Source organism: Micromonospora sp. WMMD882 (assembly GCF_027497255.1).
GTDB lineage: Bacteria > Actinomycetota > Actinomycetes > Mycobacteriales > Micromonosporaceae > Micromonospora.
Window position 1 is genome coordinate 922159 of the sequence record NZ_CP114903.1, and the last position, 57671, is coordinate 979829.

29 protein-coding genes (2 of these 29 only partly in view) are annotated in these 57671 nt (G+C 75.0%); 24 read left to right on the forward strand and 5 right to left on the reverse strand.

What is annotated here, in order from left to right; all coding sequences use genetic code 11:
- The 4 genes from O7606_RS03505 to O7606_RS03520 all read left to right on the forward strand — a co-directional run.
- Positions 1-2417 carry the 3' portion of a right-handed parallel beta-helix repeat-containing protein gene (locus O7606_RS03505; RefSeq protein ID WP_281597539.1) on the forward strand. Its footprint begins 910 nt before the window's first position, so the window shows 2417 of its 3327 coding nt (coding positions 911-3327); the start codon falls outside the window, past its left edge; its stop codon occupies positions 2415-2417.
- A gap of 11 nt (positions 2418-2428) precedes the next feature.
- Positions 2429-2740 (forward strand): YbaB/EbfC family nucleoid-associated protein, encoded by a 312-nt coding sequence (locus O7606_RS03510; RefSeq protein ID WP_281597540.1) that lies wholly within the window; start codon positions 2429-2431, stop codon positions 2738-2740.
- A 136-nt stretch (positions 2741-2876) separates the two neighbouring features.
- Positions 2877-5078, forward strand: a complete 2202-nt coding sequence (locus O7606_RS03515) for a hypothetical protein (protein ID WP_281597541.1) — start codon at positions 2877-2879, stop codon at positions 5076-5078.
- Positions 5079-5175: 97 nt separating this feature from the next.
- Positions 5176-6792 (forward strand): protein kinase, encoded by a 1617-nt coding sequence (locus O7606_RS03520; RefSeq protein ID WP_281597542.1) that lies wholly within the window; start codon positions 5176-5178, stop codon positions 6790-6792.
- A gap of 128 nt (positions 6793-6920) precedes the next feature.
- Here the strand turns inward: O7606_RS03520 and O7606_RS03525 are convergent, their stop codons facing one another.
- Entirely contained in the window at positions 6921-10454 is a 3534-nt protein-coding gene (locus O7606_RS03525) for a BTAD domain-containing putative transcriptional regulator (RefSeq protein WP_281597544.1), read from the reverse strand.
- Between the two features lie 59 nt (positions 10455-10513).
- Complete coding sequence (locus tag O7606_RS03530) at positions 10514-12895, reverse strand: AAA family ATPase (RefSeq protein ID WP_281597545.1); 2382 nt, start codon at positions 12893-12895, stop codon at positions 10514-10516.
- 311 nt (positions 12896-13206) lie between these two features.
- On the opposite strand from O7606_RS03530, the gene O7606_RS03535 reads away from it, so the two are divergent.
- Together O7606_RS03535 and O7606_RS03540 are read left to right on the forward strand one after the other, a co-directional pair.
- The gene (locus O7606_RS03535) at positions 13207-13569 is read left to right on the forward strand and encodes a hypothetical protein (protein WP_281597546.1); all 363 of its coding nucleotides are present in this window, start codon (positions 13207-13209) and stop codon (positions 13567-13569) included.
- A gap of 124 nt (positions 13570-13693) precedes the next feature.
- The gene (locus tag O7606_RS03540; protein ID WP_281597547.1) at positions 13694-14317 is read left to right on the forward strand and encodes a response regulator transcription factor; all 624 of its coding nucleotides are present in this window, start codon (positions 13694-13696) and stop codon (positions 14315-14317) included.
- A 26-nt stretch (positions 14318-14343) separates the two neighbouring features.
- Here O7606_RS03540 and O7606_RS03545 read toward each other — a convergent pair whose 3' ends face one another.
- On the reverse strand, positions 14344-15615 hold the full coding sequence (locus O7606_RS03545; protein ID WP_281597548.1) for a hypothetical protein: 1272 nt from the start codon (positions 15613-15615) through the stop codon (positions 14344-14346).
- Here O7606_RS03545 and O7606_RS03550 point away from each other — a divergent pair.
- The 9 genes from O7606_RS03550 (at position 15607) to O7606_RS03590 (ending at position 23830) form a co-directional block, all read left to right on the forward strand.
- Positions 15607-15741: a hypothetical protein gene (locus O7606_RS03550; protein WP_281597549.1), complete on the forward strand. Its 135-nt coding sequence runs from the start codon at positions 15607-15609 to the stop codon at positions 15739-15741. The two genes, O7606_RS03545 and O7606_RS03550, sit on opposite strands and share 9 nt — an antisense overlap.
- Positions 15742-15749: 8 nt before the next feature.
- A complete protein-coding gene (locus O7606_RS03555; protein ID WP_281597550.1) occupies positions 15750-16664 on the forward strand; it encodes a phosphotransferase in 915 nt (304 codons plus the stop codon).
- Between the two features lie 57 nt (positions 16665-16721).
- Positions 16722-17495 (forward strand): SDR family oxidoreductase, encoded by a 774-nt coding sequence (locus O7606_RS03560; RefSeq protein ID WP_281597551.1) that lies wholly within the window; start codon positions 16722-16724, stop codon positions 17493-17495.
- Positions 17492-18568 (forward strand): aldo/keto reductase, encoded by a 1077-nt coding sequence (locus O7606_RS03565; protein ID WP_281597552.1) that lies wholly within the window; start codon positions 17492-17494, stop codon positions 18566-18568. The genes O7606_RS03560 and O7606_RS03565 overlap by 4 nt, the downstream gene beginning before the upstream one ends.
- Positions 18569-18638: 70 nt before the next feature.
- Positions 18639-19493, forward strand: coding sequence for a fumarylacetoacetate hydrolase family protein (locus O7606_RS03570; RefSeq protein WP_281597553.1), 855 nt, complete (start codon positions 18639-18641; stop codon positions 19491-19493).
- A 37-nt stretch (positions 19494-19530) separates the two neighbouring features.
- Positions 19531-20265, forward strand: a complete 735-nt coding sequence (locus O7606_RS03575) for a (Fe-S)-binding protein (RefSeq protein ID WP_281597554.1) — start codon at positions 19531-19533, stop codon at positions 20263-20265.
- Entirely contained in the window at positions 20262-21719 is a 1458-nt protein-coding gene (locus O7606_RS03580) for a LutB/LldF family L-lactate oxidation iron-sulfur protein (RefSeq protein ID WP_281597555.1), read from the forward strand. The genes O7606_RS03575 and O7606_RS03580 overlap by 4 nt, the downstream gene beginning before the upstream one ends.
- Positions 21716-22369: an LUD domain-containing protein gene (locus O7606_RS03585; RefSeq protein ID WP_281597556.1), complete on the forward strand. Its 654-nt coding sequence runs from the start codon at positions 21716-21718 to the stop codon at positions 22367-22369. Before O7606_RS03580 ends, O7606_RS03585 begins: the two co-directional genes overlap by 4 nt.
- 201 nt (positions 22370-22570) lie before the next feature.
- Positions 22571-23830 (forward strand): cellulose-binding domain-containing protein, encoded by a 1260-nt coding sequence (locus tag O7606_RS03590; RefSeq protein WP_281597557.1) that lies wholly within the window; start codon positions 22571-22573, stop codon positions 23828-23830.
- Between the two features lie 137 nt (positions 23831-23967).
- On the opposite strand, the gene O7606_RS03595 is transcribed toward O7606_RS03590, so the two are convergent.
- On the reverse strand, positions 23968-25536 hold the full coding sequence (locus O7606_RS03595) for a pectate lyase (RefSeq protein WP_281597558.1): 1569 nt from the start codon (positions 25534-25536) through the stop codon (positions 23968-23970).
- A 1146-nt stretch (positions 25537-26682) separates the two neighbouring features.
- On the opposite strand from O7606_RS03595, the gene O7606_RS03600 reads away from it, so the two are divergent.
- From O7606_RS03600 to O7606_RS03640, 9 genes are all read left to right on the forward strand, one after another.
- Complete coding sequence (locus O7606_RS03600) at positions 26683-27492, forward strand: helix-turn-helix domain-containing protein (protein WP_281597559.1); 810 nt, start codon at positions 26683-26685, stop codon at positions 27490-27492.
- A 209-nt stretch (positions 27493-27701) separates the two neighbouring features.
- Positions 27702-27926 carry an MbtH family protein gene (locus tag O7606_RS03605; protein ID WP_281597560.1) on the forward strand — a complete coding sequence of 75 codons (225 nt, stop codon included), beginning with the start codon at positions 27702-27704 and terminating at the stop codon, positions 27924-27926.
- Positions 27927-27971: 45 nt separating this feature from the next.
- Complete coding sequence (locus O7606_RS03610) at positions 27972-36086, forward strand: non-ribosomal peptide synthetase (RefSeq protein WP_281597561.1); 8115 nt, start codon at positions 27972-27974, stop codon at positions 36084-36086.
- Positions 36086-43903, forward strand: a complete 7818-nt coding sequence (locus tag O7606_RS03615; RefSeq protein ID WP_281597562.1) for a non-ribosomal peptide synthetase — start codon at positions 36086-36088, stop codon at positions 43901-43903. The genes O7606_RS03610 and O7606_RS03615 overlap by 1 nt, the downstream gene beginning before the upstream one ends.
- Positions 43904-43937: 34 nt before the next feature.
- A complete protein-coding gene (locus O7606_RS03620; RefSeq protein WP_281597563.1) occupies positions 43938-45713 on the forward strand; it encodes a carbamoyltransferase C-terminal domain-containing protein in 1776 nt (591 codons plus the stop codon).
- Positions 45710-49282 carry an amino acid adenylation domain-containing protein gene (locus O7606_RS03625; protein WP_281597564.1) on the forward strand — a complete coding sequence of 1191 codons (3573 nt, stop codon included), beginning with the start codon at positions 45710-45712 and terminating at the stop codon, positions 49280-49282. Before O7606_RS03620 ends, O7606_RS03625 begins: the two co-directional genes overlap by 4 nt.
- On the forward strand, positions 49275-50498 hold the full coding sequence (locus O7606_RS03630; protein ID WP_281597565.1) for a cytochrome P450: 1224 nt from the start codon (positions 49275-49277) through the stop codon (positions 50496-50498). Before O7606_RS03625 ends, O7606_RS03630 begins: the two co-directional genes overlap by 8 nt.
- A complete protein-coding gene (locus tag O7606_RS03635; RefSeq protein ID WP_281597566.1) occupies positions 50499-51776 on the forward strand; it encodes an MFS transporter in 1278 nt (425 codons plus the stop codon).
- 37 nt (positions 51777-51813) lie between these two features.
- Positions 51814-53508: a condensation domain-containing protein gene (locus tag O7606_RS03640; RefSeq protein ID WP_281597567.1), complete on the forward strand. Its 1695-nt coding sequence runs from the start codon at positions 51814-51816 to the stop codon at positions 53506-53508.
- 66 nt (positions 53509-53574) lie between these two features.
- On the opposite strand, the gene O7606_RS03645 is transcribed toward O7606_RS03640, so the two are convergent.
- A protein-coding gene (locus tag O7606_RS03645; RefSeq protein WP_281597568.1) for a carboxyl transferase domain-containing protein crosses the window boundary here: on the reverse strand, positions 53575-57671 show its 3' portion. Its footprint extends 1360 nt past the window's final position; 4097 of the gene's 5457 nt are visible here — the last part of the coding sequence; its start codon lies off the right edge, out of view — the gene reads right to left on this strand; the stop codon is at positions 53575-53577.

Below are 57671 nucleotides of genomic sequence, written 5' to 3' on the forward strand. Positions count from 1 at the left end.
GCGCGCCCCGGTTCGAGGAGCTCACCGTGCGGGGCAGCACCGAACACGCGGCGCTGCTGCTCGGGGCCGCCTCGGTGACCGTACGTGGGTTGCGGGTCACCGTCGCCGCCGGCGTCGGGCTGCTGGTCCGGGACGACGCCGCCGTCGACGCGACGGACCTGACTGTCGACGCCGGCAGCGCCGTCGCGCTCGACCTACGGGAGTCGGCGCGCGGCACGATCCGCGACGCCCGGTTCAGCGGTACGGCGGCCAGCGGCGTCGTGGTCGGCTCCGGCGCGACGCTGGCCCTGGAGTCGGCGGTGCTGGACGGGACCGGACTGTGGGCGGCCGACCGCGCGCAGGCGCGGCTGCGGGACACCGAGGTCGTCGACGTCCCGGGCGACGGCCTGCGGGTCGGCGGGTCCGCCACGGTGACCGCCAACCAGGTGCGCGTCCGGCGGGCCCGCCAGGCCGGGGTACGGCTGGAACGCGGCGCCCGGGGCAGCTTCACCGACTGTGAGGTGCTGGAGAGCGGGGCCGCCGGCTTCGACGTGGACACCGCCGAGCCGGTGTCGCTGACCCGATGCGTGGCCCGGGACAGCGGCGGCGAGGACGTCCGCCGGGCCGACGACGCCCACCTGAACGTCACGGGGCTCACCACCGGCCGGACGGCGGGACCGGTGACGCCGGCGCCCCCGGCCGGGCCCGGTCACGGTGGGCAGTCCCCGGCGGACCCGCACGACGACGGTCCCGCCGCCGGGGCGGGGGAGGGCGAGCTGGCCGGGCCGCTGCGGGAGCTGCACGGCCTGATCGGGCTGCACGGGGTGAAGCAGGAGGTCACCGCGCTGATCAACCTGATCAGGATGTCCCAGGTGCGGCAGCGGATGGGTCTGCCCATGCCGCCGATGAGCCGGCACCTGGTCTTCGCCGGGCCGCCCGGCACCGGCAAGACCACCGTCGCGCGGCTCTACGGCGCGGTCCTGGCCGAGCTGGGCATCCTGGCCAAGGGCCACATGATCGAGGCGGCCCGGGCGGACCTGGTCGGCCAGTACATCGGCTCGACCGCGATCAAGACCACCGAGCTGGTCAACCAGGCGATCGGCGGGGTGCTCTTCATCGACGAGGCGTACACGCTGTCGGCCGGCTCGGGCGGCTCCGGGCCGGACTTCGGTCAGGAGGCGATCGACGCCCTGATGAAGATCATGGAGGACCAGCGCGACGAGCTGGTGGTGATCGTCGCGGGGTACTCGGAGCTGATGGAGAAGTTCCTCGCCTCCAACCCGGGGCTGGCCTCCCGGTTCACCCGGACCATCGAGTTCCCGAACTACTCCGTCGAGGAACTGGTCACCATCACCTCGAACCTGTGCCGGAAGCACTACTTCGAGCTGACCGACGACGCGATCGCCGCGCTGACCACGTACTTCGAGCGGATTCCGCGGAACGCGACGTTCGGCAACGGCCGGGTCGCCCGCAAGCTGTTCGAAGCGATGATCAACAACCAGGCGACCCGGCTGGCCGTCACCCCGCCGACCCAGGAAACCCAGATCAACCGGCTCACCGCCGACGACCTCGCCCCCGAGCTGCGCCTGCTCGACGATCTGCCCGTCGAGCAGCCCAGCCGTCCCGACCCGGCCCGGAACCCGGGTGGCGCGATCAACGCCGCCCAGAGCTGGCAGCGCATCTGCCGTCTGGTGGGCGCGCCCGAGCTGCACGACGCCGTCGGCGAGACCCTGCTGCGCCTGTGTGAGCTGCGTAACCGCCGCCGCTCGTACGGCAGGCAGGGCAACGTCCTGCTCTCCGGCGCGCCCGGCAGCGGCCGCAGCGAGCTCGCCCGCCACTACGCCGCCGCCCTGTCCGAACTGGACCTGGTGCCGATCGGCCAGCTCGTGCGGGTGTCGACCGCCGAGCACCTCGCGCCCCAGTGGCCGGGCCAGGCCCCCAGCCTGGTCCGGGCCGCCCTCCAGGACGCCACCGGCGGCGTCCTGCTGGTCGACCACGTCGACGACGGCGTCGGCCAGGAGGTCGTGGCGGCGCTGGCCGCGCAACTGCGGACCGGGGCGGGCGACCCGGTCGTGGTGCTGCTCGCCGAGCCGGACGCGCTGACCGGTCTACGCGCCTCGGTGCCCGACCTCGCCGAGGCTTTCGGACCGCGCTGGAGCGTTCCCGAGCTGGGCGTCGCCGAACTCGCCGAGGTCGTGGCCCGGCACCTGGTCCGGCGCGGGCACGAGGTCCCCGACGACGTGCGGGCCGCGCTGGCCGAGCTGGTGACGCGGCTGCCCGAGCGTACGGTCCGCGCCGCCCATCTGCTCTCCCGGAGCCTGAGCCGGGCCACCGGGTCCCGCACCCTCGCGCTGGCCGACCTGCACGGGCTGGCCAGCCGCACCGACCCGGCCGCCACGGCGGACCGCCACGTCGGCGGCCTCGCCGCGGTCGGCTGAGAGGAGCCGACATGACCAGGCGGACGCCACCCACCCTCGCCGACATGATCGAGGCCGGGCGGGCCTACGAGCAGCGACTGCGCGGCGCGCAGGCCAGCCTCGAAGCCGCGCTGGTGACCGGCCGGTCCACGGACGGCGTCGTCGTCGTGCTCGCCACCGGCCTCGGCCGGCTGCGGGCCGTCCAGGTCAGCCCGACCGTGTTCGACAACCGCGACGTGACGGCCCTGCAGGACGCGATCGCCCAGGCGGTCCGGGCCGCCGCCGCCAACGCCGCCGCGCTCTCCGCCGAGAAGATGGGCCCGATCGAGATCAACCTGCACTGACGGCGCGGCCGGGCAGCCGGCCCGGTAGGGCCGGGCAGACCACCGGCGACGCCCTTCCGGGCGGGCGTGCGTCTCTGGTGGACTGCGGCCACGCCGCCCGGCCCGGGGCGTCGCGCGTCCGAGGGGGACAGGTCGAGTGCGAACGAGGCAGGCGCCACCCGGCCCCGGGCCGGCGGTCTTCCGGCACACCGTCGGCAACGCGCTGGTCCTGCACGTAGGGGAGCGGATCAGCGCGGCGGCCCGGTCGCTGGCGTTGGCGATCGCCGCCGACCCCGACCACGACATCGTCGTGCTCGACCTGCACGACGACCTGCCGGCCGGCGTCTGGGCGTCGCTCGCCGCCGTGCTGAACAGGCCCCGGCGCGGTATCCGGCTCGTGGTGTGCGGAGTGCCCGCCGACACCGCGGCCCTCGCCGCGCAGTGGCTCTGCGACCGGCTGCGCCGGCCGGTCGTCACACCGCACGGACGGCCGATCCGCACGGCGAGCGGCACGCTGTTCGCGGTTGCCGCGTCGGGTGGCGGCTGGGTCCGCTACCGGCCGCGCCGGCAGCCCGTCCGGGAGTCCACCCGCTATCCCGCGCCGGCCTGGGACACGGCCGCCGCGCGGTTCACGCCGACCAGCGCGACGGGCGCCGTCGAGCCCATCCCCGCCGGCGTCTGGATCCGGGACAGCCGCGACCCGGGCGTGGTCGGCAGCCGCTGGCCCTGGCTGGCCGCCGCGGTGCCCTGCCAACCCGAGGCGATGACCGTCGTGCTCGGTTGCCCCGGCACGCCGCCCCTGGCCGTCGACGACGTGGCCCGCTTCTGGCGCGGGCTCGACCCGGACGGCCGGCGGCACGCCCGGTTCGTCCAGTACGGGCCGGTCCAGTCGTCCGCCGGGGAGCTGCTGGGCCAGCGTCTCGCCGACGTGCTGGCGTCACCCGTGGTGTGCCTCACCGGCATCCCCGTCGGCCGACCCGACCGGCCGGAGCTGCGCACCGTCACCGCCGACGGCCGCCTCGGCTGGCAGCCCCTCGTCCGGGAGCTCGCCTTCACGCCGCGCGCCGCCCCCGCCGCGGCGGCCGTACCGCCCCGGATCCTGAGCCACCAGGCGCCGGCGCTGCTCGGCGACCCGGTCGGCCCGCTGACCTACCGCTACGCCCGGGACGCGGTCGTCGAGATCGTCCAGTCCGGGCTGTGGATCCGCGCCGCCGGGACGCCGCGTCACGCCGTACGCGTCCGCGCCCACCCGGCCGACCCGGACCGGCACGCCCTCATCGTCGACGACACGTTCCCGGCCCGGGTACGACGTTTCCGTGAGCTCGCCGAGGACCTGGCCGCCCGCCTGGACCCGGCCACCCGCGCGCGCAGCGTGCTGCGCCTCGCGTCGGCGGTGGCCACCGGCCCCGGGTGGCCCGCCGGCGACGTGGACGGCGACCCGGACGACGCCCTGACGTACCGGTTCACGGCCGCCGACCTGGCCCTCGACGAGGTGGCCCCGGACGACCTGGCCCGCGACGACGTGACCTTGGGCGCCCTGGCCCGCGACGACGTGGTCCGTGTCGCGCCGTCGCTCGGAGCAGGACCACCGGCGGGTGCGGCGCCGACCCGTCCACCGGCCCCCGCCCCGCCGGACGGACTCGACGCCGCGCGTGCCTGGCTGCGGCAGCGGTTCGGTACGGAGTTCGACACCGCCGCCAGCGCCATCTCCCGGCTGGTCGCCGAGCACCCCCCGCTGCGGGACGGCGACGAGCCGGTGACCGACGCGGTCGCCGTGCGGCTCTACCTGTCCGCCGCGGGACGGGCCGTGGACCGGGCCCTGCGCTCCGACCCGGACGCGGACGACGGCGCGCTGCTGTTCGCCAGGTGCGTGCTGGCCGGCGCGGGGCGGCTGCCGGCCCACCGGGGCGCCACCTGGCTGTCGGCCGACCTGTCCGCCGCCGAGCTGCGTGGGATCGCCGCTCGGCGGGTGCTCACCGAACCGGGATTCACCCACGCGCTCACCGAGCCGCCGGTGACCGCTGCCGGCAACGTCGACGTGCTGCTGTGGTCGATGACCGCCCGCCTGACCCGCCTGCTGGAGCCGGTGGGCGAGCAGCACGTCGACCACCGGGTGATCTTCCTGCCCGGCGTCCGGTTCGTGGTGCTGGAGGTGACGGCGCCGGGGCGGGACCGGCCCGGTCGGGTGCTGCTGCGGGAGTTGGCCGCCGACGAGCCGGCCCGGCATCCCGGCCCGTTCGACGCGCTCGCCTCGACGTCCCTGCTGCGCAGCCTCGACCGGTGGACGGCGACGGGCCGGCGCAGCCGGGTCGGTCCGGCGGCGGCGGCCCGCTTCACCCGCCTGCCGGGTCTGGTCTGATCCCGGCGCCGCCCCGTCCGCCGCACGGCGGGCGGTGTGGCAGGGCGTACCGGATGCCGGCGTCGACGCCCCGGACCGTCTCGTCTAGAAAGGAGGCATGATCGACACCGCGTACCGTGTGAGCCCGCTGCGCTCGACCGACCCCGAGCGGCTGGGCGGTTACCTGCTCGTCGGTCGGCTCGGCGTGGGCGGTATGGGGGTGGTCTACCTCGCGGAGAGCGAGGACGGCAGCTACGTCGCGATCAAGCTCATCCACCCGGACCTCGCCGCCGATCCCGAGTTCGGCGGGCGGTTCCGCGGCGAGGTGGAGCGGGCCCGGCAGGTGCCGCCGTTCTGCACCGCCGAGTTCCTCGACGCCGACCTCGACCACGACCCGCCGTACCTGGTCGTCGAGTACATCGACGGCCCCAGCCTGGACGAGGTCGTCGCCGAGCGTGGGCCGCTGCGCGGCGGCGCGTTGCACTCGCTGGCGGTGGGCGTGGCCACCGCGCTGACCGGCATCCACGGCGCGGGCATCATCCACCGCGATCTGAAACCGGGCAACGTCCTGCTGGCCCCGGGCAGCCCCAAGGTGATCGACTTCGGGATCGCCCGCCCGTTCGAGATCACCAACCGGCACACCCGTACCGACGTCCTGGTGGGCACGGTGGCCTACATGGCGCCGGAGCGGTTCTCCGACCAGACGGATTCGCCGGTCACCGCCGCCGCCGACGTGTTCGCCTGGGGCTGCGTGATCACCTTCGCCGGCACCGGGCGGACACCGTTCAGCGGTGACTCGCCGGCCGCGACCGCGGCCCGCATCCTGACCCAACCGCCCAGACTGGACGGACTCCCGGAAGCCCTGCGGGAGCCGGTACGGCGGGCCCTGGCACGGGACCCCGCCGACCGGCCGACCGCGCCGGACCTGCTCGCCATGCTGCTGGAACACCAGCCCACGTCCCCTCCGGCGCGCCCCGGGCGGCAGCCCTCGCCGGAACCCGGGCGGCGGTCTCCGGCGGGCACCGGGCGGCCCGACCGGGCGGCCCGCCGCAGGAGGGCGTCGCTGGCCGCGTTGGCGCTGCTCCCGCTGGTCGCCGGGGTGACGGTCGCGGTCCTGGCCACGAACGGCGAGGACGACCCCGGGCCGGGCGCCGCCCCGCCCGTGGCGTCGGCCGGTCCGTCGCTGCCGGTGGGCGTGACGCCCACCCCGTCGTCCGGCGCGCGGCGGACGCCCCGGCCCACGCCCTCGTCCCCGGCGGGGCAGCCGGGTCGACCGGCGACCACGTCGGCCGACCCCGCCCCGTCCCCGACGACGTCACCCGCCCGGACCCAGGCCTCCGCGAACCCGTCCGGGCGGAACCTGGCCCTCGGCCGGCCCGCCCGGGCGTCCAGCGAGGAGGGTGGCGCGCGGATCGCCTCCTACGCCGTCGACGGCGACCCCGAAAGCCGGTGGGGCAGCCAGTTCAGCGACCCCCAGTGGCTGAGCGTGGACCTCGGCGGGCTGTGGCGGATCAGCGAGGTCGTGCTGCGCTGGCAGCGATCCCACGCCGCCACGTACCGGGTGGACGTCTCCCCGGACGGCCAGCGGTGGACGACGGTGTACGAGACCTCGACCGGCGAGGGCGGGGTGGTGCACGTCGCCACCGGCGACGTCGCCGGCCGGTACGTCCGGATGTACGGCACGCGGCGCGGCGGGTCCTACGGCTACTCCCTCTGGGAGCTGGAGGTGCGCTGAGCCGCCACGTATCCAGGAGAGCGCGCTGTCCGCCGCCGGCGACCGCCCCACTTCACCGAAACGAAGTCGATCAGCGAGGCGGAGCGGGCCGAGCGCGCGGGCGCGGTCGAGCGCCGGAGCGGGGGCGACTACGGGTCCGCCCGGCCGGCCAGTGCCCGGGAGGGCGACGGATCGACCCCGTACCCGGCCAGCCGGCGGGTGAGCCGGCGCAGGTCCCAGCGGGCGCCGAGGACGGCGTACCGCTGCGCCGCCTCACCTCCGGCCCGGGCCGCCTCGTGCGGACGCCGGCGGGCCGCGAGCAGCACCGCCGCGTCCTCCAGCGCCGCGGCCAGCTCCGTCACCCGCCCCACCGCCCGGTAGCGCGCCGCCGCGGCCAGCGCGGGCTCCGGATCGCCGGTGAGCAGCGCCCGGCAACGCTGCGCGGCCGGACGCGCCCGCGCGGCCCGCACCTCCCGCGCCGCCTCGTCGGCGCAGACCGCCGCCGCCCGTTCGGCCAGGTCACGCTGTCCCACCCGCAGCGCGAGGCGGACGACGTCGGGCAGCCACTGGTGCCGCAGCATCACCGGGGCGTACTCGGGCGTCAGCAGCGGGTCGAGCAGGTGCAGGGCGCGCTCCGGACGGCCCTGCCGTTCGGCGACGAGCGCCCGGGCGACCAGCAGGAAGTCGCCGCACTCCCGCTCGGCTTCGGTGGCCGGCCACAGCTCGGGCGCGTCGAGGTGCCCACCGGCCAGGACGTCGTCGTCGCGGCGCGCCGCGACCAGCGCGGCCACCCCGTGCAGCAGGGCGGCCACCGCGGCCGGCTCCCGCATCCCGAGCAGGGTGGCGCCGGGCAGGTCGTCGGTGACCGCGCCGACCACCGACAACACGTCATCCCACCGGCCCGACCAGTAGTGGCCCACCGCCGAGGCGACGTGCAGCCCGGACGGCAGCCGGTGCCGCAGCGCGAACAGCGCCGCCTCCCGGAGCGTCCGCTCGGCCTCCTCCGGCCGGTCCAGGTTCTGCAACGTGAACACCCGGTTGTCCAGCAGGTCCAGGTACAAGCCGGCGAAGGCCGGATGGTCGCGCATGACGTCCAGGGCGCGGTCCACGTGCTTCAACGCCCGTTCGTGATCGCGGCGCACCGTGTTAGTCAACCAGGTGACGCGCAGCGCGAACACCGCGTCGTACGGCTGGTTCGCGGCAAGCGCCACGGCGTGGGCCGCCGCCGCCGTCCGGTCCGCCCGGTCCAGGTCGTCGAGCGGGCCCCTGAGGAACGTGGCCAGCAGCATCCGGTGCCGGTTCCGCCAGAAGCCGGGCACACCGGGCTCCGCCAGCGCCTCCCGGAGGATGTCGAGCGCCGCCGCCACGTCACCGGCGCGGTGGGTCAGCAGGGCCAGCAGGTGGCGTATCTCGGCGCGGTCGGCGGGGTCGACGGCGAGCCGCAGCGCCTCCCGGGCCTCGTCCAGCGGCTGCCGTTCGTCCCGGAAGTCCAGCCGGACCAGCGCGACCAGCAGCCGGACCCGTTCCTGCGGGGTGGTCAGGTCGGCGGCGAGCACCCGGCGCAGCAGCGTGCCGGCGACCCGCGGCGCCCGGCGGGCCAGCGTGCCGTGCCGGGCGACCAGCCAGGACGTCACCCAGTGGTCCACCGCGGATGGGGCCGCGAGGAGCTGCTCGGCCACCCGGCCCACCGGGCTGCCGCCGTCGGCCAGCACCTCGGCGGTGTGCCGGTGCAGCGCCGCCCGGGCCGCCGCCGGGATGCTGTCGTAGAGCACCTGCCGCAGCAGCGGGTGCCGGAAGGCCAGGTCGGTGTCGACGTCCACGACGACCCGGGCGGCGAGCGCCTCCTCCAGGCTGGCCACCAGGTCTACCGGGGAGCGGCCGGTCACCGCCCGGACGTCCTCGACGGAGAACCGGACGCCGAGCAGCGCCGCCGTCCGGAGCACCTCCTGGGCGTCGGCCGACAGCGGGTCCATGGTGGCGCGGATCGTGGCGAGGAGCGTGCGGGGCGCCTCGATCCGCGCCGGGTCGGAGATGTCGGCCACCCCGTCGACCACCCGGATCTCGCCCCGGCGCAGCAGCGCGGCGGTCAGCTCGTGGGCGTAGCGGGGATTGCCCGCCGAGACCACGACCACCTCGGCCAGGTTCGGTCCCAGGGGCGCGCCCACCAGGTCGGTCACCAGACGCTCGACCACCTCCGCCGGTAGGGCGTCCAGGGGCAGCAGGTGTCCCCGCCGGCCGGCGACGGCGCGTCGCAGCCTACCCAGCTCCGGGTCGTTGGGCTCCGGTCGGGCCGCCGCGACCAGCAGCAACGGCAACCGCCGGGTGGCCGCTACCAGCCGTTCCCAGCACGGCGCCCCGGACGGGTCGGCGGTGGGCAGGCCGTCCACGACCAGCAGCAGGGGAGCGGTGGCACAGACCTCCCGCACCCGGGCCAGCACCAGGTCGGTCGTCGCCGCCACGGCGCTGTCGTCGGACCGGCCCGGCCCGCTGCCGGCGTGGTCGACGGGCAGCTCCAGGGCCCGCGTCAGCGCCGGCAGCGGAACGTGCCGGTCCTCGTCCCGGACGGCGCCCCGGGCGACCTGGCAACCGGAGGCGGCGGCGTCGGCGAACGCGGCGGCGAGCAACGCGCTCTTGCCGATGCCGGCCTCGCCCTCGACCCAGACCGCCGTGCCCTGACCAGCGGCGAGCGCCGTGAGCAGACCGCGCAGCCGGCGCGCCTCCTCGCCCCGGCCCGGCAGCGGCTCCGACGCGGGGTCCGCATGCCCCGGTCGGCCCTCCCGCGCCGGCCGGGCCGGGCGGCCACCGCTGTCCAGCGCGTCGGCCCGCCCATCCCGACCGCCGCCGGTGGCGGCCCGCCCACCGCGACTGTCGAGTGCGTCGGCCCGCCCACCGCGACTGTCGAGTGCGTCGGCCCCGTCATCCCGGCCGCCGCGGGCGTCGGCCGTGGCGGCGACGATCCCGTACAGGCGGGTGAGGCCGGCGGCGGGCTCGACCCCGAGCTCGGATCGCAACGACTCCCGGACCCGGTGGTAGACGCCCAGCGCCTCCCGGTGCCGACCACGGCGGTACAGCGCCAACATCAGCAACTCGTGCAGGGGCTCGTGCAGGGGATGGTCGCGGACCAGTCCGACCAGGTCGGCCAGCACCCCGTCGTCCCCCAGCTCGATCAGGGTCCGGGCGCGCTGCTCGACGGCGTCGAGCTGCGACCGGGCCAGCCGGGTCCGTTCGGCGTCGAGACGGTGACCGGCGAGCCCGGCGTACGCCTCGCCGTGCCACAGGCCCAGCGCCTCGTCGAGCCGAGCCACGGCGGTGACGTGGTCACCGCCCCCACGCAGCCGGGCCGCCTCGGCGCAGAGCGTCGCGAACCGTTCGCTGTCCAGGTCCTCCGGGCGTAACCGCAGCGCGTAACCGGCTGGCCCGGAGGTCAGCGCTCCGCGTCCCAGACTGCGCCGCAGCCCCGAGACGTAGGTGTAGAGGTTCCCGGTGGCCGTGGGCGGCGGCGTCGGACCCCAGACCCCCGCGACCAGGTCGTCCCGCCCGACGTCCCGCCCGACGGCCATGGCGAGCAGCGCGAAGAGGACCCGCTGCCGGGTCGGGCCCAGCGGCAGCTCGCGGTCACCGTGCCACGCCCGGACCGGGCCCAGGACCGACACCCGCAGCCGGTCGTCCGGTGTCGTCGGCATCGACCCTCCCAAGGTGGCGCGGAACAGGACACTGCGTGGTACGGAAAGCGGCACGCCGGTCAGGAGGCGGCGGTCGTCCCGCCGCCGAGGAGCGCCGACCGGGACAGGCGCGGCTCGGTCGGGTTACCCGGCAGGTGCCGCCGTACCTGGTCGAGCAGTGTCCGCAGCCGGCCGGCCCAGCGGGGCGTGATGCGGCGCTCGCGCAACGCCACCCGGGCTATCTCCGCCGCGGTCTCGTACTCACCCCGCCGCTCGTGGCTGTACGCCGCGATCCACCGCATCTCACCCTCCAGGTCCGGCTCGTCGGTGCGGGCGGCGACCCAGCCCGCCTCGACCGCGGCGTGGTGGCCCTGACCGAGCAGCAGCCGGGCCAGCCAGGCGGTGAGCCGCAGCCGCAGGGCGGGGTCGAGGGTGTGCTGGGCGTGCGCCCGGCACAACGCGGCGATGCCGACGTGCGGCGCCGACGCGGCGATCCGCTCGACGTGCTCTACCAGCCAGCCGCCGAGGCGGTCGTCGAACGGCACGTCCCCGGCGAGCAGCAACGCCACCACCCGTTCGGGGGCGGCGTCGGCGGCGGCGATCCGTCTGGCGTACAGGCGGCAGAGGGTGACCCGCAACGCGGGCGGCGTGCTCTCGTGCAGCGTCCGGGCCACGACCCGGTGCCGGAAGCGCAGCCGGTCCCCGTCGGCGAGGATTCCGCCGGCCCGCGCGGGCGCCAGCGTCGCGGTCAGGTCGTCGACGGCGCGTTCGGTGGCGGCCGCCAGCTCGGCCGGGGCGCAGCCGGCCGGCAGGGCCCCGGGCGCCCGCCCCTCGTACGCGTCGAGGAACGCGAGCGCCCGGAGCGCCTGACGGGTGTCCTCGGGGAACGGGGACAGGTGCGCCCCGACCGTGGCGGCCAGCCTGACGTCAGCGCTGTCGACGGTGTCGTCCGACGCGAGGATCCGCAGGTAGTGCGGGTGCCCACCGGCGTCGTCGAGGATCCGGGCCAGGTCCTCCGGCTCGGGCGACTCGGTCGCGACCGCCCGGACCAGGGCGTCGGCCGCGTCGGGCGCCAGCGGGCCGAGGGCGACCACGTCCGCGGCGGACCAGGGCAGCGGCGCGAGGCCGGACCGGACGGCCGCCACCAGCAGCAACGGCACTTCGGTCGAGCGTGCGCCGAGTTCGGCCCAGACCCGCACGGTCGCCGGGTCGGCCCACTGGAGGTCGTCCAGGACGAGGACCAGCGGCGTCTCGGTCGCGACCCGGCGGACCAGCTCGGCAGCCCGCCGCACCAGGTCGGCGTCGGTCCGGCCTGGAGCGTCGGTCCGGCCCGGGGTGTCGGTCGTCTCCGGGGTCCCGGGCGGGTCCGGGGGCTCGGGCGTCTCCGACGCGTCGACCTCGGCGGCCAGCTCCCCGAGCGCACGGCGGGTCGGGGCATCCGCTCCTGCGGACTCGACACAGTCGAGCAGGGCGCCGAGCGGCGTGCGCCGGGCGACCTCGTCGCCGACCGCCCAACCGAGTCGGCCTCCGGCCGGGACGACGGTGGCGCGCAACGCCGCGAGCAGCGTGGACCTGCCGAGGCCGGCCGGACCCTCGACCAGCAGGCTGCCGCCCCGGCCGTCGGCGAGACCGGCCACGGCCTGCCGGAGCCGCCGCAGGGGAGCGTCCCGCCCGAACAGCGGCCCCGTCTCCCGGTCGGCCCGGCCCGGTCCGGTCTCCGTCACCGTCCCACCACCGCCGGCCGGGCCCGTCGCGGTCCCGTCACCGGCACGGGCAGTGCTGCCGGGCCCGTCCGTGACGGTGGCCGGCTGGCCGGCACGCGCGTCCACGTCGGCGAGCCGGGCCCGCAGATCCTCGCGGTGCGGGTACGCCGCCACGAGCTGGCCCAGCACCCGGGCCGCCTCCCCGTGCCGGCCGGCCCCGACCAGCAGGTCGACCTGCCGTTCGGCGGTGAGCAGCCGTAACTCGGTCAGGCGGAGCCGCTGCGCCTCGGCGAACGGGCCGGGGACACCGGCGAGCGCCTCGCCGTGCCACAGCCGGAGCGCGTCCGCCAGGGTGGCCGACTCGGCCCGGGTGTCCCCGGCGGACCGTTGCCGCCGGGCGGTCTCGCGCAGCGACTCGAACCTGAGCACGTCGACGGAGTCCGGGGGAAGCTGGAGCGCGTACGTGCCGCCGCCGGAGCTGAGCAGTCGTCCGGCCGCCCACCGGCCCCGGTTCGGCTCCAACAGTCGGCGCAGGTCGGAGACGTACGTGTAGACGTTGCCGGTCGCGCTTGGTGGCGCGTCCTCGCCCCAGACGGCGGTGACGAGCTGCTCGCGGGAGACGCGACGCCCGTTGTGGAGGGCGAGCACGCAGAGCACGGCCGTCCGGCGGGCCGAACCGATCAGCAGCTCGTCGTCGTCCCGCCTGGCCCGCACCTGCCCCAACAAACGGAGGTCGATCCCCACCTGCTCCGCTGCCATGCGGCTTTCCCTACCCACCGTCCCGGGACGTCATCCGCCGCGCGCCGGCGCAGGCCACCTGCGTCACCGTCGTCGGCGAACCTCATGGCGAAGCCGGCACGCCGCTGGCGCCGCTCGCTTCGCACCTGAACATTCCACTATGCGGGGCGGCGGAGGCCAGTCCGGAGAATCATCAGTGGCGGAATTCTCACCGTCGCCCCGGCCGGCGGGGTGGCACATCGGAGGGTGGACCGGGCAGATCAGGCCGGAGTCCGGGCACCTCCCACGGGTACGGGCTTCCGGCCCGCCGGTCGCTCTGGTGCGCTCGACCGATGGTGATCGATCCGGATGCGTCGACGAGTCCGTTCGTCGGTGACCTCCTTCTCACCCTGGCCGGCGAGGGACGCCTGGTGCTGGACGCGGCGCAGGCGGAGGAGGCCGTCGCCGAGCTGGAACGTACCCTGTCCGCGGTCCGGGCCCGGCTGCGCGTCCTGCGGATCTGGCGGCACGGGCCGCCGCAGGGAGTCGACGACATTCCCGACGATCTCGCCCCGGACGTGGTCGACGCGGTCTTCACCGACCAGCTCGCGCCGGGCCGGCTGGAGGCGGCGGCGGTCGAGCTGCCCAAGTACATCGAGGCGCTGCGCCGGGCCCGGACCGCGCCCGGGGGCGCCGGTCGGTCCGTCCCCGGCTGAGCCGCGTGGACGTGGACCCGCACGACCGGCGTGGCCCGGATGAAGACCGTGTGGAGACGGCGTGGAGATTTTCTGGAGGGCGGTTCCGGAGACTGTCGCGGCACGTACGACAGTGGAGGTTGCGGTGGACAAGGTTCGGCTCGTCCTGCAGGCGTCAGACCCGCTCAGCCACGCGGGACTCGCCAGTTTCCTGCGCTCGTGCCCGACGGTCGAGCTGCTGCCGGCCGGTGACCCGGTCGGGGCCCAGGTGCTCGTGTTCGGCTGTGAGCAACTGACCGTGGACGTGGTGGCCGTGCTGCGGCGCTCGGCGGCGCAGACCGGCCTGCCGGTGGTCCTGGTGCTCCGGGAGATCACCGAGAGCGAGCTGCTCACCGCGGTGGAGTGCCGGGTGGTGGCGGTCCTGCCGCGGGCGGCGGTGACCGGCGAACGGTTGGCGCACAGCGTGCTGGCGGCGGCCAACGGCGGCGGCGTGCTGCCGCCGAACCTGGTCGGTGAGCTGCTCAAGCACATCGAACGGTTGCAGCGCGAGGTGCTCGCGCCCAACGGCCTGAACGCCTCCGGGCTGACCCCACGTGAGGTCGACGTGCTGCGGCTGATGGCCGACGGGCTGGACACCGGCGAGATAGCCGGCCGGCTCTGCTACTCCGAACGGACCGTCAAGAACGTCATCTACGGCGTGACGCACCGGTTGAAGCTGCGCAACCGTTCCCACGCGGTCGCCTACGCGCTGCGCGCCGGCCTGATCTGAGCGGCGGCGTCCCCGGACGCCGCCGCTCAGGTCGGCTTCTCGTCGAACGTGCCGAGCAGCAGCATGTCCCCGGGGATCGCGCTCGTGTTCAGGCAGATGTAGTTGTGCTGCGGGAAGAGCAGGTTCTTCAGCGCGAACACGGTGATCGCCGTGGGACTGAAGGAGAGCTTGTCGGCGAGCTTCGCGGGCAGTTGGGCGCGGATCTGCTGGTTGACCTGGTCCCCGAGCGAGTCGCTCTTGCACGGCCCGCTGCCCGAGAACACCCCCTGGACCTCGACCGCCTTGCCGGTTACGGCGATGCTGACCCGCTGGTCACGACCCGAGCCGGTGATGCTCAACGGCAACGAGGCCCGGACCACCGCCGTGTACGAGGACGAGTACTGCTGGTCGCCGCAGGTGGTGCAGTCCCAGAAGCACGGGTAGCTGGTGATGCACCAGTGTTCGTTGTACGCGACGGTCTTCACCTCGCTGCCGCCGTACGACAACTGGCCGTCGCTCTGGCAGGTGAAGGTGGTGAAGGCCAACTGCCAGGCGACGTCGTTCCCACCCACCACCGAGTACGTGTAGTCGGTGATCGACCCGCCGCCCTCCCAGGACTGGGATTCGCGGTGGTTGAGCGAGCTCAGGTTCACCTGGCCGGTCACGCTGCCCTGGGTGACCCTGGCGGTCCAGGCCCGGTGCTGGCCACCGGGGTTCTCTCCGGTGAGCGTCCAACCGGCCGACATGCTGGCGGGCAGGACGTTCTGGAACACCACCTGGGAGCGGATCATCAGGCTGGCCGACTGCCCCAACGGCAGCGGCTCGGGCACGTCGTTGAGGAACGCCTGGGAGTACTCCAGCAGCGGCCGGCCCCCGGTCATGATGAACAGTTGCAGGATGTCGTTGCCGGCGGGCGTCCGGAGCGGTCGGAAGACGAAGTCGTTGGGGCGCAGCGCGTCGGTGACCGGCACGTTGGTGAGGTCGAGTCGGTTGATGACGAACTGGACGGGGTGGTAGGCGAAGTACGCCTTGACCGCGTCGTTGAAGGCGATCTTGGTAGCGTCGTCGAGCTCGATGTTGCTCACCGTGAACGCGCCCTGGCCCATGTCCAGCGTCACGGTCAGGACGTTGTGGTCCACCCCGTCCACGGTGACCTTCCCGGCGACCTTCTGGAGCCGGATCGCCGCGGTCAGCGTCTCGCCGCTGACGACGTCCGGCGGGTCACAGTCCTCGGGGCCGCCGCCGTACCGGGTGCACGACTGCACCGAGGAGCCGTCGAGCAGCCGCATCCGCAGCAGCGCGGTGGGACGATGGTCCACGGTGGGTTGCACGGCGGTCCGGGTCGGCTGCTGGAGCCGCTCTGCATGGTCGTCGACGAGCCGGCGGGGGCGGCGTACGAGCGTTGGCTCGCCGCGTCCTGGCGGCACGCGCTGCCGGAAGGCTGAGCACGCCGGTGACCGATCCCGACGCCCTGCGGCGACGCCTGACCGACCGGTGGGGGCTGGCCGAGCTGGAGCTGGTGGGCAGCGGCCTGGAGTTCACCGTCTTCCGGGCGCGCGGCCGGGACGGCCTCCCGGTGGCCGTCCGGCTGGCCGACCGTCGCTTCCGGTCCAACGCCAACGACCCGCGCGTGGACACCCGGGCGCTGCTGGTCCAGGAGTACGCCGTCACCCGGCACCTGTCCGCCGCCGGGTTCGCGGTCGCCGAGCCCGTCGGGCTGCGCCTGGCCGACGACGACAGCACGCCCGACGTGCTCGTCTCCCGTTACGTCGCCGACGACGGCAGTCCGCTCGACGGGCGCCTGCTCGGCGTCACGCTGGCGCGTCTGCACCGCCTGCCGCCACCGCCGGCACTCGTGCCGGTCGCCGCGGAGGGCGTCGGCACCGCCCGGGCGCTCACGACCCGCGTCCTGCGACGATGGACGGAGGTGGGCCACCTGGTCGCCGACTGGCCCGCGCCGCCCCCGGTCGGGCCGCTGGCGTGGGCGTTCGGCCGCGTCGGCACGTCCGGCCTGGTCCACCTGGACGTGCGCGGCGACAACGTCCGCCGGGTCGGCGGCCGGATCGGGGCGTTGCTGGACTGGTCGAACGCGCTGCGCGGCGACGCCACCGTCGAGTTCGGCCGGCTCGTCGAGTACGCCCGGCACCCCGAGAACGACCTCGACCTGCCGGCGGTCCGGGCCGGCTACGCCCAGGTCGCCCCGCTTCCGCCGGACGACACCCCGACGGCGCTCGCCTGCCGCCTCGACGCGGCGCTGATGCTCGCTCTCGTCTTCCTCTCCGAGGCGCCGGACCCGCGACGCGGGCCGGGGGCGGCCGACCGGGCCCGGACCCTCGCCGAGCGGTTCACCCTCAGCGTCCGGCGGTGACGCCCACCTGGCGGGCGGTCCGGCTAACCTTGCGGGGTCCGGAGGAGGGGAGGCGAGATGGGCGCGGTGACGGCCGACGGCGAGCTGGCCGGGCTGACCGCCCTGGTCACCGGTGGCGGTTCCGGCATCGGCCGGGCCACGGCGGCGCTGCTGGCCGGTCGGGGGGCCCGGGTCGCGGTGCTCGACGTCGCGCCGGGCGGCACGCCGGAGCCGGTGGCCGCGTTCGTCGGCGACATCGGTGACGACGCGTCGGTCCGGTCGGCGGTGGCCGCCGCGCTGGAGCACCTCGGCGGGCTCGACATCCTGGTCAACAACGCCGGCGTCGGCGCGCTGGGCACCGTGGAGGAGAACACCGACGAGGAGTGGCACCGGGTGCTCGACGTCAACGTCGTCGGCATGGTCCGGGTGACCCGGGCCGTGCTGCCGGCGCTGCGCGCCTCGTCGGGCGGCTCGATCGTCAACGTCTGCTCCATCGCGGCCACCGCCGGGCTGCCCCGCCGGGCGCTCTACTCGGCGAGCAAGGGCGCGGTGCTGGCGCTCAGCCGGGCGATGGCGGCGGATCTGGTCGACGCCGGGATCAGGGTCAACTGCGTCAACCCCGGCACCGTGGACACCCCGTGGGTCGGGCGGCTGCTCGACCAGGCCGACGACCCGGCGGGCGAGCGGGCGGCGCTGGCCGCCCGGCAACCCACCGGCCGACTGGTCACCGTGGACGAGGTCGCCGCCGCGGTGGCGTACCTGGCCGGGCCGGGCGCCGGGGCCACCACCGGCGCCGTCCTGGCGGTGGACGGCGGGATGGCCGGGCTCCGGCTGCCGACGGCCCGCCGGTGAGCGCCCCGGACCGGGCCGGCGGCCCGGCACGCCTGAGCGCCCCGGCACGCCTGAGCGCCCCGGGCCAGCCCGGCGGCGAGGTGCCGGCAACGTCGCTGCCGCGGGCCGACGTGCGGCTGTCCCGGCTGGCGCTCGGCGTCGCGCCGCTGGGCAACCTCTTCACCCCGGTCGACGACGGCACCGCCGTCGAGGTGGTGCGCCGGGCCGTCCGCCTCGGCGTGACCTACCTGGACACCGCGCCGCACTACGGGCTCGGCCGCGCCGAGCAGCGCCTCGGCGCGGCGGTGGCCGCCCTCGGACCGGACGACCCGACCCCGGTGATCTCCACGAAGGCGGGCCGGCTGCTGCGCCCGCTGCGGCCCGGCGAGCCGGTCGACCCGCAGGGCTTCGTGGACGTGCCGCCCCTGCGCCGGGTCTGGGACCTCTCCGCCGACGGCGTGCGCCGTAGCCTCACCGAGAGCCTGGCCCGGCTGGACCTGCCCGCGGTGGACCTGCTCTACCTGCACGACCCGGACGACTTCGAGACCGAGGCGGTACGCACGGCGCTGCCCGCCCTGCTCGACCTGCGGGCCGCGGGGGTGGTCCGGGCGGTCGGCGTCGGCATGAACCAGCCCGGCATGCTGACCCGGTTGGTCCGGGCGTTCGACCTCGACGTGGTGCTGCTGGCCGGCCGGTACACCCTGCTGGACCAGAGCGGGCTGGCCGAGCTGCTGCCGCTGTGCGCGCGGCGCGGCGTGGGCGTCGTGGTCGGCGGGCCGTTCAACAGCGGCCTGCTGGCCGACCCCCGCCCCGGCGCCCGGTACGACTACGTCGCCGCGCCACCCGAGCTGCTGGCCCGGGCCCGGGCGATGGACGCGCTCTGCCGGGAGCACGGCACCACCGTCACCGCCGCCGCGTTGCAGTTCCCGCTCGGCCATCCGGCGGTGGTCTCCGTCCTGGCCGGCATGCGCTCGCCGGCCGAGGTGGCGCAGAACGTCGCGGCCTTCACCACCCCGGCGCCCGCCGCGCTGTGGACGGCGCTGCGCGCCGCCGGCCTGCTGCCACCGCACGTGCCCACCCCGACCGACGGCTGACGCCGACAGTCGAACCCCCGAACCGGACCCGGACCGTCACCGGGACGTGGACAGCCGAAGGAAACAACAGATGAAGCTGATGCGAGTCGGGACGCCCGGCGCGGAACGACCGGTGCTGCGGTTGAGCGAGCACGACCACCGTGACCTGCGTCCGGTCACCGCGGACTTCGACGCCGCGTTCTTCCGCGACGGCGGGCTCGACCGGGTGCGCCGGGCCGTCGACCAGGGCGCCCTGCCCCGTACCGACATCACCGGCCTGCGGGTCGGCGCGCCGATCGCCCGGCCCGGGGTGGTGCTGTGCATCGGGATGAACTACGCGGCCCACGCCGCCGAGTCGGGCGCGACGCCGCCGGGGCAGCCGGTGCTGTTCTACAAGTCGCCGAACACCGTCGTCGGCCCGTACGACACGGTGCTGGTCCCGCGTGGCTCCCGCCGTACCGACTGGGAGGTGGAGCTGGCCGTGGTGCTGGCGGCGCCGGCCCGCTACCTCGACTCCCCGGAGGAGGCCGCCGGGCTGATCGCCGGGTACGCCGTCTCCAACGACGTGTCCGAACGCGCCTTCCAGCTCGACGACTCCGGTGGCCAGTGGTCGAAGGGCAAGAGCTGCGAGACGTTCAACCCGCTGGGCCCGTGGCTGGTCACCCCGGACGAGGTCGGCGACCCGCAGGCGCTGGGCCTGCGCAGCCGGGTCAACGGCGAGCCCCGGCAGGACTCCCGGACCGCCGACATGATCTTCCCGGTGCACTACCTGATCTACCATCTCAGCCAGTACCTCGTCCTGGAGCCGGGCGACCTGGTCAACACCGGCACCCCGGAGGGGGTGGCCCTGTCCGGGCGGTTCCCGTACCTGGCCCCCGGCGACGTGGTCGAGATGTCCATCGACGGGCTCGGCGCCCAACGGACCCCCGTCGCGGCAGCGGGCTGAGCCGGTGACCGGCAGCCCGGACGGGAGGCGGTGAGAGATGCGCGTCGCGCTCTTCGTCACCTGCGTCAACGACCTCGTCTACCCCGGCACCGGGCGGGCGGTGGTGCGGATCCTCGAACGCCTGGGTCACCGGGTCGACTTCCCGCAGGCGCAGAGCTGCTGCGGGCAACTGCACGCCAACACCGGCTACCGGCGGGAGACGCTGCCGCTGGTCCGGACGTTCGTGACCGCCTTCGCCCCGTACGACGTGGTGGTCGCGCCGTCCGGCTCGTGCGTGGCGATGGTGCGTGACGCGTACCCCCGGCTGGCGGCGGACGACCCGGAGTTGTCCGCGGCCGTCGCCGCGCTCGCCCCCCGGACCCTGGAGCTGTCGGAGTTCCTGGTCGACGTGCTCGGCGCGACCGACGTCGGCGCGTCGTTCCCGCACCGGGTCGCCTACCACCCGACCTGCCACGGGCTGCGGGCGCTGCGGCTGGGCGACCGGCCCCGCCGACTCCTCGCCGCCGTACGGGGGCTCGAGCTGGTCGAGCTGGCCGAGGCGGAGCAGTGCTGCGGCTTCGGCGGCACCTTCGCCCTGAAGAACAAGGAGGTGTCCACGGCGATGCTGGCCGACAAGTGCGCCGCCGTCACCGCCACCGGCGCCGACTACCTCGCGGCGGCCGACAACTCCTGCCTGGCCCACATCGGCGGCGGTCTGGCCCGTCGCCCGGGCGCGCCCCGACCGGTCCACTACGCGGAGATCCTGGCCGCCGGCCCGGAGGCGGACCGGTGACCGGCACCGGGCGGATCAGCGCCGCCGAGCCGTTCGCCACGGCGGCGCGTCGGCAGCTCGCCGATCCGTTGCTGCGGGCCAACCTGCGCCAGGCGACCCGGACGATCCGGGGGAAACGCGCCCGGGTGGTCGACGAGGTGCCCGACTGGGAGGCGCTGCGCGCGGCGGGCGCCGCCGTCAAGGACGACGTGCTCGCCCGCCTGCCCGAGCTGCTGGAGCAGTTCGAGGCGGCGGCGACCGCGGCCGGCGCGCGGGTGCACTGGGCGCGGGACGCGACCGAGGCGTGCGCGGTGGTCACCGACCTGGTCCGGGCCACCGGCGTCGACGAGGTCGTCAAGGTCAAGTCGATGGTGACCCAGGAGATCGGGCTGAACGAGGCCCTCGCCGCCGCCGGGATCACCGCGGTGGAGACCGACCTGGCCGAGCTGATCGTGCAGCTCGCCGGGGACACCCCCTCGCACATCCTGGTGCCGGCCATCCACTACAACCGGCACCAGATCCGGGACATCTTCCGCGCCCACCTCCCCGGCGTCGACGTCGCCCGGTTGACCGCCGAGCCGGCGGCGCTCGCCGAGGCGGCCCGCCGCCACCTGCGGGACCGCTTCCTGGCGGCCCGGGTGGCGGTCTCCGGGGCCAACTTCGCCGTCGCGGACACCGGCTCGCTGGTGGTGGTGGAGTCCGAGGGCAACGGCCGGATGTGTCTGACCCTGCCGGAGACCCTGATCTCCGTCGTCGGCGTGGAGAAGATCGTGCCGACCTTCGCCGACCTGGAGGTCTTCCTGCGGCTGCTGCCGCCGTCGGCGACCGGCGAGCGGATGAACCCGTACACCTCGGTCTGGACGGGCGCGCGCCCCGACGACGGGCCCCGGGACGTCCACGTCGTGCTGGTAGACAACGGGCGCAGCGACACCCTCGCCGACGGGGTGGGCCGGCAGGCGCTGCGGTGCATCCGCTGCTCGGCCTGCCTGAACGTCTGTCCGGTGTACGAGCAGGTGGGCGGGCACGCGTACGGGTCGACCTACCCGGGCCCGATCGGGGCGATCCTGTCCCCGCAACTGACCGGCCCCGACGGCGGCCACAACCGCACCCTGCCGTTCGCGTCGACGCTCTGCGGCGCGTGCTACGACGTCTGTCCGGTGCGGATCGACATCCCGCAGGTCCTGGTGCACCTGCGCCAGATCGGCGTGGACGCCCGCCGGGACCGCCCCTCGGCCGAGCGTGTCGTGCTGCGGGTGATGTCCACGGTGCTGCGGGACCGCCGCCGGTACGCGTCGGCGCTGCGGGCGGCCCGCCGGGGCACGGCCCCGCTGCGCGGGCTGGCCGGCGGCCGGGGCACGGTGCGTCGGCTGCCCTGGCCGCTGTCCGGCTGGACGGCCAGCCGGGACGCGCCCCTGCCCGCCGCGCAGACGTTCCGTGAGTGGTTCGCGGCGCGTACCCCGGGGCGGCCGGAGTGACCGCGCGGGCCGAGATCCTGGCGCGGCTGCGGGCGGCCCGCTCCGCCTCGCCGGTCGCCGTGCCGCGCGACTACGACCGGCGGGGTGAGCTCGGCGACCCGGTGGCGGTCTTCGCCGACCGGGTCGGCGACTACCGGGCCGGGGTGTACCGGACCGACCCGGCGGGCCTGGCGGAGGTGCTCGGTGGGCTGCTGCCCGCCGGCCGGGTCGTGGTCGTGCCCGCCGACGTGCCGTCGGAGTGGGTCGCCGGCTGCCGGGGCCGGATACTTCGGGACGGGCTGCCGGTCCCGCTCACCGTGGCCGAGCTGGCCGCCGACGGGGTGTCGGTGCTCACCGGGTGCGCCGTGGCGGTGGCCCCGACGGGCACGCTGGTTCTCGACGGCGGGCCGGGGCAGGGCCGGCGGGCGCTCACGCTGCTGCCCGACCACCACGTGTGCGTGGTGGCCGGCGGGCAGATCGTCGGCGGCCTGGCCCCGGCGCTGGCCCGGCTGCCCGACCCCACCCGACCGCTGACCTTCGTCTCCGGGCCCTCGGCGACCAGCGACATCGAGCTGGACCGGGTGGAGGGCGTCCACGGGCCGCGCCGGCTCGACGTGGTGATCGTCGGGCCGCGGCGGGGCGGCGCGGCCGACCCGGATTGCGTCCCATAGACGTGTGTCTCTAACCTGAGGGGGTGTCGTCGCCGGACGACCGCACGGGCTGGCGGGGCGTTCCGGCGGGCGAGGCGACGCGTGGGAGCCGAGGAGTACCGCCGGGCGGCACAGCCGTGTCGGCTGTCGCCGCCGTACCCCCACCCTGCCGACACCGGCGTCCCGCCGGACGGCAGCACTCCCGAGAGGACCACGACCCTGATGAGGGTTTCCACACCGTACCGTCGCGCCCGCCTGGCCGCCGGCCTGGCGGTGGTGCTCGCCGCCACGACCGCCGTCACCGTCACCGGGCTCACGCTGGCCCCGACCGCCCGGGCGGCGGGCGGCTGCCAGGCCAGCTACGTCGCCAACGTCTGGCCCGGCGGGTTCACCGCCTCCGTCCGGGTCACCGCCGGGGACACCCCGCTGAACGGATGGACGGTCTCCTGGACCTACGGCGGGGACCAGCGGATCACCAGCGGCTGGAACGCCCAGGTGACCCAGAGCGGCGCGGCCGTGACCGCGGTCAACATGCCGTACAACGGGTCGGTGCCGGCCGGTGGCAGCGTCGAGTTCGGGGTGCAGGGCACCTACGCCGGCAGCGCCGCCGCGCCCACCGGCATCACGGTGACCGGCGCCGGCTGTGGCGTCGCGCCCACCACCCCACCCCCGCCCACCACCCCACCCCCGCCCACCACGCCGCCGCCCCCCAGCACGCCCCCGCCGACCACGCCCCCGCCGACCACGCCCCCGCCCACGACGCCGCCCCCCACCACGCCCCCGCCGGGGACGGGCTGCGGCTCGGCCGCCTTCTGTGACGGCTTCGAGGACCAGACCGGCGGCACGCCGTCGGGCGCCTGGGCCGTGAGCTACCCGGACTGCCAGGGCGCCGGGACCGCCACCGTCGACAGCGCCGTGGCCCGCACGGGCAGCCGCTCGGTGCGGATCAACGGCGCCACCGGCTACTGCAACCACGTCTTCGTCCGGGCCAACCGGGACCTCAGCGGCCTCGGCGCGGTGCGGTACGGCCGGTTCTGGGTACGGCACACCACCGCCCTGCCCACCCAGCACGTCACGTTCCTGGCCATGCGCGACGCCAACGACGGCAACCGGGACCTGCGGATGGGCGGCCAGAACGGGGCCCTGCAGTGGAACCGCGCCTCGGACGACGCCACCCTGCCGGAGCAGAGCCCGGCCGGGGTGGCGTTGAGCATGCCGTTGCCAACGAACCGCTGGACCTGCGTCGAGTTCCTGGTGGACGGGACGCAGGGCCGGCTCCAGACCTGGGTGGACGGCGCCGCGGTCACCGGCCTGACCGCCGACGGCACGCCGACCCACGACGTCGACGGCCAGTGGCTCAACCGCGCCAACTGGCGGCCCAACCTGACCGACCTGCGGTTGGGCTGGGAGAGCTACGGCGAGGGCGCGGACACGCTGTGGTTCGACGACGTCGCGATGGGCGGCAGCCGGATCGGCTGCTGACCCCCGTCCGGCCCGCCTGCCCGGGGCAGGGGAGACACCGAAGGGCGGGTGCCGTCACGTGCGACGGCCCCCGCCCCGGTGGCGTACGTCGGGTGACCGGTCCGGGCCGGCGCGTGCGGCCCGGACGGTCGACCACGTCAGCTCGCGTAGGTCTCGAACTCGGCGACCCTGGGCGTGCCGCTGGCGCTGGTGATCTCGAAGTTGATCTTCTTCAGTGAGGTCCGGGCGAAGCTGACGGCCGCCGCCCCGCTGCCGGTGGCCAGCACCGCGCCGGTGTCGTTGTTGACGATCCGCCACGACCCGATGGTCCCGCCGCCCGGGGCCACCCGGATGTTGACCCGGGAGACCGTGGTGGCCGAGCCCCACTTGACCGAGACGCGGCCGGTCGAGCCGCTCGGCGACCAGTAGGTGCCCAGGTTGCCGTCGGTCACGTTGCCGTAGCTGGTGCCGCTGGCCTTGCTGGAGCCGTCGGCGTCCGCCCCGAGGCTGAGATTGGTCCCGCTCGGCTGGCTCGGCGTCGGGGTGGGGTTGCTCGGGGTCGGCGTCGGGTTGGTCGGCCCCGGCGTGGGGTTGGTCGGCGTCGGGGCCGGCGTCTGCGGCGTGCAGCTACCGTCGGACACCTTCAGGCCCTTGTTCGCGCCGGCCGTCTGGCTGACCACGCTCGGCACGCAGCTCGCCCCGTCCAGGCTGTAGGAGTAGGGGACGCTGACGGTGGCGTTGGACGTCATGCCGGGGCCGGCCGGGTAGGTGTCGCTGCCCGCGGCGGACCAGGTCACGTTGTCGAGGATGTTGCCGTTGGCCTGCCAGTACCCGCGCTCGCTGGTGTAGAAGGTGCCGAGCACGTCCCGGGCGTCCTTGAAGTAGTTGTTCTCCACCCGGGCCCGCGCGCCGGCCCGGGAGTTGATGCCCGACTCGTTCAGCCGGTTGTAGTGGTTGTTGTAGATGTGCGCGACGCCGCCGCGCAGCAGGGGCGTACGGGAGTCGATGTTCTCGTACAGGTTGTGGTGGTACGTGACGTAGCCGTTGGAGCGGTCGCTCTCGCTGGACCCGACCAGCCCGCCCCGGCCGGAGTTGCGCAGGATGCTGTACGACAGGGTCACGTACTGGGTGTCGTCCTTCATGTCGAAGAGACCGTCGAAGCCCTGGTCCTCGCCGCCCGAGGCCTCCAGGGTGACGTGGTCGACCCAGACGTTGCGTACGCCGCTCTCCATGCCGATGGCGTCCCCGCCGTTGGAGGTGGGCGAGCCGGACTTCTTGACGTTCCGGATGGTCACGTTCTGGATGATGATGTTGCGGGCCTCCCGGATGTGGATGCCGAGCTGGTCGAAGACGGCCCCGCCGCCGACCCCGACGATGGTGACGTTGCTGATCTGCTTGAGCTCGATCACCCCGGCGGCGGTGTTGCAGCTGTTGCCGGAGACCTTTGCGGTGTTGCCGTGGTTGATGGTCCCCTCCACCTGGATGATGATCGGGGTGCTGCTGCTGGCCCGGGTGCACAGGGCGGTGTGGATCGCGGTTCCCGTGGTGGCCCGGACGGTCTGCCCGCCCGCCCCGCCGGTGGTGCCGCCGTTGAGTGTCGCGTAGCCGGTGGCGCCGCCGGCCGCCGCCGAGGCCTGGGGGGTCGGCAGGGCCACCGCGATCGCGGCGCCGACGGCCGTCGTGGCCAGCGCCGCCGCCTGCAGTCGTCGTACGACTGGTCGTCTCATCGTTGCTCGCTTTCGTCGTGGGGGTGCGGTGTGGGTCGCCGCCGCTCCCGGTGGGGCAGTGGCCGGCCACCGGCGGGGCGGGGGTGGGTGGGACGGGCGCCGGCGCGGGAACGGTCGCCGGAGCGACGGGGGACGGTGTCCGTCGCGGTGGGGAAGTGGTGGTGGAGGGCGGGTGGTCAGGTCATGGGGACGGTCCTCACCATCGGAAAGCGCTTTCCTCTCTCGTGAGAATAGGTAGATGTCTGTGGATCTGCAAGGGCGGGATCGGTCGACCCCCCGGAGTTCCGGCGCGCCCCGGGCGGTCGGCCCGCAGGCGGGGATCCTGGTCGGGGCGGTGGTCCGGGCGGACGTACGCGGGGCTCCGCGCGGAGGGTCGTGGCTGGGGCCCGGCGGGGCCGGGAGGTCGTCGGAGGGCGGACGACCGGGGGGCGCACGCGCGGCGGACGTCGTCGGGGTGGACGTCGCCGGGGTGGACGTCGCCGGGGCGGACGTCGCCGGGGTGGACGTCGCCGGGTGCCGCGCCGGATGGCGGGCGTCGGGATGGCGGGCGTCGGCGGGGGCGCCTGTCATTTCTTGACGCCGGGAAGAGTTTGAATTCCGATTGAATCGAACGTCGATATTTCCGATATGTGGTCATGTTACAGCCAGGTAAAGTCGGCTGGTCCGTGGCTTTCCGGGCAGACGTTATCGCCGGACCGAAAATCTTGATCACATTTTCGGAGCGTCCGCTCTGGCGTGCTGCTCCGCGATCTGGTGCAATATGACGATCCTCGATACGTATGGCTCGCGGCCCCGGCTGCGATAGAGCGTTTCGGGGCCAACGCGTTCCGTATGGGAGAGTGTTATGGAAGCTGACCCTAAGAGGGTAAGCGTCCGATTTTTCCCGCCGCCCGAGCGGGCGTGACCCGACCGCCAGGCGGACGAAACGGACGTCCCGGAGCTGAACCTCCTGGATGTCCTCCGACTTTTCCCGGATCGACCGGTCGACACCGGCGGCCGTCTCCGGGGCGTCCCGGCGTCGCCTGGGTCGGCGCGAGGGGCAGCGGTCAGGTCGGCCGGCGTCGTCGCGGCCGGTGGACGGGTTCGGAGCGGGGTGGCGTGGGTGTGGACGACCATTCGAGGCTGCTGCTCCGAGAACGAGGGATGATGACCAGCAGACGACAGGTTTCGGCGGATCTGAACAGCGACCTGGGCGCCTATGTGAAGGCGTGGCGTCACCGGCTCGCCCCGGACGACCACCAGGCGCCCCGACACCGTCGGCGGCGGCGGTCGAACGTGACCCAGGAGGAGATCGCCGACGTCGTCGGGGTCAGCGTCGTCTGGTACAGCAACCTGGAGCGCGGCGTGCGGGCCAACTACTCGGACGCGTTCCTCGACGCGGTGACCGAGGCGCTGCGCCTGAACCGGTACGAGCGGGAGCTGATGTACCTGCTGGCGATCGGCCGCATGCCGGCCCCGGCCCTGACCGGCCCGGACCCGGGCGCCCTGGACCCGGCCCTGCGGCACTTCGTCGAGGGCCAGCGCTGGGCGACCTACGTCCTCGACCGGTACGCGCACGTGGTGCTGCACAACGAGGTGTGCGAGAGCTACTACCCCTGGCTGCGCACCGATCCCAGCTACTCCCGCTGGCTGTTCACCGACGCCGACGCCCGCCGGCGGCTGGTCAACTGGGAGAGCGACTGGGTGGCCCCGCTGCTGACCGAGCTGCGGATCACCCGGGCCCGGCACCCCCAGGACACCGGCATCGCCGCGCTCGTCGACGCCTGGCTGGAGACCAGCCCCGAGGTCCGTGGCCTGTGGGACGACCACGCCCAGCCGTACCCGCTGCGGTCCCGCCGGGGCATGCGGCTCTCCGGTGACCAGCAGACGACGCTCGTCGACGTCGTCACCCTGACCGACCCGAGCGTGAACGACCTGCAGATCGTGTCGCTGCTGCCGGTCGCCGGGGAGGCGTAGCGACACCGGGCACGGGTGACCACGGGCCGGGCGCGGCGGATGCCGCCCCGGCCGCGACGCGTTGCCCGACCTTTTCCCCACCCCAACTGTCAGTTGGGGAAACTGACAATTTCTGGTGCGTTCGGCGTGCCACTCGGCACGATGCTGCTTGCCGATATCGGCGTCGAGGTCGACGCCGTCGGCGACCCCGACGTGGACCGGAGGCGAACATGAATCCATTTGACGACGAAAACGGCACGTTTTTCGTGCTGGCGAACGCGGAAGGGCAGCACTCGCTGTGGCCGGAATTCGCCGAGGTCCCGGCGGGCTGGACCGTGGAGTGGGGCCCGGGCGGCCGGGAGGAGGCGCTGCGGCACGTCGAGGAGAACTGGCTGGACATGCGACCGAAGAGCCTCGCCCTGGCGATGGCGCGGGCCGAGAAGCAGGGGCGCTGACGTTCGGTGGACACAGCAGGTGATCAGTCTGGCGGGAGGACCCCCATGGTCGAGGACGACCGGCGTCGGCCGTTGAGCAGCGAGCAGCAGCAACTGTGGTTCCTCGCCCAACTCGCTCCGGCGAGCGCCGCCTACCACGTCCCGGTGTCGTGGCGACCGGGGGCCGCCGTGCCGCTGCCGCAGGCGGTCGCCACCGTCAGCCGCCTGCTGGCCCGGCACGACGCGCTCTTCGTGGCCTTCGAGGAGGTCGCCGGCGTCCCCACGCAACGCCCGCTGCCCGACCGCGGGTTCCCCCTGGAGATCCACGACCTGACCGGCGTCCCGGCGGCGGACCGCGACGCGCGTCGCGCCGACGTCGTCCACACCGTGTCCCGGACGCCGTTCGACCTCACCGCCGGGCCGCTGGTCCGCGGGGCGGTGTTCGCCGTCGACGGCCTGGTGGACCTGATCCACCTGACCTTCCACCACATCGCCGTGGACGGCCTGTCGCTGCAGATCATCGAGGGGCAGCTCGCCGCCGGCCTGGCCGCCACCCGGGAGACCGCCACCGGACCGACCGCCGGCCGGGACCCCCTCGCCGGACCGGACGACGCGCCGACGACCGGAGCGACGTACGTCGAGCACTGCGTCCGGCAGCAGCGGTGGCTGGACGGGCCGGAGGCGCGGCACGCTGTCCGACGCCGCGTCGACCAGTTGCGCGGCGCGCCGGAGCTGCTCGACCTCGGCCGTGACCTGACCCGGCCGCGGACCTTCACCCACCGCGGCGAGACCCTGCGGTTCGCCGTGCCGGCCGACCTGCGCGGCCGGGTGACGGCCCTGGCCCGAAGCAGCGGGATCACCCCGTACGTGGTGCTGCTCGCCGCCTTCCATGCCTTCCTGCGCCGACAGACCGGCCAGACCGACCTGGTCGTCGGCACACCGGTCGCCGGCCGGGACGACAGCCGCTTCCTCGACGTGGTCGGGCTGTTCGCCGGCACGATGGTGCTGCGCACCGACCTGGACGGCGACCCGACCTTCGCCACCGTGCTGGATCGCACCCAGGAGTCGCTGCTCGCCGCCCTGGAGCACCTGGAGGTGCCGTTCGGCAGGCTGGTCGACGAGTTGGTGCCGCAGCGCGCGCCCAGCCACGGCTCGCTCGTCCAGGTGCTGTTCGCGTACCACGAGACGGCCCAGGGCAGCGGGTCGGACTTCCTGACCCGGGAGTTCGTGCCCACCGACACCGCCAAGCTGGACCTCACGTTCACCGTCTACGACACCGGTGACCGGTACGACGTCGAGATCGAGTACTGCACGGACCTGTTCCGGCGCGACTCCGTCGAGTACTTCTTCCGGCACTGGTCCCACCTGCTCTCCGGCGCGCTCGACCAGCCGACGCTGGCGATCGGCGACCTCGACCCGGCGGACGCGGCGGAGCGGTCGTCGGTGGCGTCGTGGTCCGCGCCGCAGGCGTCGTCGGCGGATGGCCCGGTCGGTGGTCTGGTGCATGAGTTGGTGGGTCGGTGGGTGGTGGGGTCGCCGGGTGCGGTGGCGGTGGTGTGTGGGGATGTGTGGTTGTCGTACGGGGAGTTGGGGGTGCGGTCGGATCGGGTGGCTGGGGTGTTGCGGGGGTTGGGTGTGGGTGGGGGTTCGTTGGTGGGTGTGTGTGGGGTGCGGTCGGTGGATCTGGTGGTGTGGTTGTTGGGGGTGTTGAAGGCGGGTGCGGCGTACGTGCCGTTGGATCTTGATTATCCGGCGGAGCGGTTGTCGTTGATGTTGGTGGATTCGGGTGTGTCGGTGGTGGTGGGTGGTCCGGGGGCGGCTGGTCGGTTGCCGGTGGGTGACTGGCGGGTCGTGGAACTCGACGCCGACGGGTCGCCGCACGCCGGTGGATCGGCCAACGGCGACGGGCCGGTCCCCACGGCCGCGTCGACGCCACCGTTGCCGGCGGTGCCGCCGGACAGCGCCGCGTACGTCATCTACACCTCCGGCTCGACCGGCCGCCCCAAGGGCGTCACCGTCACCCACCGCAACGCCGTCCGGCTGATCGCCTCGGCGGCGTCCCGGGACTTCCACTTCGGGCCGGACGACGTCTGGTCGATGTTCCACAGCCCGTCGTTCGACGTCTGCGTCTGGGAGATGTGGGGGGCGCTGACCACCGGCGGTCGACTGGTCGTGGTGCCGTACTGGGTGTCCCGCAGCCCCGAGGACCTGTACGCGCTCGTGCGGGACACGGGCGTCACCGTGTTCAGCCAGACCCCGTCCGCGTTCGTGCACTTCGAGGCGGCCGACGCCCGACTGGGCGACCCGCTGGAGCTGCGTTACGTCATCTTCGCCGGCGAGCCGTTGGACCACGGCTCGGTGCGCCGCTGGGCCGGACGGCACGGCTGGCGCAAGCCGGACCTGGTCAACATGTACGGCATCACCGAGACGACCGTGCACGACACCTTCCGTACCGTCGTACCGGACGACGTCTCCCGGGCCCTGACCCAGGTCGGTCGGCCGCTGGCGGACCTGGCCATCCACGTGCTCGACGAACGCCTGCGGCCCTGCCCGGTCGGCGTCGTCGGCGAGATGTACGTCGGCGGGCCGGGGGTCGCCCGGGGCTACCTCGGCCAACCCGGGCTCACCGCCGGACGGTTCGTGGCCGACCCGGTCGGCGACGAGCCGGGCGCCCGCCTCTACCGCAGCGGCGACCTGGCCCGCTGGCGACCCGACGGGAACCTGGAGTACGCCGGTCGCGCCGACCGCATGGTCAAGATCCGTGGTTTCCGGGTCGAGCTCACCGAGATCGAGGCGGTCGCCCACCAGCATCCGGGCGTCACCGGCGCGGTCGTCACCATCCGGGCCGACGACGCCGGCGCCCCGCAGCTCGTCGCGTACCTGGTGCCGACGCCCGGCACGACGGCCCCGGTCGCCGAGCTGCGGCAGTGGCTGGCCGACCGGCTGCCGGACTACATGGTGCCGGCGCGTTTCGTCGAGTTGACGGAGATCCCGCTCACCCCGAGCGGCAAGACCGACCACCGGCGGCTCCCCGACCCGGGCGACGTCCGACCGGCCGACAGCGGGGAGTACGTCGCCCCGGACGGGCCGGTGGAGCGGCGGCTCGCCGAGGTCTGGGCGGAGGCCCTCGGGTTGGACCGGGTGGGCCGGCACGACAACTTCTTCCACCTGGGCGGCGACTCGATCCGCAGCATCCGGGTGCTCGGCGCGGCCCGGGCCGGCGGCGTCACGTTCGAGTTGCAGGAGCTGTTCCACCGTCCGACGATCGCCGAGCTCGCCACCGTGTGCGCCGTGGTGGACGCCCCGCGGGACACCGAACGGCGGCCGTTCGCGCTGGTCGCCGCCGACGACCGGGACCACCTGCCGGACGGCCTCGCCGACGCGTACCCGATGACCGCGTTGCAGGTGGGCATGGTCTACGAGATGACCCGCGACCCGGAGCGGCTGCCGTACCACAACGTGGACAGCGTGAAGGTCCGGGCGCCGTTCGACCCGGTGCTCTTCCAACGGGCCGTCGACCACGTGGTACGGCGGCACCCGATCCTGCGTACGGCGCTGTCGCTCACCGACTTCAGTGAGCCGCTGCAACTCGTCCGCCGGGAGGCGACCCTGCCGGTCGGCTGGGCGGACCTGCGTGACCTCGACGAGGCGGCCCAGGACGAGATCGTCCGGGCCTACCTGGAACACCAGCGGGTCACCCCGTTCGACCACGACCGGCCGCCGCTGTTCCGGATGTTCGTGCACCGCCGCGGCGACGACGTGTTCCAGTGGACGCTCACCGAGCACCACGCCGTGTTCGACGGCTGGAGCCTGCACTCCACCCTCACCGAGATCTTCCAGGTCTACCTGGGGCTGCGCGACGGCGTCGAGCCGGCGCACCGGCCGCTGACCGCCCAGTACCGCGACTTCGTCGAGCTGGAACGCGCCGCCCTCACCTCGGCGGAGACCGAACGGTTCTGGCGGCAGCGGTTGGCCGACCTGCCCGACACCCGGCTGTCCCGGTGGCCGGACGGACCGACGCCCGAGCTGCCCGGCGAGGACCGGATCGCCGGCGAGTGGTGGTACGAGACGGACGAGCGGCAGCGCTACGGCTCGGTGGAGACGGTGCTCAGCCCCGAGCTGTGCGCCGCGCTGCGGGACCTGGCCGACCGGTGCGGCGTGTCGCTGAAGACCCTCTTCGTCGCGGCCTGTCTGCGTACCGTCGGCTACGCCACCGGCTCCACCGACGTGCTGGTCGGGGTGACCGCCAACGGTCGGCCCGAGGAGCGCGGCGGCGACGAGGTGCGCGGGTTGTTCCTCAACACGCTGCCGTTCCGGCTCAGGCTGCCCGACGGCGCGTGGACCGACCTGATCGGGGCGGTCTTCGCCGCCGAGCGCGACATGCTGCCGCACCGCCGGTTCCCCATGTCCGAGGTGCAGCGTCGGCTCGGCCTGGACCAGCCGGTCAGCGTCAACTTCGTCTACAACCACTTCCACGTGATGGCCGACGTGCTGGCCGACCGCAGCGCCGAGATCCTGGACGGGAAGATCGGCAGCTTCTCCACCGTCCGCGCCGAGCCGACGAACTTCCCGCTCAACATCGGCGTGGTCCGCGACCCGGTCTCCGACCGGGTGCTGCTGGCCGTGGACTACCACACCGACGCCCTGCGGGCCGAGCAGGTCAGACTGCTGCGCGACTGGTTCGTCCGCGCCCTGTGGGACATGACCGGCACGCCGGACCGGCGGTACCTGCGGGAACCTCTGGCCGGCGCGGCGGAGCGGGCGCTGGTGGCGTCCTGGTCGGCGGCGGACCGGTCGGTGCCGGAAGGGCTCGCGGTGGACGGGTCGTCGGCGGATGGCCCGGTCGGTGGTCTGGTGCATGAGTTGGTGGGTCGGTGGGTGGTGGGGTCGCCGGGTGCGGTGGCGGTGGTGTGTGGGGATGTGTGGTTGTCGTACGGGGAGTTGGGGGTGCGGTCGGATCGGGTGGCTGGGGTGTTGCGGGGGTTGGGTGTGGGTGGGGGTTCGTTGGTGGGTGTGTGTGGGGTGCGGTCGGTGGATCTGGTGGTGTGGTTGTTGGGGGTGTTGAAGGCGGGTGCGGCGTACGTGCCGTTGGATCTTGATTATCCGGCGGAGCGGTTGTCGTTGATGTTGGTGGATTCGGGTGTGTCGGTGGTGGTGGGTGGTCCGGGGGCGGCTGGTCGGTTGCCGGTGGGTGACTGGCGGGTGGTCGAGCTCGACGGCGACGACCCGGCCCCCGTCGACGAGCCCGGCCCGGCGACCGCCGTCATCCCGGACAGCCCCGCCTACGTCATCTACACCTCCGGCTCGACCGGCCGCCCCAAGGGCGTCACCGTCCCGCACTCCGCCGTCACCCGGCTGCTCGGCTGGGGTCGGCGCTGGCTGGACGCCGGCCCCGACGACGTCTGGTCGATGTTCCACAGCGCCTCTTTCGACTTCTCCGTCTGGGAGATCTGGGGGGCGCTGACCACCGGCGGTCGACTGGTCGTGGTGCCGTACTGGGTCTCCCGCAGCCCCGAGGACTTCCACCGCCTGGTGGCCGACAGCGGGGTGACCGTGCTCAGTCAGACCCCGTCCTCGTTCGCCCAGTTCGAGGAGGTCGACGCCCGGTCGCCCCGGCCCGACGCGCTGCGCTGGGTGGTGTTCGGCGGTGAGGCGCTGGACCACGGCTCGGTGCGCCGGTGGGCCGACCGGCACGGCTGGGCCGGCCCACGCCTGGTCAACATGTACGGCATCACCGAGACGACCGTGCACGTCACGGAACGGATCCTCGACGCCGGTGACGTCGGCGCCGGCCCCAGCCGGATCGGCCGGCAGGTGGCCGGGCTGACCACCCACGTCCTCGACCCGATGCTGGTGCCCGTGCCGCTCGGCGCGACCGGCGAGCTCTACGTCGGGGGCGCCCGACTGGCCCACGGCTACCTGGGTCGACCCGGCCTGACGGCCGGCCGGTTCGTCGCCGACCCGTACGGCGACCGGCCCGGCGGCCGGCTCTACCGCAGCGGCGACCGGGTCCGGCTGCGCCCCGACGGCGACCTGGAGTACGCCGGCCGGACCGACGACATGGTGAACATCCGGGGCTTCCGGGTCGAGCCCGGCGAGATCGAGGCCACCCTGGTCCAGCATCCGGAGGTCGGCACGGCCGTGGTGACGCCGCGCGGCGACCAGGCCGGGCATCCCGCCCTCGTCGGCTACGTCGTGCCGGCCGGCGCGGCCACCCCACAGGCGTCGGCGGTACGCGAATGGCTGCGCCAGCGGCTCCCCGAGCACCTGCTGCCGGCGCGGATCGTGGTGCTGGACGCGTTGCCGCTGACCCCCACCGGAAAGGTCGACCGGGCGGCGCTGCCCGATCCGGAGCTCGACGGCTCGCTCACCGGGCCACCGCCGCGCACCCCGGCCGAACGCGTCCTGTGCCAGCTCTACGCGGAGCTGCTCGGCGTGTCCGACCTCGGTGTCGACGGCAGCTTCTTCGAGCTCGGCGGGGACAGCATCATGTCGATCCAACTGGTCAGCCGGGCCCGCCGCGCCGGCCTGGTCATCAAACCCAAGGACGTCTACCAGCAGCGCACCGTCCGGGCCCTGGCCGCCGTGGCGACCACGGTGGACGGGGTGGACACCGAGGCGGCGGACGACGGCGTCGGGCCGGTGCCGTTGACGCCGATCATGGCCTGGGCCCGGGAACAGGGCGGCCCGGTGGACGCCTTCAGCCAGTCGGTGCTGGTCCGGGCGCCCGCCGAGGTGACCGTGGCCCAGCTCGGGGAGGCGTTGCAGGCGCTGCTCGACCAGCACCCGGCGCTGCGGCTGCGGGTCCGGCCCGGCCCCGCGGGCCCCGCCGCCGACGGGAGCACGACCGGCGGGGCGGACGCCGCCGGTGACGGGGACGGGCCCTGGGAGCTGGAGATCCCGCCGCCCGGAGCGGCCCGTGCCGAGGGCTGTCTGCGCAGCGTGGACCTCACCGGAGTCGACCCGGCCGACCGGGCGGCGCTCGTCGCCGCGCAGGCGCGGGCCGCCCGCGACCGGCTCCGCCCGGAGCAGGGCGCCCTCGTCCAGGCCGTCTGGTTCGACGCCGGCCCGACCGGTGACCACCTGCTGTTGCTGGTCGTGCACCACTTCGCCGTCGACGGGGTCTCGTGGCGGATCCTGCTGACCGACCTTCAGGCGGCCTGCGCCGCGCTCGTCGCCGGTGAGCGGCCCAAGCTGGAACCGGTGGGCACCTCGCTGCGCCAGTGGGCCCGCCGGGTCGCGGCGCTGGTCGACGACCCGACGCACGCGGCGGGCCTGCCGGTGTGGACCCGGCTGCTGGACCGGCCGGAGCCGACGCTGGGCAGCCGGCCGCTGGACCGCGCCGTCGACGTCTTCGCCCGGCTGGAGACGCTGTCCCGCACGGTGCCGCCGGAGCACGCCGCGGCCGTGCTCACCACCGCCCCCGCCGCCTGGCGGACCGGCGTGAACGACATCCTGCTGACCGCGCTCGCCCTGGCGCTGCCGCCCTGGCGGGCCCGGCTCGGTCGCGGCGACCACGACGACGTCCTGGTGGACCTGGAGGGCCACGGCCGCGACGGGCTCGTGCCGGACGCCGACCTGTCCCGCACCGTCGGCTGGTTCACCAGCATCCACCCGGTACGGCTCGACGCCGGCCCGGTCGACCGGAGTCGGCCGCCCGTCGGCGGGCCGGTGGTCGACGCGGCGGTGAAACGGGTCAAGGAGCAGCTCCGGGCCCTGCCACCCGGCGGCGGGTACGGCGTCCTGCGCTACCTGGACCCCCGGGGCCGGGCGGTGCTGGCCGGGCTGCCCGCCCCGCAGGTGGCGTTCAACTACCTCGGCCGGTTCCCCGCCGCCGACGACGGCGACTGGGGGCTGGCGGAGGAGGGGCTGGCGCTGCGCGGCGGCGCGGACCCCCGGCATCCGGTGCCGCACGTGCTGGAGATCGGCGCGGTGACCGTCGACGGTCCGGCCGGCCCGGAGCTGCGGACCACCTGGTCGTGGCCGGCGGGCGTGCTGACCGGGGCCGAGGTGGCCGACCTGGCGGACGCCTGGCAGACCGCGCTGGCGGCGATCGTGACCGCCTCGACCACCTCCTCGGTCGGCGGGCACACCCCGTCGGACCTGGCGCTTGTCGCGCTGACCCAGGAAGAGATCGACGAACTCGAACAGGAACTCTCGGCGGAACAGGGGGCGGCGTGATGAGCGCGTCGAGTATCGAGGACATCCTGCCGTTGGCCCCGTTGCAGGCCGGGATGATGTTCCATTCCTGGCGTCAGACGACGGGCCCGGAGGTGCAGACCGCGCAACTGATCCTGGACCTGACCGGTCCGCTGGACGTCGGGACGCTGCGCGCGGCGGCGGACGGACTGCTGCGCCGGCACCCCAATCTGCGGGCGGGTTTCCGGGAACGCCGCGCGGGCGCTCCGGTGCAGGTGATCGTCCGCCGGCCGGAGCTGGACTGGACGGAGCAGACCGTCCCGGCCGGGGAGGACCCGGAGGCCGCCCTGGCCCGACTCACCGAACAGGACCAGGGCCGCCGGTTCGACCTCCGCCAGGCCCCGCTGATCGGTTTCCGGCTGATCCGGGCGCACGACGAGCGGCACCGGCTGGTCGTCACGTACCACCACATCCTGCTCGACGGCTGGTCCACGTCCCTGCTGGTACGGGACCTGTGCGCGCTGTACGAGCGCGGCGGGGACGACGCCGGGCTGCCGCCGGCCCCGCCGTACCGCGACTTCCTGGCCTGGCTGGCCGCCCAGGACCGGCCGGGCGCCGAGGCGGCCTGGCGGGCGGCGTTCGCCGACCTGGACGGGCCCACCCACGTGGCACCGGTCGACCCGGCCCGGGTTCCGGTCTGGCCGGAGGCCCTGCCGGGCGAGCTGGACCCGGCGGCCACCGCGGCGCTCGTCGGGTTCGCGCGGCGGCACGGCCTCACCGTCAACACGCTGATCCAGGCCACCTGGGCGCTGCTGGTCGGTCAGCTCACCGGACGCCGGGACGTGGTCTTCGGCGCGGCCGTCTCCGGCCGCCCCCCGGAGCTGGCCGGCGCGGAGCGCATGCTCGGCCTGCTGATGAACGTCGTGCCGGTGCGGGTCCGACTGCGCCGCGACGAGCCGCTGTCCGGGCTGCTGGCCCGGATCCAGCAGGAGCAGGCCGAGCTGATCGAACACCACCACCTGGGGCTGGCCGACGTGCAGAAACTGGTCGGCGCCGGTGACCTCTTCGACACCTGCGTGGCGTTCGAGAACTTCCCGGACAGCGGCGACGACCTGCGCTGCGGGCCGGTACGGGTCGCGGTGGGCGCCGCCGACGCGGCCCACTACCCGCTGAGCCTGAACGCCGCCGGCGGCTCCCGGCTGCGGCTGCGGCTGTCGTACCGGCCGGACCTCTTCCCGGCGGGTTCCGCCCACGCGCTGCTGCGGCGGTTCACCCGGCTGCTGACCGACCTGCCCGCCCTGGCCGACGTGCGCGCCGGCCGCCTCGACCTGCTCGGCGGCGAGGACCGGCGCCGGCTGTCGACGCAGGGCCGCAACCCGTCGCCGGTGCCGGTCGCCACCCTGCCGGAGCTGGTCGAGGCGCGGGCCGCCGCCACGCCCGACGCGGTGGCCGTCCGCTCCGACCGGCACACGCTCACCTACCGCGAGCTGAACGTCCGCGCCAACCGGCTCGCCCACGCGCTGATCGACCGGGGGATCGGCCCGGAACGGTTCGTCGCGCTCGCCATGCCCCGGGGCGTGGACCTGGTCACAGCGATTCTGGCGGTCAGCAAGACCGGCGCCGGCTACCTGCCGGTCGACCCGGAGTATCCGCGCCCCCGGGTCGAGCAGATGCTGGCCGACGCCGAGCCGGCCTGCGTGGTGTTCGCCGGGCCGGACGACGCGCCGGTGGCCCGGGCCGCCGCGGTCGCCGCCGGGTCGGCCCGCCTCGACCTCGCCGACCCGGCGGTACGGACGGCGCTGGCCGCCCGCCCCGACCACGATCCCACCGACGCCGACCGGGTCGGCCCGCTGCTGCCCACCCACCCCGCGTACGTGATCTTCACGTCCGGCTCCACCGGGCGGCCGAAGGGCGTCGTCGTCACCCACCAGGGCATCAGCAGTCTCGCCGCCACCCAGGCCGACCACCTCGGCGTGGACGGCCGGGCCCGGGTCCTCCAGTTCGCCTCGCCCAGCTTCGACGCCTCCTTCTGGGAGCTCTGCATGGCGCTCACCGCCGGCGCCGCCCTGGTGGTGCCGACCGAACGGCTGCTCGTCGGCGACCCGCTCGCCGCGTTCATCCGGGCGCACGGCGTCACCCACGCCACGCTGCCGCCGGCGGTGCTCACCCAGTTGACCGTGCAGCCGTTGCCGACCCTGCGGTCCCTGGTGCTGGCCGGTGAGGCGTGCCCCGCCGAGCTGGTGTCCCTCTGGGCGCCGGGCCGGCGCATGGTCAACGCGTACGGCCCGACCGAGACCACGGTGTGCGCCACCCTCAGCGCCGACCTGTCCGCCGACCACGTCGACCCCGGGGCCGCCGTGCCGATCGGCCGGCCGGTCCGCAACTGCCAGGTGTACGTGCTCGACGACGACCTGCGGCTGACCCCCGCCGGCGTGGCCGGTGAGCTGTACGTGTCCGGTCGGGCCCTGGCCCGGGGCTACCTGCGCCGGCCGGGCCTGACCGCGACCCGGTTCGTGGCCGACCCGTTCTCCCCCGGGGAGCGGATGTACCGCACCGGCGACCTGGCGCGCTGGCGGCCGGACGGCGACCTGGAGTTCGTCGGCCGGGTGGACGACCAGGTGAAGGTACGCGGTCACCGGATCGAGCCCGGCGAGGTGGAGGCGGCGCTGCTCCGGCACGCCACGGTCGGGCAGGCGGCGGTGGTCGTCCGCGAGGTCGGCGCGGGCGGCCGGCAGCTCGTCGGCTACCTGGTCGGCGCGGCGGGCCACCCCGCTCCCGACCCGGCGCAGGTGCGCGCCTTCCTCGCCGCCCAGCTTCCCGACCATCTGGTGCCGAACGTCCTCGTGCCGCTGGCCGCCCTGCCGCTGACCCGCAACGGCAAGGTCGACCGGTCGGCGTTGCCCGCCCCCGGGCAGGCGTCGGCGGCGACCCCGGACGACCTGCCCGACACCGGGACCGAGAAGCTGCTGTGCGAGCTCTTCGCCGAGGTGCTGGGGTTGCCCCGGGTCGGCGTGCGGGACAGCTTCTTCACCCTCGGCGGCGACAGCATCTCGTCGATCCAGTTGGTGAGCCGGGCGCAGAGCGCCGGGTTGCCGATCCGGCCCCGGGACGTCGTGCAGCACCCGACCGTCGCGCAACTCGCCGCCGTCGCCGACCTGGCCGCCGACCAGGCGGCCGGCGGGCCCGTCGCCGCCGGGGACGACGGGTCGGGCGAGCTGGACCCGACCCCGATCATGGAGTGGCTGCGCGCCGCCGGTGGACCGGTCGACGGCTACTACCAGTCCATGGTGGTGCCCGTGCCGGCGGCGGCCACCGGGACGGAGCTGACCGCCGCCCTGCAGGCCGTGCTCGACCGGCACGACACGCTGCGCATGCGGCTGACCCGGCCGTCCTGCTCCGACGGGCCGTGGCGGTTGGACGTGTCCGCGCCGGGCACCGTGCCGGCCAGCTCGGTGCTGCGCCGGGTGGCGGTCGACCCGGACGAGCCGGCCCCGGCCCGCCGGGCCACCGTGGCGCGCCAGGCCGCGGCGGCGCAGGCGCGGCTGGCCCCGGAGCAACGGGTCATGCTCCAGGCGGTCTGGTTCGACGCCGGCCCCCACCACCCCGGCCGGCTGCTGCTGGCCGCCCACCACCTCGCCGTCGACGCCACGTCCTGGCGGATCCTGCTGCCGGACCTGGCCGCCGCGTGGACGGCGGTCGCCGCCGGGCGGCGGCCCGAGCTGGCCCCGGTCGCCACGTCGTTCCGGCGCTGGTCGGCGCTGCTCGCCGAGGCGGCGACCCGACCCTCCCGCACGGCCGAGCTGGACCGTTGGCGGCGGACCCTGACCGACCCGCCGCCGCGGATCGCCGCCCGTCCGCTGGACCCGGCCCGGGACACCGCCCGCACCGCCCGGTCGCTGACCCGGACCGTCCCCACCGGGCTGTCGGCGGCGCTGCTCGGCCGGGTGACCGCCGCCTACCACGCCGGAGTCGACGAGGTGCTGCTCACCGCGTTGACCATCGCGGTCGCCGAGGGACGTCCCGGCGGGCTGCTGGTGGAGGTGGAGAGCCACGGCCGTACGCCGGTCGGAGCCCCCGACGGCCACGTCGACCTGTCCCGCACGGTGGGTTGGTTCACCAGCCTGTTCCCGCTGCGGCTGGACCCGCCGCCGGGGGCGGACCCGACCCGGCCGTACGTCGTGGACCCCGCCGCCGTGGCCGGCGTCGTACGACGGGTCAAGGAGCAGGTCAGGGCGGTGCCCGACCACGGCGTCGGGTACGGGCTGCTGCGGTACCTCAACCCGGACACCGCCCCCGAGCTGGCCCGCCTCGGCCGACCGGACCTCGGCTTCAACTACCTGGGCCGGCTGGCCGGCGGCGCGACGGAAACCGACTGGACCCCGCTGCCCGGGGACGCGCTGGGCGGCGACGTCGACGTCGACATGCCGCTGCCGCACGCCGTGTCGCTGAACGCCGTGGCCGTCGACCTGGCCGACGGGCCGCAGCTACGCGCCACCTGGACCTGGGCCGGTGACGCCGTCGACGAGGAGCAGGTCGGCGAGTTGGCCGACCGGTGGCTGCGGGCGCTGGGGACGCTGGCCGACGCCGTCGACGCGCCGACCGGCCGGCCCGCCGAGCGGGGCGGGTCGGCCGTCGGCGGCCAGATCCCGTCGGACTTCCCGCTGGTGACCGTCACCCAGGACGAGCTCGACGCGATCACGGCCGAACGGCCCGACCTGGTCGACCTGCTGCCGCTGGCCCCGTTGCAGGAGGGCATCCTCTACCACGCCGGCTACGCCGGCTCCGGCGCGGACCTCTACAGCGCCCAGTTGACGCTGGAGCTGACCGGCCGGCTGGACGCGACGGCCCTGCGCCGGGCCGCGCAGGACCTGCTCACCCGCCACCCCCACCTGGCCGCCGGATTCCGGCAGCGGCTCGCCGGACCGCCGGTGCAGGTGATCGGCCGGGACGTGCCGCTGCCCTGGCGGGACGCCGACCTGTCGACGTGGCCGGCGGCGGAGGCGGACGCCGGGGCCGCGCGGATCGCCGACGACGAACGCCGCCGACGCTTCGACCCGGCCCGACCGCCGCTGCTGCGGTTCTGCCTGGTCCGGCTGGGCGACGACCGGCACCGCCTCGTCTTCACCCACCACCACGTGCTGCTCGACGGCTGGTCGCTCTCCCTGGTCGTCCGGGACCTCATCGCCGGGTACGGGCACCACCTGGGCGGCGTCGCGCCGGAACCGGCCGTGCCGTTCCGCGACTACCTGGCCTGGCTGGCCCGACAGGACCGGCCGGCCGCCGAGGCGGCGTGGCGGCAGGCGCTCGCCGGTTCACCCGGGCCGACCCTGCTGGCCGGGCCCGGCGCGGCGCACCCGACGGCGTACCCCCGGGATCTCGTCGCCGAGCTGGACGCGGACCTGACGGTGACGCTGACCGCCCTGGCCCGGGAGCGCGGGGTGACCGTGAACACCGTCCTCCAGGCCGCCTGGGGGGTGCTGCTCGGCCACCTCACCGGCCGGGACGACGTGGTGTTCGGCACGCCCGTGTCAGGTCGCCCGCCGGAGCTGCCCGGCGTCGCGCAGATGGTCGGGCTGTTCCTCAACACGCTGCCGGTGCGGCTGCGCACCGACCCCCGGGAGCCGTTCGCCCGGCTGCTGACCCGGCTGCACGACGAGCAGTCGGCGCTGGCCCCGCACCAGCATCTCCCGCTGGGCGCGGTGCAGAAGCTCGCCGGCAGCCACGGCCCGCTGTTCGACACGCTCTACGTGTTCGAGAACTACCCGGTCGCGGTGGACGCCGCGCCGCGAATGGGGGACGCCACCGTCACCGACGTCGAGGGCCGGGACGCCACCCACTACCCGCTGGCCCTGGCGGTGCTGCCCGGCGACCGGATGCGGCTGCGGCTCAGCCACCAGCCGGACCTGGTCGACCCGCTCACCGCGGCGGCCATCCTGGAGCGGCTGCGGGAGCTGCTGCGCGTGGTGGCCGCCGACCCGACCCGGCCGGTCGGCCGGCTGGCCCCGCTCACCGGGGCGGAACGGCGGCTGCTCGCCGACGCCAACGACACGGCCCGGCCGGCGCCCGGGGCGATCCTGCCCGACCTGGTGGAGGCGCAGGTGGCGCGGACCCCGGACGCGGTCGCGGTGCGCTGCGGCGACGAGGAGCTGAGCTACGCCGAGCTGAACGCGCGGGCCAACCGGCTGGCGCACCTGCTGATCGGTCGGGGCGTCGGCCCGGAGCAGGTGGTGGCCGTCGGGCTGCCCCGGTCCACGTGGAGCCTGGTGGCCATCCTCGCCACGGTCAAGGCCGGCGCGGCGTACCTGCCGGTGGACCCGGACTATCCCGCCGCGCGCCGGGCGCTGATGGTGCGCGACAGCGACGCCGTCTGCGTGGTCGCGTCCCGGGAGACGGTCGGCGCGCTGGTCGCCGACGGCTGCCCCGCCGACCGGTGCCTCGCCCTCGACGATCCGGACGTCGCCGACCAGCTCCGCCGGCAACCGGCGACCGACCCCACCGACCGGCGCCGGACCGCCCCGACGCGGGCCGCGCACCCCGCGTACGTCATCTACACCTCCGGCTCGACCGGCCGACCGAAGGGCGTCGTCGTCCCGCACGAGGGCATCGTCAACCGGCTGCGCTGGATGCAGGACCGGTACCGGCTGACGCCGACGGACCGGGTGCTGCACAAGACCAGCCTCAGCTTCGACGTCTCCGTGTGGGAGATGTTCTGGCCGCTGGCCACCGGGGCCGGGGTCGTCGTGGCCAGCGCCGAGGACCAGCGCGACCCGGCCCGGCTGGCCCGACTGATCACCCGCGAGCAGGTCACCACCGCCCACTTCGTGCCGTCCGTGCTGGCCGCCTTCGTGACCGAGCCGGCCGCCGGAGCCGGGACCGGCCTGCGCCGGGTGATCAGCAGCGGGGAGGCCCTGGACCCGGAGCTGGCCCACCGGGTCCACACCACCCTCGGCGCGGAGCTGCACAACCTGTACGGCCCCACCGAGGCGTCGGTGGACGTCACCCACTGGACGGTGCCGGTCGGCGACCGACCGCGGACCGTGCCGATCGGCCGGCCCATCTGGAACATCCGGGCGCACGTCCTGGACGGCTACCTGCGACCGGTACCGCCGGGCGTGGTCGGCGACCTCTACCTGTCCGGCGTCGGTCTGGCCCGGGGCTACCTGCGCCGGCCCGCGCTGACCGCCGAACGGTTCCTGGCCGACCCGTTCGGCGCGCCGGGGGAGCGGATGTACCGCACCGGCGACCGGGCGGCCTGGGACGGCGACGGGCAGGTGGTCTACCACGGCCGGGACGACCAGCAGGTCAAGGTGCGGGGCTTCCGCGTCGAGCTGGGCGAGATCGAGGCGGCCCTGGCCCGGGGCGCGGACGTGGCCGCCGCCGGCGCGGCGGTCCGGGAGGACGTGCCCGGCAACCGGCGGATCGTCGGGTACGTGGTGCCGACCCCGACCGGATCGTTCGACCCGGAACGGCTGCGTGCCGAGCTGGCCGCGACCCTGCCGGCGTACCTGGTGCCGGCGCAGATCGTCGCGCTGGCCGCGATGCCGCTCACGCCCAGCGGCAAGCTCGACCGCGCGGCCCTGCCCGCGCCGCTGCCACCGGCGCCCGCCCGGGTCGACGCCGGGCCGGCCGACGCCCGGCAGACCCGGCTGTGCGAGCTGTTCAGCGAAGTGCTCGGCGTGCCGGTCGGCGTCGAGGACGACTTCTTCGACCTCGGTGGGGACTCGCTGACCGCGATGCGACTGGTGCACGGCGTCCAGTCGGCGCTCGACGTGGAACTGGAGATCGTCGAGCTGATGCTCCACCCGACCCCCGCTCGGCTGGCCGGACGCCTGCCCGAGCTGGTGCCGGCCGGCGACTGACGCCGATCCCATTCCTCTGACGAAGGTTGACGACATGTTGACGCTGGGATACAGCGGCCTCGACCGTGGCGCCGCGCTCAAACGCGCCATCCTCGGTGACGGCTGGCGGCGGGAGCAGCGGATCGTCCAGGGCCTGGACGCCGCCGCGGCGCTGGTCGACGAGACCGGGGTGCTCGCCGCCGCCGCCCAGGAACGCTACGACGGCGACAAGGGCACCGGCCGGTTCCCCCGGGACGCGATCGACGCCTGCCTGCGGGCGGCCGGGGCGACCATGCGCGACGTCGAGGTGGTGGCCCACGGCTTCCGGTACGAGCCGTCGCCGGTGTGGCAGCTCGACCACCTCTCCGCGCAGTGGTACCAGCAGGTGTACGCGCAGCAGGTGCAGCGGGACGTCTTCCACGCCCACTACCCGGCCGACCCCGCCGGGCCCCGGTTCGCGCACGTCCCGCACCACGAGGCGCACGCCGCCAGCAGCTACTACCTCAGCGGCTTCGCCGAGGCGCTGGTGGTGGTGGCCGACGGGATGGGCGAGCAGGAGTCGCTCACCGTGTTCGAGGGCCGGGGTCCCGAGCTGCGCCGGGTCGCCAGCTACCCGATCCTGGCCTCGCTGGGCATCCTCTACAGCGTCCTCACCCACTACCTGGGGTTCCAGGTGGGCATGGACGAGTACAAGGTGATGGGTCTGGCCCCGTACGGCGACCGGCAGCGCCACCGTGCCACCTTCGACGAGTTCGTGCAGCTCAAACCGGACGGCGGTCTGGCCGTGCCGCTGCTGTCGGCGAACAAGTCGCCGATGGAGCGGGAGACCCACCAGGGGGTGCTGCGCCGACTGGAGGAGAAACTCGGCCCGGCCCGGGAGCCGGACGCCGAACTGGGCCAGCACCACATGGACGTGGCCGCCGCCGGGCAGGACGCGCTGGAACGGGCCCTGCTGCACGTGCTGGGCGAGTACCGTCGGCGCACCGGCCTGCGCCGGCTCTGCCTGGCCGGCGGCGTCGCGCTCAACTGCACCGCCAACGGGGCGATCCTGCACAGCGGCCTCTTCGACGAGGTGTTCGTCCAGCCCGCCGCCGGGGACGACGGCGCCGCCCTCGGCGCGGCCCTGTACGCGGCCCGCCAGGCCCGACCGGCCGCCCCGACGGGCATGGCCATGCCGTACTGGGGCGACGAGCTGACCGGGCCCGACGTGGCGGCGGCGCTGCGGGACCTCGGTCCGGAGTTCACCACCCACCGGCTCCCGACCGACCGGCTGGTGGCCGAGGTCGTCACGCTGATCGGACGCGGGGCCACGGTGGCGCTGGCCCAGGGCCGGATGGAGTTCGGGCCGCGCGCGCTCGGCAACCGCAGCATCCTCGCCGACCCCCGGTCACCCACCATGCGGGCCCACCTGAACAACGTGGTCAAGCAGCGCGAGGAGTTCCGCCCGTTCGCCCCGGCGGTGCCCCGCGAGGACGCCGCCACCTACTTCGACGTTCCGCCGGGCACGGAGTCGGCGTTCCGGCACATGCTGATGGTCACCGGCGTGCGGGCGCCCTTCCGGGACCGGCTGCCGGCGGTCACCCACGTCGACGGGTCGGCCCGGGTGCAGGTGGTCGAGCGGGAGTCCGCGCCGCTGTTCTGGGCGCTGCTGCGCGAGACGGGCCGCCGTACCGGACTGCCGGTGCTGGTCAACACGTCGTTCAACCTGCGGGGGCAGCCGATCGTCCGGACCGCCGTCGACGCGGTCGCCACGTACGCCCGGTCCACCCTGGACGCCCTGGTCGTCGGGGACGTCCTGGTCACCCGGACCGGGCGGGAGGCGACCGCGTGAGCGTCGACCACGAGCCGACGACGGTCGACGCGACGCCGTACGCCGATCTCGTGCACGCCGCGTTCCGCCAGGCGCTGCGGCTGGCCGAGGTGCCGCCGGAGGCCGACTTCTTCGACCTCGGCGGGCAGTCGTTGCAGGCCGTCGAGGTGGCGCTGGAGCTGCGCCGGCGCACCGGCGTGCCGATCGACCTGGACCTGCTGTTCCGCTGCCGGCGGCCGGTCGACGTGGCCGCGTTCCTGGCCCGGCACGCCCCGTCGGCCCGGGAGACCCCGCTGTCGGCGACCGAGGAACGCATGCTGTTCCTGGACCGGCTGCATCCCGGCTCGCCGCTGTACTGCGTGCCGGTGCGTTACCGCTTCGACGGCCCCCTGGACGCCGGGGCCCTGCACGACGCGGCGCAGGAGCTGGTCGCCGACCACGAGGCGCTGCGGACCTGCTTCACCCCGGACGGTCGGCGGCTGGTCCGGTCGGCCGCCACGCTGCCCTGGACGGTGCTGGACCTGACCGGGGAGGACCCGGACCGGGCGGCGACCGAGGCCCGGCGGCACCTGGCCGCCGAGGCGGTCCGCCCGGTCCCCACCGACGTGCCGCCGTTGGCGCGCGCCTGCCTGGTCACCGAGCCGGGCGACCGGGCGACGCTGCTGCTGACGCTGCACCACCTGGTCGCCGACCAGCACTCCCTCGACCTGCTGGACCGGCAGCTCCAGCGCCGGTACGGCGACCGGGTCGGCCTGGGCCGCGACCTGCCGCCGCTGCGCCGCCGGGGCCTGGGCGGCCGGTCGGACGAGTCGGCGTCCCGGACCTACTGGCGGGAGCGCCTGGCCGGGGTGGGTGGCCGGATGACGCTGCCGACCGACCGGCCCCGGCCCGACGTGCCCGGCCCCCGGGGCGAGGTGGCGCAGGCCCCCGTCGCCCCGGCGCTGGCGGCCCGCCTCACCGAGCTGGCGGCGGCGTCGGCGGCGTCGGAGTTCATGGTGCTGCTGGCCGCCTACGCCGCCTTCCTGCGCCGGGTCGGCCGGCCGGCCGGCGTCCGTGCCGCCGACGCGTCGGACGTGGTGGTGGGGGTGCCGCTCAGCGGCCGTACGGCCGACGACGAGGAGACCGTCGGGATGTTCGTCAACGTCCTGCCGGTGCGCGTCCGGATCGACGCCGACACCACCTTCCGGGGACTGGTCGCCGAGCTGCGGGGGCTGGTCGCCGCGGCGCTGGCCCACCAGTGGACGCCGTTGCAGGAGCTGGTGGCGGTGGCGGGCAGGCCCGGTGACCACCCGTTGACCCAGGTGAGCATCTCGCACGTCGACGACCGGAGCTGGCACTGGGCGCCGGCCGGAGCCACCGTGGTCCGGGACGTCCTGCCCACCGGCACCGCCAAGTACGAGCTGCTCTGGACGGTCACCACCGACGCCACGTCGGCCCGGTCCTGCCTGGAGGCCAGCGGCGACCTGTTCAGCCGGGCCCGGACGGAGGATCTGCACGGGAAGCTGCTGGACACCCTCGACCGGCTCACCGCCGCGCCGGACGCCCCGGTCGTCACCACCCTGGACCCCGCCGGCCCTGTCGGCTCCGCCGACCCCGCCGGCCCTGTCGGCTCCGCCGACCCCGCCGGCTTAGTCGGCTCCGCCGGCCCTGTCGGGCGCGCCGTTCCGGCCGGCGACGGGTACGTCCGTCAGCCCGTCGACGGACCGGTGCACGAGCAGGTCGCGGCGCGGGCGCGGGCCCACCCGACGGCGGTCGCGGTCCGTGACGGGCAGCGGCGGCTTAGCTACGGCGAGCTGGACGCCGCCGCCGACGGCCTCGCGCGCCACCTGGTGGGTCTGGGCGTACGGCCGGGGGAGCGGGTCGCGGTGGCCGCCGAGCGCGGCGCGGACGCGGTGACCGCGTTCCTGGCCGTGCTGCGCGCCGGGGCGGCGTACGTGCCGGTCGACGTGGCGCAGCCGCCCGCCCGCAGCCAGGGCATCATGCGGGACAGCCGGGTCCGGCTGGCGCTGTGCGGGCCGGGCGCGGGGGAGCACGTGCCGTTCGGGGTGCCCACCGTGGACCTGGCCGACGCCCTGGCCGGGGCGTCCGAGGCGGCCGAGGCGGGCGAGCCGACCCGGGCGGCCCCGGCGGTCGCGGTGACCGTGCGGCATCCCGCGTACGTCATGTACACCTCCGGCTCCACCGGCGCGCCGAAGGGCGTGGTGGTCCCGCACGAGGCGATCGGTCGGCTGGTGCCGCGCTCCAACTTCCTGCGGCTGGGCCCGGAGGACGTCGTCGCGCACCTGTCCAACACCGCCTTCGACGCGGCCACCCTGGAGATCTGGGGCGCGCTGTGCGCGGGCGCGACGCTGGTGGTGGTGCCCCGCGAGGTCGCGCTCTCCCCGTACCGGATGGGGCAGTTCCTCGCCGAGACCGGCGTGACCGTCATGTTCACCACGAACGCGCTGCTCAACGCGATCGTGGCGCACGTCCCCGACGCCTTCGCCGGGCTGCGGGTGCTGCTGATCGGCGGGGACCAGTACGCGGTCGGCCCGCTGCGGCGGATGCTGGCCGCCGGCGGGCCGCGCCACCTGCGCAACGCGTACGGCCCGACGGAGAACACCACGTTCTCCGCCGCGCACGAGGTCGTCCCGGCCGACCTGGAGCGGGGGGTCGTCCCGATCGGCGGGCCGATCGACGGCGGCTACCTGCGGGTGCTCGACGACCGGTTGACGCCGGTCGCGCCGGGCGACACCGGCGAGCTGTACGTCGGCGGTCAGGGGCTGGCCGACGGCTACGTGGAGGACCCGGGGCGCACCTGCGCGGCGTTCGTCGCGGACCCATTCGCCGGCCGGCCCGGCGCGCGGCTCTACCGCACCGGGGACCTGGTGCGGCTGCTGCCCGACGGCGGGGTGGTGTTCCTGGGCCGCCGGGACGACCAGGTGAAGATCAGCGGCTTCCGGGTCGAGCTGGGCGAGGTGGAACGCGTCCTCGGTGACTGCCCGGAGGTCGGTGGGCACGCCGTCCTGGCGGTGACCGACGACGGGGTGACCGAGCTGGTCGCCGTGTCGACCGGCCCGGCCGACCCGGCGCGGGTACGCGAGTTCCTGCGGGCAAACCTGCCCGGGTACATGGTGCCGGCGCGGTGTCACCGGCTGCCCCGGCTGCCGGTCACCCACAACGGCAAGGTGGACCGGGCGGCCCTGCTGGCCGCCCTGGGCCGGACCACGGACGCCGCTCCCACCGCCCCCACGGCGGCCGGGACAGCGGCGCCGGCGTCCGGCACGGCCACACCGTCGCCGCCGCCGGCGTCCGGCACGGCCACACCGCCAGCGGCCGGCGGGACGGCGGTCGGCGCGGCCGGTGACCCGGTGTCGGCCGGTCTCGCGGACATCTGGCGGGACCTGCTCGGCGTCGCCGAGCCGGGCGCGGACAGTCACTTCTTCGCGCTGGGCGGCACCTCCATCAAGGCCCTGCACCTGGTCGGCGCGGTGCGCCGGCGGTTCGACGTCGACCTGCGGATCGTCACCGTGTTCCGGCGGCCGTCCTTCGCCGAGCTGGCCGAGGAGATCACCGGACTGGTCCGCGCGGACGGCCGTACCGATGGTTGAGCGCGCCGGGATCGACCTGGGCGACCCGGACCGTTACCTCGACCCGGACCGGTTCGCGTGGTGGCGGCGGCACGCCGCCGCCGACGCCGTGCTGTGGAGCGGGGCCGGCACGTCGCCGAGCGGCTTCTGGTCGGTCTTCTCGCTGGCCGACTGCCGGGCGGTGCTGTCACCGAAGGCGCCGTTCACCTCCGAGTACGGCATGATGATCGGCTTCGACCGGGACCACCCGGACAAGGCGGGCGGCGGGATGCTGGTGGTCGCCGACGGGCCGCAGCACAGCCGGCTGCGCAGCGTGATCATGCCGTTCCTGTCCCGGGCGATGGCCGAGTCGCTGGCGGACGCCGTCCACGCCGAGGTGCGGCGGCTCGTCGCGGACGCGGTGGCCGGCGGCGGCCTCGACGTCGCCGCCACGCTCGGCCCGGTGATCCCGGCGAGCGTGGTCTGCCGGATCCTCGGCGTGCCGGCGTCCGACCGGGACATGCTCATCGAGCTGACCAGCCACGCCTTCGGCGGCGCGGACGACACGTTCGACAAGATGTCACCGGACGCCGCCCACTCGGAGATGATCCTCTACCTGGCCGACCTGGTGGCGCGGCGTCGCCGGCAACCGGGGGACGACCTGATCAGCGCCCTCGCCGGTGACCACCGGCTGCACCTGCGTGAGGTGCTGCTCAACTGCGACAACGTCCTCGTCGGCGGCAACGAGACCACCCGGCACGCGATCGCCGGCTGCTTCCACGCCCTGGCCGGCGCGCCCGAGATCCTGGCCGGGCTGCGGGCCGACCCGGGTCTGGTCGGGGCGGCCGTCGAGGAGGTCATCCGGTGGACCTCACCGGCGATGCACGTGCTGCGGGTCGCCACCGCCGACGTCGACCTGCCCGGCCAGCGGGTGGCGCGCGGCGAGGCGGTGGTGGCCTGGCTGCCGGCGGCCAACCGCGACCCCCGGCACTTCGAGGACGCCGACGACTTCCGTCCCCGGCGACCCGCCAACCACCATCTGGGTTTCGGGCACGGCCCGCACCACTGTCTGGGGGCGGCGCTGGCCCGCCTCGAGCTGCGGGCGCTGCTGCTGGCGTTGGCCGAGCACGTCGAGTCGGTCACCGTGCTCGACGAGCCGACGCCGCTGCGGTCCAACCTCGTGCACGGCTACCGCAACCTGCGGGTGCGGCTGGAACCCGTCCACCATGCGCAGTCGACCCGAAAGGCGCTGAGTTGAGTGAGTGCGTTCAAGGACCGCCGGTTCCGGCGGCTGTACGTCGGCGACGCCCTGTCCGGCTTCGGGGACACCGCGCTGCTGCTGGCCCTCGGTATCTGGATCAAGGATCTCACCGGTAGCAACTCGGCGGCCGGGGTGGTGTTCCTGGCGATGGGCCTGCCGGTGCTGTTCGCCCCGCTGGCCGGCCGGCAGATCGACCGGGTCCGCCGCAAGACGCTGCTGATCGTCACCAACGCCGTCGCCGGTCTGGCCGTGCTGACGCTGCTGTTCGTGCGCAGCGCCGACCAGGTGTGGCTCATCTACACCGTCGCCGTGATCCACGGCTGCGTCGCCACGGTGCTGATGGCGGGCCGTAACGCCCTGCTCAAGGACCTGCTGCCGGCCGAGGATCTGGGCTCGGCCAACGCGGCGTTCGGCACCCTGTTCGGGTTCACCCGGATCCTGGCGCCGCTGGTCGGCTCCGGCATCTACGCCGCGGTCGGCGGTCCGACGCTGGCGCTGCTGGACGCGTTGACGTTCCTCGGCGCGATCATCGCGCTCGCCTCGGTGCGGGTGGTCGAGTCGTCGCCGGAGCCCAGCGGCGAACGGTTCGGCGACGAGTTGCTGGCCGGGCTGCGCCACATCCGGTCGGTGCCGCTGCTGTCGCAGGTCACCCTGGTCAGCGCCGTGGCGTTCGGGTCGGTGGGTTTCCTGGAGCCGGTCATCTTCGTGGTGGTCGAGGAGGGGCTGCACCGGCCGGCCGCGTTCTTCGGCGTGATCGTCAGCGTCCAGGGTGTCGGGTCGATCGTCGCGGGCTTCACCGGCGCGTGGCTGCTGCGCCGGGCCGGCGAGGCCCGGGCCATCGGCGGCGCGCTGATCGGGCTGGGCGTCGGCTGCGCCGCCCTGGCCGCCGGCGCGACACCTGTGGTGCTGGGCGGGGCCGTCGGGATCGGGCTCGCGGTCACCTGGTTCTCCATCGGATGGAACACCACCCTGCAACGACACACGCCGTCCCGGTTGCAGGGGCGGGTGTTCACCACGGCGGGCATGCTGGTGACGGTCCCGCAGACGGCGGCCATCGGGGTGGCGGCCGGGCTCATCGTCGTCGTGGACTACCGGATCCTGCTGGCCGTCCTGTCGGTGGTGATCCTGCTCTGCGGCCTGCGCCTGCTGACCCGCCCGCAACCGGCCCCGGAGGCCGTCCCGGCCGGCGTGCCGGTGACGCCGCCTGGCGCGGAGGCCGTCCCGGCCGGCGTGGAGGCGACGCCGGACCAGGCGGTCTCCGGCAACCGTTCCTGACCGACGACGTCACACGACCCACCGGGAGGTGAGCCACATGACCACGACCGAGACGACGATCGCCCGTCGGACGGCGCGGGTGCCCTTCGTGGGCGACCGCTCCGGCCGGTGGCCGATGGCCTACAGCCAGAGCAACGTCTTCGACTGGCTGCCGTACGAGGGCAGCGGCGCGGTGTTCGTCCTGCACGTCGACCTGCCCACCGACTGTGCGCTGTCCGACGTGCTCGACGCGGTCGGCGTGCTGGTGTCCCGGCACGAGGGGCTGCGGACGGTGTACGACACGGGCGACGGCGACGGGCGGACCCAGCAGGTGTCCGGGAGCGGGCACGTCGACGTGCTGCTGCTCGAACTCGGGCCGCAGGCCCACCGGCGCACCGGGATCACCGACCCGCCCCGACCGTTCGACCACGGTGGGGAGTACCCGGTCCGGATGGCGGTGACCACCGACGCCGGCCGACCGGTCCGGGCGGTCTTCGAGTTCTCCCACGCGGTGGCGGACCTGGTGGGCGCGGGCGTCCTGCTGGACGAGTTCGTCGCGCTCGTCGCGTCGCCCGCCGACCGGACCGTGGGACCGCCCCGGTGGCAGCCCGCCGACCAGGCCGAGTACGAGCGCACCCCCGAGGCCCGGCAGCGGATGGCGAAGACGCTGGCCTACTGGCGGGACCAACTGCACGTGCTGCCGGCGTGCCTGCTCTCCGTCCCGGCCCGCCGGGAGGGGCCGCCGGAGTACCAGCTCGCCACCCTGCGGTCCGTGCCGGTGGCGGCGGCGCTGCGGACGGTCGCCAAACGCGCCCGGGTCACCCCGGCGACGGCGCTGGTCACCACGATGGCCACGCTGCTGTCCTGGTGGACCGACACCGACCTGGCGGCCCTGGACGCCCTCTACAGCAACCGGTCGCTGCCCCGGATGCGCGACTTCGTCGGCAGCATCGCGCAGAGCGCGCTGATCCCGTTCGCGCCCGCCGCGACGTTCCACCAGACCCTGTGGCGCAGCCACCTGGCGATCTTCAACTCCTACCAGCACGCCTACTTCGACGCGACGGCGGTGGCGGAGCTGGTGGAGACCGTCGGCGTCCGGCAGGGCTGCCAGCGGCACCGGGATCTGGTGATCAACGACATGAGCACCACCCGGGGCGGAGTCTTCGACGGGCGGGCCGGGATCCCGGTGCGCGGCACCGAGGTGGAGAGCGGGCTGGCGGCCACCACCACCGACCCGGTCCGGCTCACCATCCTCCAGACCGAGCCCGTCGCCGTGCTCGGCCTCACCCACGACGTCCGGCACGTGACCGGCGACGAGGCCGCCGGGTTGCTGTGGGCGCTGGAACGGATCCTCACCACGGCCGCCGAGCGGGACTTCGACCTGACCGAGCTCGGCGCGGTGGCCGGACTCGACCGGGTGGTCCGGGGCGACGGCTGGGTGAAGGTGAACTCCTCCTGGATCGACCTGGTCGCCTGCGGACGGGCGTTGCGGGAGGCGGCCGGCGACCCGGCCGCCCGGGTGTTCGTCCGGGACGCCCCGGGTGGCGTCCGCTCGCTCGTCGGCTGCGCCGCCCCGCCGGACCGGCGGATCGGCCCCCGGGAGCTGCACGCGGCCACGGTCGCCGGCCTCGGCGGCCGGCACGGCGCGATCGCCCCGGACTACTACCTGGTCTGCGCCCGGCCGCCGGAGCGTCCCGACGACCAGGCCGCGTGGCAGGCCCAGCCGCTGCGGACGGCTGGCGCCGGCCGGTGACGGCGGGTCCCGGCCGGCGCCCCCGTGCGCGCCACCGGAGGACGACGCGCACGGGGACCGGTCGACTCACGTCAGCCGGGACTCGATGGCCTCGATGACCCGGGGGCGCAGCTCGGCGGCGCGGATCACCGCGTCGACCGAGCCCACCCGCACGGCGCGCTGGATGTCGTGCACCCGGTCGAACTCCGCCGCCACCTCGCCGAGCTTCTCCGCCCGGACCGAGACCCGCAGCTCGTCGAGCTCGGCGGTCAGCGAGGCGCGCTCGGTTCCGGTGGCCGCGGCGACCCGGGCCTCCAGCTCCCGGACCCGCGGATCCGCGGCGGTACGGGCGTTGACGTCGCCGGAGAAGACCACCGCGGCGGCCGGCGCGCCACCCAGCACCGAGGCGAACGAGCCCTCCAGCGCCAGCACCGTCATGTTCGGGTTCAACGCCTTGGAGAACACCACGAACGCGCCTCCGTGGTACCGCGAGATCACGCAGAACACGATCGGCCCGCGGAAGTTCACGATGGCCCGACCGATCTCGGCGCCGTACTCCAGTTGGAGCTGGCGCATCGACTCGGGTGAGCCGTCGAAGCCGGACAGGTTCGCCAGCACGACCAGGGGGCGGTTGCCGCTGGCCGCGTTGATCGCCCGCGCGGCCTTCTTCGACGACCGTGGGAACAGCGTGCCCGCGGTGTAGGCGTCCGGGCCGTCGGTGGGCGGGAAACCCCGCCGGGGCACCGACCGGGACTCGATGCCGAGCAGGCACACCGGCCGGCCGCCGAGGTGCACGTCCTGCACCACGGCGGTCTCCGCGTCGGCCATGCCCGCCCAGCGTTCCAGCACCGGGTGGTCCTGGTCGGACAACGCCCGCATCACCGTACGGATGTCGAACGGCTTCTTGCGGTCCGGGTTGGCGTCGGCGGAGAAGATCTCCCCGACGGTACGGAAGTCGCTGCCCTCCACCGCGTGCGGGAAGTCCGACACGTCCCGGTCCAACGGGTCGGTGGTGACGGTCCGGCGCGGCGCGTCCTCGCCCGGCGCGACGTACGTGTGCTCGTAGTGCGCCATCAGCACGTCCCGCGCGGCGGTCAGGTTCGGCGCCCAGTACTGCGCCTGCCCGTTCGGGCCCATCACCCGGTCGTAGCCGCCGATGCCGAAGTTGTCCTCGGCGGACACCCCACCGGAGAAGTCCAGCGACTGCTTGCCGGTGAGCACCATCGCCGAGTCCGGCGTCATCACCAGGATGCCCCGGGTGTGCATGAGCATCGTCGCCTCGGCGTTCCAGTACGGCTGCGCGCCGACGTTGATGCCCGCGACCACGATGTTGATCTCGCCGCCGTTCTGGGTGAACTCGACGATCCGCTTGAGCGCCGCGGCCACCCAGTCCATGTTCTCGGTGCCGGACTCCATCGAGATCCGCGCGCCGGAGGAGAGCGCGTACCACTCCAGCGGCACGCCCATCCGCTCGGCGAGGTCCAGCGCGGCGATCACCCGGCGGCACTCCGGCTCGGACAACGCGCCCAGCGACTTCGTCGGGTCGCCGAGCAGCACCACCCGGGTGACGCCCTGCGGGTGACGCGACGTCGGCGTGCTGACCACGCCCGCGACGAGCCCCGCCCGGTTGCGCCCCTTCGGCCGGTCGACCGGGATCAGCGCGTGGCGCTCGTCGAGGTCGTGCTCGACGAAGTCACCGAGCAGCCCGGTCAGCTCGTACGGGTAGACGGTGTTGCGGCTGGCCGCGCGCAGCACCTTCTGCCGGTAGTCGTCCAGCGGCTCGACCGGCTCGTCCGAGGGCGCCCCGACGGTCAGCGTGCTGCCTCCGGCGGCGTCGAAGGTGATGCGCGCCGAGACCTTGCTCAGCTCGCCGGTCTGCCGGTCGCGCCGGCGGGCGATGAACTGGATCTCCTCCAGCCCGGCGCCCGCGGTGGTCGGCAGCACCCGGCCGGCGATCGTCTCCAGCTCGGCCCGGGTGAGGTCGCTCGGCGGCCAGACGTAGACCACGATCCGGTTGGTGTTGACCTGCTTCGAGGGCTGCCGCCGCGAACGTTCCTGGCGGATCGAGTCCAGGCAGGCGGCGACCACGTCCTCGGCCGTCGGCAGGGCGACCAGCCGGCCGTCGTGCTCGCGCAGCGCGGTCAGGTCGCGCACCTGCGCGAACGCGACGAGCCGCTGGTCGGACGGGTTCTCCCGGGCCACGCACTGGAAGAGGTAGACCTCCTCGTCCGACGACGGCAGCCGGGTCAGGTCGAACTTGCCCAGCCGCTCCAGTTGCATCCGCTGCGCGATGTACGGGTGCAGCCCCCGCACCAGCCGCTCCTCGGTCATGCCGGCGGTCGACGGGCGGAACGTGAAGTGGTGGTGCATCACCGCGCCGCCGCGACCGGCGACGGTGGTGGTGACCCGCCGGATCTCGGTCGGCAGCGGCTGCGCGGCGACCACCTCGTGCAGCGCGGCGGCCATCGCGGCGGGCTCCTCCGGCTGGTTCTCCCAGCTCAGGTAGATGTCGGCGTCGACGGCGCCCGCGCCGGTCGCCAGCTCGGCCAGCCCGCGCAGCGCGCTGCCCAGCGCGTCGAAGCCGACCGCGGCGGAGACCAGGCACGAGTCGGCGCGCTCGGCGACCACGAAGGTGCAGCCGGCGACCTCGGCGGTGCGGACGTTGGTCAGCCCCTTGTTGCCGTAGTACCGCCGGGTCAGCACCTCCAGCATGACCGCGTTGTCCAGGTGGTCGCGGACCAGCCGCTGACCGAGCAGCCGCACCAGCGGCTCGGTGCTGCGCACCATCTCGGCGATGCGCTCGCCCCGGTCCGGCGCGTCCGGGTGCGCGTCCAGGTGGCGCAGGTGACGGCGGACCTCGGCGTACACCCGGGCCCGGTTGCGGCGCAGCAGCGGCTGGGCGAACCAGGCGAACACCACGCCGCGCGCCAGGTCCGCGACCACCGGGAAGCGGACCTGCGTCGCCGCCACCAGCCGCTCCAGCACGAGACCGGCGGGCTCCCGCAGCGCCTCGTCCGGCGGCGGCTCCCGCAGCCACGCGCGCAGCAACGCGGTGACCACCGTGACGTCGGCGGAGGCGCGCTGCTGGGCGAGGAAGATCCGGAACACGGCGGCTTCCAGCTCGGGGCAGCGCTCCAGGTCGGTCACCCCGTAGTGGCCGAGCGCCTTGGCGAGCTTCGCCTGGAACGTCGACGGCAGCCCGGCCCGCTCGACGTCCAGGCACTGGAGGTAGGTGTGGAAGTACTCGCGGGCGCTGAAGACGTGCCCGGCGCCGCCGTCCTCGCCCGACGGGCGGTTACGGCTCAGCTCGGCGAGGTCGGCGAAGACGTCGACGAGGCCGAGCTCCTCGGTCAGCGGCCGGTGCCCGTCGGCGATGGCGGCCCGGCGGGCGGCGAGGTAGTCGTCGAGCACCCGACGCTCGTCGTGCGGGTCGACGTCGAAGCCCAGCAGCAGGCTGCGCAGGTCCTCCTGACCGCGCAGGGTGCGGGCCCGCGCCGGCGCCGTGCCGGGCGCGACGGGCAGGTCCAGCTCGACGACGCCGGCGGACGCGGCGTCCTCGGCGGCGGCGTCACCGACCGGCTCCAGCCGCAGCAGCGGCGCGCCGGCCTCCACCTGGCTGCCCACCGAGACGACGCATTCCTTCAGCCGGGCGGCGAACGGCGCCCGCAGCACCGTCTCCATCTTCATGCTCTCCAGCACCAGCACCGGCGCGCCGGCCTCGACCTCCGCGCCGACCTTCAGCGGCGTGGCCACCACCAGCGCGGGCGAGGGCGCGCGCAGCACGCCGCCCTCGTCGCGGCTGACCCGGTGGGTCACCCCGTCCACCTCGACCAGGTGGATCGGCCCGTGCGTGCTGGTGAGCAGGCGGTACCGGTCGCCGTTGACGGCGATCTGCCCGGTGTGCCGGTCGAAGCGGTCGAGCTCCACGTCGGCGGTGCGGACCTCGCCGCCGGCCTCCACGCCCACCCGGAACCGGTGCGCGCCGACCCGGGCCACCCGCACCCGGTAGCCGACGCCGCGCAGCTTGAGGTCCAGCGGCCGGCCGCTCTCGTGCTGCACCTGCGGGCGTCCGCCGAAGGCCGTCGACAGCAGTCGCTGCCGCTCGACGCGCTCCTCCTCCTCGTACGTCTCGATGGCGGCGGCGGCCACGGCGACGCCGGAGTGCCGGTGCGAGACGAGCCGGC

Excerpts from the sequence above, each read along its gene's own strand:
- O7606_RS03510 (WP_281597540.1), top strand. The coding sequence starts at position 2,429 with ATGACCAGGCGGACGCCACCCACCCTCGCCGACATGATCGAGGCCGGG.
- O7606_RS03520 (WP_281597542.1), top strand. The coding sequence starts at position 5,176 with ATGATCGACACCGCGTACCGTGTGAGCCCGCTGCGCTCGACCGACCCC.
- O7606_RS03525 (WP_281597544.1), bottom strand. The coding sequence starts at position 10,454 with ATGCCGACGACACCGGACGACCGGCTGCGGGTGTCGGTCCTGGGCCCG.
- O7606_RS03530 (WP_281597545.1), bottom strand. The coding sequence starts at position 12,895 with ATGGCAGCGGAGCAGGTGGGGATCGACCTCCGTTTGTTGGGGCAGGTG.
- O7606_RS03535 (WP_281597546.1), top strand. The coding sequence starts at position 13,207 with ATGGTGATCGATCCGGATGCGTCGACGAGTCCGTTCGTCGGTGACCTC.
- O7606_RS03550 (WP_281597549.1), top strand. The coding sequence starts at position 15,607 with ATGGTCCACGGTGGGTTGCACGGCGGTCCGGGTCGGCTGCTGGAGCCG.
- O7606_RS03560 (WP_281597551.1), top strand. The coding sequence starts at position 16,722 with ATGGGCGCGGTGACGGCCGACGGCGAGCTGGCCGGGCTGACCGCCCTG.
- O7606_RS03570 (WP_281597553.1), top strand. The coding sequence starts at position 18,639 with ATGAAGCTGATGCGAGTCGGGACGCCCGGCGCGGAACGACCGGTGCTG.
- O7606_RS03575 (WP_281597554.1), top strand. The coding sequence starts at position 19,531 with ATGCGCGTCGCGCTCTTCGTCACCTGCGTCAACGACCTCGTCTACCCC.
- O7606_RS03590 (WP_281597557.1), top strand. The coding sequence starts at position 22,571 with ATGAGGGTTTCCACACCGTACCGTCGCGCCCGCCTGGCCGCCGGCCTG.
- O7606_RS03595 (WP_281597558.1), bottom strand. The coding sequence starts at position 25,536 with ATGAGACGACCAGTCGTACGACGACTGCAGGCGGCGGCGCTGGCCACG.
- O7606_RS03600 (WP_281597559.1), top strand. The coding sequence starts at position 26,683 with ATGACCAGCAGACGACAGGTTTCGGCGGATCTGAACAGCGACCTGGGC.
- O7606_RS03605 (WP_281597560.1), top strand. The coding sequence starts at position 27,702 with ATGAATCCATTTGACGACGAAAACGGCACGTTTTTCGTGCTGGCGAAC.
- O7606_RS03610 (WP_281597561.1), top strand. The coding sequence starts at position 27,972 with ATGGTCGAGGACGACCGGCGTCGGCCGTTGAGCAGCGAGCAGCAGCAA.
- O7606_RS03615 (WP_281597562.1), top strand. The coding sequence starts at position 36,086 with ATGAGCGCGTCGAGTATCGAGGACATCCTGCCGTTGGCCCCGTTGCAG.
- O7606_RS03620 (WP_281597563.1), top strand. The coding sequence starts at position 43,938 with ATGTTGACGCTGGGATACAGCGGCCTCGACCGTGGCGCCGCGCTCAAA.
- O7606_RS03630 (WP_281597565.1), top strand. The coding sequence starts at position 49,275 with ATGGTTGAGCGCGCCGGGATCGACCTGGGCGACCCGGACCGTTACCTC.
- O7606_RS03640 (WP_281597567.1), top strand. The coding sequence starts at position 51,814 with ATGACCACGACCGAGACGACGATCGCCCGTCGGACGGCGCGGGTGCCC.